The following is a 55,193-nucleotide window of genomic DNA, read 5'->3' as shown; positions in this document are numbered from 1 at the left end:
GCTTCACCGTGTTGCTCAGGGCCATCTCGATACCCGCATATCGCCGCTGATGGGGCGCCGGCGCGACGAGATCGCCGACCTGGCGCGAGACGTCGACCGGATGGCCGAACAGTTGCAACTGGTCGTGGAATCGCGACGTGTTCTGCTGCACGACATCTCTCATGAACTGCGTTCCCCACTGACTCGAATTCAAGCCGCCATCGGTCTGTCACGACAAGATCCCGAGCTGACCGAGGCCATGCTTCTTCGCATCAAGAACGAAAGCGAGCGACTGGATGGCCTGATCGAGGAGTTGCTCACGCTGCATCGCCTGGAGGCTGGTGCGTCCGTCGCACCACTTGAGCGGGTGGATCTGATCGAGCTGCTGGACGACATCACGGAAGACGCCGACTTCGAAGCCCGCGCCACGGGTCGCCGCGTGAGCACCGATGCTCACGGAAGTTTTGTCGTTGAAGTGCATGGCGAGTTGATCTATCGCGCTTTCGAGAACGTCATCCGCAACGCCGTCAAGTACAGCCCGCCGTGCGGCATCGTGGAAGTCAATGTGCAGGTCGATTCGCAGACAGGTGCTCTCGTCATCGCGGTGGCTGATCGAGGCCCGGGCGTGTCGCCCTCGTTGTTGGAAAAGATTTTTGAGCCCTTCTTCCGTGCCGAAGAAGGCGAGCAGGTGCACGGCGTGGGCCTCGGCCTGGCCATTGCTCGTCGCGCAATGCAGATGCACAACGGAAGCGTCACGGCATCGCCGCGCGAAGGCGGAGGCCTTTTGGTGAAGCTGATCTTGCCCTCTCCCCAAGGAGCGTCCGGCCCCTTCGAGTGAGGCAGGTGTCACGCGACTCTGCGGTGCCCGCATGGCCATGCGGCTTCGCCGGATGGATGGCACCTTTACATAACTTGCGTCGGCCAAACGGCGGCACGCGGCCCCGGCGGTCAGGTCAGGTTGCCCTGGCCGTCAGCCACTTGTCGGAAGTCAGGGGGACGCCAACGATGCGGATTTCACCAATGCTTCCCAAGAAGCCGGTCGACATGTTCCCGGCCCACTGACCGCAGCCGATGGCAATTTGCTGGGTGGGGCTCACGTATTGAATGCCCTGCATGTTCGTGTTGTTCCGCAGGACGGGCGCTCCTTCCACGTACATGGTGGTCGCGTACGACGCGGAGGGGTCGTTCACGATGGCAATGTGCAGCCACTGGCCGGCCGACACGCCTCCGGACCAGCAGGTCAGATTGGTCGCCTGGTTCACCGGGACAATTTCCCACTGGAATTCCATCAGGTTTGAAAAGGCGAACATCAGTGCGCAATCGCCCTCGCCCGATCCGAAACCAGGCAGCTGCGATCGCGCGCCCAGGCGGTACAGGATGCCCATCCATCCATTCGTCGTCGCATCGAAACCTGGATCGATATTGACGAATGCCTCGATGGTGTAGCCCGAGGGGAAGGTTTCCACGTTCAGCGTCGAATTCTGGTCGGTGGTGAAGTAGGAAGACTTGGTCTTCGTGGCATTCAGGAAACGCAGGCTTCCGGGCGCGGCCGACAGCGGATGATGGCTTGTCGACCAGACCAGATCACCGGGCGAGCCCATCCACGTGTTCACCGAAATCGGGTTCTTTCCTCCAGCCGAACTGTCCTGGATTTGCTGCCCGGGCTGATAGGGAAAAAGATCCCCGTCGGCTGCCGACGCATTGAAGAAACGCCAGTGCGCCAGCGTGCTGCCGACCTTCGGGTAATCCTCGGTGCTCGTCGGAAGCCTTGCGGCCTTCTCTGGAGGCTGGCTGTAGTTTGTCAGGATGATTTTCCTGGCCGCGTCTGTCAGGCCGCTGTCCGATGAACCGTCCGGAACGGTGAAGTTCGGATTGAAGGAAGCAAACCTCTGGACAAAATCCAGGTCCAGCGCGAAGGACTGGTTCGAGTCGGACAGCCAGGCGGCGTCGAACTCGTTGAGCGTGGCGGCCGGCTTCAAGGGAACCCATGGAGAGAACGAGCTGGCAATGATCTTCTTGTTGGTGAGATCGAACTCGAACATCCGCATGAGACCGTTGCCGCCCATGTAGGCCATCTGGTAGTCCACCACCATCAGGTAGACATCGTTGCCGCGGGAATTCTTCTTCGTGCTCGTGCAGGAGCCGTGGTAGTGGCCGCTGACCGCCATGAAGATCTGGTCGTTGTCCTTGATGAGCTTGTCCCACATGTAGTTCGAATAGGCGGTATCGGCGGCGGTCTTCCCGTCGCTGCCGATTCCGACCAACTGGTGATTCACCAGGATGACGGGGAGCGTCTTGTTCGCCTGGATGACGTGGTTGGCCCAGCCGATCGCATCGTCAGATGCTCGCCACGACATCGACAGCACAAGGAATTTGTTTCCTTCGGCTTCGAAGACGTGATATTCGTGGAACCCGGAAACGTGCCTTCCGCCGAATGTCGCCTGCCTCTTCGCGCGCTCCGCGGGGAACACCTGCAAGTAGGGCTCGAACAGGCCCACCCGATGACTGCCGCCGTCCTGGTAGCCGTCGTTGTTGGCGAAGCCGGTGACTCCGACGCCCCAGTCCGGGCCCCATTGCATATCGGAGTCGATGGCCCCTACGTCATGATTTCCCGCGCAGATTGAATAAGGGCATTGGGCCGCCTCGAGCACCTGCATTGCCTGGCTTGCAAGCTCCCATTCCTTCGTGACCTGGCCATTGCCGATCTGGCCATTGCCAACGAGATCGGTCGAGGCGCTCCAGGGGGTCGATTTTTCCGATGTGTAGTACCAGGACTGGTCAACGATATCGCCAAGATGGATGGTGAATGGCATTTTCAGCAGCTTGGCGTTCTGCGCGATCCATTGCGTTTGGGTTTTGAATGGATTGTCGTATTTCGGATCTATTCCCGAATACAGTTTTTGATAGAGCTCACCCATCTTTTCCGATGCATACCTGGGATAGAACTGGGTATCAGGAAGCACGGAAATGGTAAAGCTGGATATCTTTTGAGCGGGGGCGCCAGAACTGGCTGGGGGCGACGAATTGCCTGGCGACACACCTGCCGATGTCCCGCTCCCTCCTGTTGCCGGAAAGGCCGTGGCGCCCGCGCCATTGCTGCCGCCGCCGCACCCGGGCAGCGCGAGTGCCATGCCGGTGACCGAGCCGGCCAACATGAGCTTCAGCAGTTCCCGGCGCCTGTTTTCCGGAACGGAAGCCAATTGATCGAGGCCGGCATTTTCTTCAGGAGCGTAATTTTCAGTCATGGCATAAAAGTCAGGAACGCATCGAAGCTCTTCCGCGAAATTGCGAACGACTTCGAAAAGCGGAACTTTATTTGCCAAATATGATGTTTTCGTGAATTAATTACCGCGCAAAATGCACGAATTCACAAGTCATTGACTCAATATTCCGGGAAATCGACTCAGGCAATTAACCCGCCAATTGGCGACAGGAATTAATCCTGACCCAGGCCTGACTCGCTTATCGAACATTCATGGTCGATGCATCACTCAAACAGGTGCAGCTCCCGCAGGGTGCGGGGACCGGTCGCAATACTCGATCAGGAGTTCGGTGAGGACCCGTATCTTCCGTGCGGGATGCTGACCTGGCGGTCGGATGACATATGCACCTGCCGGGGGTGGTGGATGACGTGTCATGACCGGCACGAGTGCCCCGGAGGCCACATGTTCATGGGTGAGCCAATCGGGCAGGTAAGCGATCCCGAGTCCTGCTGTAGCAGCGGCGACCAAAGCAGTGCCGTTGTCGGCCTTGAAGCGCCCCTGCGGACGAACCGTGATGATCTTGTCGCCATCCGTGAGCTGCCAGGCCTCGGTTCCTTGCATGAGGGCCTGATGGGCGACGAGTTCCTCCGGTGTCTCGGGCGACCCATGCGCCTTGACATAGTCCGGACTCGCGACGAGCTTCCCGTGGACCGGGCCGATGCGTCTTGCAATCAGGTTGGAGTCCTGGAGATAGCCAACCCGTATCGCACAGTCGTAACCCTCCGCGATGAGATCAACGAAGCGATCGCTGTAGCAGGTCTGGATGTGAAGCCTAGGGTGGCGTCGTGCCATTTCCGCGAGGATGGGCGCGAAGTGAGTCGGGCCCAGGGAAAACGGCACAGCAACACGCAAGCGGCCGCGAAGGTCACCGGCGGGCAGGATCGCTTCCCTGGCCACGTCGATCTCGGCGCAGACCCTGGCTGCATAGTCCCGGAACGTGGCCCCGGCTTCAGTGAGAGCAGCCCCGCGGGTGGATCGCGCAAGCAGCTGGACACCAAGTTCTTCTTCAAGCCGGACGAGACGACGACTGACGATCGACTTGGACACCCCAAGCCGCAGCGCAGCAGACGAAACGCCCCCGGCATCGGCAACTTCCACGAATGTCTGCAGTTCTTCGATATCCAATTTGGCGTTCCCCGTTTCGCGACACAGCTCGCCGCGAAATGCTACTACCGCATCAAAAGGGGGAACAACAAAATCCTGCTTCGGGCAACGTCGCCGCCGGCGAATGTTTCCCGAAAACCAATCCCGCTCACAACGGCAACAAAGGATCCATCAATGACTTTTCGCAACGGCCTGGCTTCGCTTCTTCGTCCCGAGGACTCGGTACTCGTTCTTATCGACCACCAGCCCTACCAGCTCGCCAATCTGAACAGCCACGACCCGCAGGCCGTGGTGAACAACACGACCGCCCTGGCGAAGTCCGCCAAGGCCTTCGGCGTCCCCACCATCCTGACGAGTGTGATCGCGGCGCGAGGCGGTCTGCTCTTCCCGCACATCACTGACGTGTTCCCCGGCCAGGAGGTGATCGACCGGACCTTCATCAACACCTGGGAGGATCGGAAGGTCGTCGATGCGGTCAAGGCGACGGGCCGCAAGCAACTGATCATCGCCGGCCTGTGGACGGAGATCTGCGTCGCCATGCCGGCGATCCAGGCGCTGGGCGAGGGCTGGGATGTGACGGTGGTCACGGATGCGTCGGGCGGCACTTCGGTCGAGGCCCACGAGGTCGCGATCCAGCGCATGATCCGCGCGGGCGCAAACATGATGACCTGGTTGGCGGTGGCCTCGGAGTGGCAACGCGACTGGGCGCGCACCGAGCACGCCGCAGAGCTGACGGAAGTTCTCAAGCAGCACGCCGGCGGCAGCGGCATAGCCTATCTGTGGGAGCAGCAGCTGCTCAACACGCCGGTGCCGAGCACCGCGGGCTGATCTGGGTGGGGATGAAGAGGATTCCTGAGCGACGCGTCGCGAGAAGGCGGATTGCTTTTCGCAGCCTCGTCATCCCTCTTTCCATGCGCGGCATCTACGGAAGATTCTCCCGAAAGATCACCTGGCTGCGCGTCGTTTCCACGCCGCTCAGCGCCTCGCGCTTGTCGCGCAGGTTGGTGAAGATGCGCACGCAGCTCATCAGCGTGGTGTGCGGACTTTGCGTGATCACCGCGTCCATGCTGCCGTCGATCAGCAGTGAGCGCGTATCGGGCGTGAGCCCATGGCCGATGAAGACCACCTTCTGCTCGCGCCCTGCCTCCTTCAGCGCGCGCGCCACGCCGTCCGATGCGCCACCGATGTTGTAGATGCCGCCCATGTCCGGGTACTGCTCCAGCAGCGCACGCGTCTGCCGGTAGTTCTTGCCCGCGTCGTCCTGCCCTTCGCGCAGGCCCACCACTTCGAGCCGCGGGAACATCTCGTCGATGACGTGCAGGAAGCCGGCCTCGCGCTCTTCGTGCGCCTTGTAGCTCAGGCTGCCCGCAATGAGCGCGACCTTGGCGGCCCGTGCGCCGATGAATCGGCCGATGAGGTAGCCCGCCGTGCGGCCCGCGGCCCGGTTGTCGAGCCCCACGAACGCGGCGCGCTCGGAGTTCGACAGATCCGAGATCAGCGTCACCACCGGCAGCCCGCGTGCAGCGAGCGCGGCCACGGCCTCGCGCACCGCCGGATGCTCCAGCGCCATCATCGCAATGCCGTCGCAGCGCTGGCCGTGCCGGCGCAACGCGTCGGCCAGCTCGTGCGGATTGAAGCTCTCGATGAACACCGTACGGCACTGCACGTTGAACGGCGCCCAGTGCTCTTGCGAGTAACCCACCATATCGCCCAGCATGCGAATGAAGCGGTTGGTGCCGGCCGGCAGCAGGAACACCAGCCGCAGCGGCGGCGGCGTGAGCGCCGCATACAGCTCGGGGCCGGGCAGGTAGTCGAGCTCGCCCGCGGCCTTGAGCACGCGCTGCACCGTGGCGTCGCGCACGCCGGGGCGGCGGTTGAGCACACGGTCGACCGTGGCGGTCGAGACCTGCGCCGCGCGGGCGATGTCGACCACGCGGGCACGCCGCACGTCGCGTGGCGAATCCGTGGACTCGGAAATGAGTGAAGGGTTTTCCCGCATACATCAAAAACCATCAGGCAGAAGTTTGACCCGAATCATGCATCCTTCTATCTTCACTGGGCCTTGAAGCCCATGGTGCATCAGATTGCATCAATCGCATAACGGAGACAGACATGACCTCGCTGACCCGCAGGAGTGCCCTGCGCACCCTTTCCGCCCTCCCCGCCGCCGGCATCGTCGCGGCCCTGCCGCGCATCGCACGCGCCGCCGAGTTCTCGTACAAGTACGGCAACAACCTGCCGCTGACGCATCCGCTGAACATCCGCGCACAGGAAGCGGCCGACCGCATCGCAAAAGAAACCAAGGGCCGCGTCGAGATCAAGATCTTCCCGAACAACCAGCTTGGCGGCGACACCGACATGCTTGCGCAGGTGCGCTCGGGCGGCATCGAGTTCTTCACGCCCTCGGCACTCGTCATCGCCACGCTGGTGCCGGTGGCTGCCATCAATGCAGTGGGCTTCGCGTTCAGCGACTACAGCCAGGTGTGGGCCGCCATGGACGGCAAGCTCGGCGCGCACGTGCGCGGCGCCATTGCCAAGTCACGCCTCTATGCCTTCGAGAAGATGTGGGACAACGGCTTTCGCCAGACCACCAGCAGCAAGGCCGCGGTGGCGAACGCCAAGGACATGGACGGCCTGAAGATCCGCGTGCCCGTGAGCCCCCTGTCGATCTCGATGTTCAAGGGCCTGGGCGCCGCACCCGCAAGCCTGCAGTTCAGCGAGGTGTATTCGGCGCTGCAGACGAAGATCGTCGACGCGCAGGAAAACCCGTTGCCCATCATCCAGGTGGCCAAGCTGTTCGAGGTACAGAAGTTCTGCTCGCTCACCAACCACATCTGGGACGGCTACTGGTTCATTGCCAACGGCCGCGCCTGGGACGCCCTGCCCGACGACCTGAAGACCATCGTGGCGCGCGCGATCAACGACGCCGGCATGCAGCAGCGCGACGACATCAGGAAGCTCAACGAGTCGGTGGTCGGCGACCTGCAGGCCAAGGGCCTCACCATCAACCGGCCGGCTGCCGACAGCTTCCGCGCCAAGCTGCGAGAGTCGGGTTTCTACGGCGAATGGAAGGGCCGCTTCGGCCCGGAGGCCTGGGCGCTGCTCGAAGGCGCGGTCGGCAAGCTGGCCTGACGATCCATGGCGCATGAATCGACTTTCGAGGCGGCCGCCTTTGCTGGCGCCGGCGCTTCGGCCAACCCGCTGAGCGGCATGGCGTCGCGCTGCGACCGCGTGCTCGGCGCAGCGGTCGAGGCCGTGGCCGCGCTGCTGGTGCTGGCCGAGATCTGCGTGCTGTTCGCTGGCGTGGTGTCGCGCTACGTGTTCCATGCGCCACTGGTGTGGTCGGACGAGCTCGCATCCATCCTCTTCCTGTGGCTGTCGATGCTCGGCGCCGTGGTGGCGCTGCGGCGCGGCGAGCACATGCGCATGACTGCGCTGGTGCAGAAGGTGCAGCCGCAGACGCGCGCCATGCTCGATGCCTTCGCCATCGCCGCGTCGGTCACGTTCCTGGTGCTGATCATCTGGCCGTCGATCGACTACGCGCACGAAGAGTCGTTCATCGTCACGCCCGCACTCGAGATCAGTAACGCATGGCGCGCCGCGGCCATTCCGGCGGGCATCGGCATCATGCTGGTGATGGCGCTGCTGCGCCTGTTGCGCGTGTGCACCGGCCGGCAGATTGCGGTCGCACTCGTCGGCATGGCCGCGCTGGTGGGCGCCTTCTGGCTTGCCGCACCGGTGTTCGCGACGCTCGGCAAATTCAACCTGGTGATCTTCTTCGTGGTCATCGTGGCGGCCACGGTGCTCTCGGGCGTGCCCATTGCCTTCTCGTTCGCGCTGGCGACCTTCGGCTACCTGGCGCTCACCACGCGCACGCCGCTGCTGGTGATGGTCGGGCGGCTCGACGAAGGCATGTCGCACCTCATCCTGCTGGCAGTGCCGCTGTTCATCTTCCTGGGTGCGCTCATCGAGATGACCGGCATGGCGCGCGCCATGATCCAGTTCCTGGCCAGCCTGCTGGGCCACGTGCGTGGCGGCCTCTCCTACGTGCTGATCGGCGCCATGTACCTGGTGTCGGGCATTTCGGGTTCGAAGATTGCCGACATGGCGGCCATCGCGCCCGTGCTCTTCCCCGAGATGACCAAGCGTGGCGCCAAGCCCGGCGACCTGGTGGCGCTGCTGGCGGCCACCGGCGCGCAGACCGAGACCATTCCGCCGTCGATCGTGCTGATCACCATCGGCTCGGTCACCGGCATCTCGATTGCGGCGCTGTTCACGGGCGGCCTGCTGCCGGCCGTGGTGCTGGGCGCCGCGCTGTGCGTGGTGGTCTGGTGGCGTTATCGCCGCGAAGACCTGAGCGCCGTGCAGCGCTACAGCAAACGAGAAATCGGCAAGCTGCTGCTGGTTGCGCTACCCGCCGTGCTGTTGCCCTTCGTGATCCGCGCCGCCGTGGTCGAGGGTGTGGCCACGGCCACCGAAGTGTCGACCATCGGCATCGTCTACTCGACCATCGTCGGCCTGGTTGTGTACCGGCAGTTCGACTGGAATCGGCTCAAGCCGATGCTGATCGACACCGCCTCGCTGTCGGGCGCCATCATCTTCATCGTCGGCTGCGCCACGGCCATGGCCTGGGGCCTCACGCAGTCGGGCTTCTCCCAGGACCTGGCGCGGCTCATGAGCACGCTGCCCGGCGGGGCCTACGGTTTCCTGGCCGTGTCGATCGTCGCCTTCATCGTGCTGGGCAGCGTGCTCGAGGGCATTCCGGCCATCGTGCTGTTCGGGCCGCTGCTGTTCCCCATCGCCAAGGCCGCGGGGGTGCACGAGGTGCACTACGCGATGGTCGTGATCTTCTCAATGGGCATCGGCCTGTTCGCGCCGCCCTTCGGCGTCGGCTACTACGGCGCCTGCGCCGTGAGCAAGGTCAATCCCGACGAAGGCATCAGGCACATCTGGGGCTACATCGGCGCGATGCTGGTCGGCCTGGTGATCGTGGCCGCGTTCCCGTGGTTCTCGACCGGCTTCCTCAAATTCTGATCACAACAACACACTCACATCCACGGAGCCAACCGCAATGAGTCGATTCCTCGGCGAGATCCGCCAGCTGGGCTATGTCGTGCACGACATCGAAGCCGCCATGGACTACTGGAGCACCAGGCTGGGCGTGGGCCCCTGGTTCTACAACCCCAAGGTGCCCATCAAGAACTACCGCTACAACGGTGAGGCGCACGAGCCGCACAACTCGGTAGCACTGGCCAACTCGGGCTATGTGCAGGTCGAACTCATCCAGACGCGCAACGACGTGCCTTCGATGTACCGAGACTTCCTGCAGGCTGGCCGCACAGGGCTGCAGCACGTCGCCTACTGGACGGCCGACTACGACGCCGACCTCGCGCGCCTCACCAAGCAGGGCTTCAAGCCGGTGATGAGTGGCGAAGTGGGCGAGCGCGGGCGCTTCATCTACTTCGACACCGAGTACCACCCGGGCACCGTCATCGAGCTGTCGGAAGTCGCGGGCCCGAAGGGCAGGATGTTCGACCTGATCCGCAGCGCGTCGGAAGGCTGGGACGGCAGCGAGCCGGTGCGGCCCTTTCCCGACCTGAGCAAGCTGTGAGCGTGATGGCGCCTGAACGCATCCGCGCTCGCTATCTCATCGAGACGCCGCTGGACCCGGCCGCCGTGGCCGAGGTGATGGCCGGCGAGCAATCGTGCGGCACCTTCACGCGTGTCGAAGGCGAGACCGATGCGCTGCGCGAACGCGCACGCGCCACGGTCGAAGCAATCACCGAACTGGCACCAGCTGCGACGCCATCGCTGCCCAATGCCCTGCTCGAACGCAAAGGCACGCGCGGCCCGTGGCGGCGTGCGCATGTCGACATCGCGTTTCCGGTAGCGAACATCGGCGCCAACCTGCCGACCCTGGCCGCAACGGTGTCGGGCAACCTGTATGACCTGGGCGAAGTGACGGGGCTGCGGCTGGAATCGCTGCAGGTGCCCGCGAGCTATCGCGCTCAGTTCGAGATGCCGCGCGCCGGCATCGCCGGCACACGGCGCGCGACCGGCGTGGCGAGCGGCGCGCTGGTCGGCACCATCATCAAGCCGAACGTCGGCCGTTCCGCCGCGCAGACCGCCGACCTCGTCGGCCGGCTCTGTGCGGCAGGCGTCGACTTCATCAAGGACGACGAGGTGTGCGCCGACCCCGCACACGCCCCGCTGGCCGAGCGCGTGCCCGCCGTGATGGCTGTCGTGCGCGCGCACCGGCAGCGCACCGGCAAGCACGTAATGGTGGCCTTCAACATCACCGACGAGACCGACGCGATGAAGCGGCATGCCGATCTCGTCGAGCGCGAAGGCGGCTCGTGCGTGATGGCCAGTTTGAACTGGTGCGGGCACTCGGGTATCCAGACGCTGCGTCGGCACACGGGGCTTGCGCTGCACGGCCACCGCAATGGCTACGGTGCGCTGTCGCGGCATCCGCTGCTGGGCATTTCGTTCCAGGCGTACCAGACGCTGTGGCGCCTGGCGGGTGTGGACCACATGCACGTTCACGGGCTGCAGGGCAAGTTCTCGCAGCCCGACAGCGAAGTCATCGAGTCGGCGCAGGACTGCTTCACACCTCTGACCGATACGGCGGACGATCGCGTGATGCCGGCGTTTTCTTCGGGCCAATGGGCCGGCACCGTGCCTGCGACGTGGAAGGCCATCGGCAGCGACGACCTGCTCTTCATGGCCGGCGGCGGCATCCTCGCGCACCCCGGCGGCGCGGCGGCAGGCGTGACGAGCATCCGGCAAGCATGGTCGGCCGCGCGGGCGGGCGTGTCGCTGGCGGATGCCGCCAAGGACCAGCCCGAGCTGGCCCACGCCCTCGCCTTCTTCGGCAAGCCATGAGGCCCTGCCCGCCGATCGTCTACTACGGCGACGATTTCACCGGCGCGACCGATACCCTCGGCACCGCGGCGCGCGCGGGACTGCGTGCGCTGCTGTTCCTGAAGACGCCCGATGCCGCGCGGCTGGAGCGCACGGGGCCGCTCGATGTGCTGGGCATCGCGGGCGCGGCGCGCGCCATGACGCCCGAGGAAATGCAGGCCGAACTCCGCCCCGTGGCCACACTGTTCCGCTCGCTCGGCGCGCGCGTGCTGCACTACAAGACCTGTTCGACCTTCGACAGCGCCCCGCACATCGGTTCGATCGGTGCGGCAGTGCGCGTGCTGCGCGCGGCGGTGCAGCAGCCATGGACCGCCATCGTCGGCGGGCAGCCCAACCTGGGCCGCTACTGCCTCTTCGGCAACCTGTTCGCCGCGGCGGGGAGCGGCGGCGAGGTCTTTCGCATCGACCGGCATCCAACGATGAGTCGGCATCCCGTCACGCCGATGGACGAGGCGGATCTGCGGCTGCACCTGGCAAAGCAGGGGCTGGCAGATGTGCGCTCCATGCCGTTCACCGCCGCATCGCGCGGCAGCGATTCGCTCGACACCGCGCTGCGGCAGGCACTGCACTCGCCGCCGGCGGATGCAGTGCTGTTCGACGTGGCCGACGCGACGCAGCTGCGGGCCATCGGCGAAGTGCTGTGGGCCAGGGCGCAAAGCGCCACGCTGCTGGCTGCGGGGCCGAGCAGCGTGGTAGATGCGCTGGCAATGGCGCTGCCCTCGTCGCACAAGGAAGGCGGCAGTGCCCCGACGGCGCGGACCGGCGTGCCTCCGGCGAAGGGGCCGGTGCTGGTGCTTGCGGGAAGCCTGTCGCCTGTCACGGCGCGGCAGGTGGCGGCGGCGAAATCGTTCGATACCGTGTGGCTCGATGCGTCAGGAATCGCGCAGCGGGACGCAGCCACGCTGGAACGTCATGCTCGAGACATCGCGAACGGGCTCGTCAGCGGCCGCAACGTGCTGGCCTGCACCCGTCCCCCCAAGCCGCTGCCGCTCGAAAGAGGCATCGATCCCCAAGCCTTGGCGCGCGCTGGCGGCGATCTGCTCGCCAGAGTGCTGGCAATGGTGCCATTGCAGCGCGTGGGCATTGCTGGAGGTGACACCTCGAGTCATGCAGTGCAGGCGCTCAATGCCTGGGGGCTTTCCTACGTGGCGGACATGGGCGCCGGCACCTCGTTGTGTCGCGTGCACAGCGACGACGCCGCGCTCGACGGGTTGGAAATCATGCTCAAGGGTGGCCAGATGGGCTCGGACGACGTGTTCGAGCGTCTGGTGCGCGGCTCAGCCTAGACCTGGCTCCCGGCGTCCAACAGGCTGTCGCTTTGCGCATCCTATAAATGCGGGATCCCGAAAAAGCTCTCTTCAGGTCAACTGCGCCTTCGGGAAGTTTGACGGAAGCGAAGCAATGCCCAGGCACCCCATTCACAACGCAACGATCACCTTGAAGCTGCCATCCGACATGGAAACCAACGCCGAGATCAGGGCCTTGCGCGCTGCCGGCATACCGGTCGACGCGCTCGGCAACGCGGAGCGGGGCTTTCTTTTCGTGCGCTTCAGCGACGGATGGAGAAACCACGCCAACATCTTCCGATGGTTCGCCGGTGACATCGGACAAGACCCTCGCAGCAGCGGCATCAAGCCGGGTCCCCGGCGGCGCAGAGCGGCATTCTCAAGCTGCATGCCCAATCATCGCTAGACGCCCACCCGCCGATTGCCGCGGGAGCGCCTCAGACGGCGCCGTGGGCTTCGACGTAGAGCGCATAGAGCGAATGGCTGCTCGCCATGTAGAGGCGATTGCGCTTCGGGCCTCCGAATTCGAGATTCGGGCAGCGCTCGGGCAGGCGGATGAAACCGATGGGCTTGCCCTGCGAATTGAAGATCTTCACGCCGTCCATCTCTTCCGACTTGCCTGTCGGCAGGTAGGCCTTCATGCCACCACCGATGTCGGTAGGTTCGGCCGCAACCGCGCCCGTGTAGCCCCACCCGCACCAGAGATTGCCGTCGCGATCGACGCGAAAGCCGTCAAAAGCACCGGGTCCGTCGGCGTCGATCAGCTTGGTCTTGTTCGAAACGCCTGTGCCATCCGGTGATACGTCGTAGCTCCAGATGCTGCGGTTTGGCGTTCCCTTCCACTCGACGACATAGAGCTTCTTCTCGTCGGGCGAGAACGCCAGGCCGTTCGGATTGACGAGATCGGTGATCACCGCGGTGAGCTTGCCGTCCTTCGCGATGCGGTACACGTTGGTCGTCGCCTGCTCCGGCACCGCCTTGAAACCTTCCCACTCGCCGTTGATGCCGAAGGTGGGATCGGTGAACCAGACGGTGTCGTCCGACTTGACGACGACGTCATTCGGCGCGTTGAGACGCTTGCCTTCGTAGTTGTCGGCCAGCACCGTCATGCGCCCGTCCTTCTCGGTGCGGACCACGCGCCGCGTCACCGAGTGCTCGCAGGTGATCAACCGCCCCTGCCGATCACGGGTGTTGCCATTGGCATAGTTCACGTTGGTCTTGTGCACGGAGAACTTGCCGGTCTTCTCGTCGTACTTCATCAGCCGGTTGTTCGGGATGTCGCTCAGGAGCAGGTAGCCATGCTCCGGGAAGTAGACCGGGCCCTCGGCCCACCGCATGCCCGTGCCGAGCTGCTCCACCGTGCTGCTGTAGATCCGGTACTTGGCGAAGCTCGGGTCGAGGATCATCACGGCCGGATCGGGGTAGCGCTGGTTGGGTTTGAAATCGAAGGCTTGCGCGCCGGCCAGGCCGCTGAGCGCCGCGGCTCCTGCGCCCGCAGCCGTCCTGAGCAACTGGCGTCGTCGATGGTTGATATCGCTCTGCATCGGAGGTCTCCTCATGTGGTTGCGAAAACTCAATCGGCCACCGCGCCCGACTTCTTCACCAGCTCGGCCCAGCGCGGAATTTCCTTGGCCATGAAGTCACGCAGTTCTTCCGGCGTGCTGCCCACGATCTCCATCGCCAGTTGGTCCGAGAGCTTGGCCTGCACGTCGGGCTGCCTGAGCGCCTTCACGATCTCTGCATTGAGGCGCTGCACGATCGGCCTGGGCGTGCCCTTGGGCGCGTACACCGCCTGCCACGACGACATCTCGAAGCCGGGAATGCCCGACTCGATCATGGTCGGTAGCTCGGGCACCAGCGCGATGCGCTTGCCGGTGGTCACGGCCAGCAGCTTGAGCTTGCCGCTCTTGACCAGTGGCAGCGCGGCCGTCACCTGGTCGAACATGAAGGGCACCTGCCCTGCGGCCACGTCGGTCAGGGCCGGCGGCGTGCCCTTGTACGGCACGTGGGTGAGCTTCACGCCGATGAGGTCGGCGAACATCTCGCCGGCCAGGTGGGTGGAGGTGCCGGCACCGGAAGAGGCAAAGGTGCGCTTGCTTTCGTCCTTCTTCAGCAGGGCCACCAGTTCGGCCACCGAGTTCACGCCGAGTTGGCTGTTGACGATCAGCACGTTGGGCAGGCGCGCGACCAGCGAGACCGGCTCGAAGTCCTTCATCGGGTCGTAGGTCAGCTTCTTGTAGAGGCTGGCGTTGATTGCGTGCGTGCTGATGGTCCCGCCGAAGAGCGTGTAGCCGTCGGGTGCGGCCCTGGCTACGTAGGCGGCGCCGATGCCGCCGGCCTGGCCGGGCTTGTTGTCGACCACCACCGATTGCTTGAGGCTCTCGCCCAGCTTCTGGGCCAGCGTGCGGCCCACGATGTCGGTGGAGCCACCGGGGGTGAACGGCACAACGTAGACGATGGGCTTGGCAGCCGGCCATTCGGGGGTCTGGGCCAATGCGACAACGGGGGCGAGCGCGGCCGAAAGCAGCGCCGCGGCGAGGCGGATGAAACGCATGTCTTATCTCCTTTGTTTTCTTGTCGATGGGCTCAGCGGCCCTTGGCCTGGCGCCAGGTTGCGAAGTCAGTGCGGCTTTGCTCGTCAGTGGGCGGATAGAGGCCGAGGATGGAACGACCTTCGAGCACCTTTTCCTGCACGAAGTCTTCGAAGACGGTCATCTCGGTTGCTTCGGCCGCGACCTCGTCGGCCATGTGGGCCGGTATGACGATCACGCCTTCGGCATCGCCCACGATCACGTCGCCCGGAAACACCGGCGCATCGCCGCAGCCGATGGGCACGTTGATGTCGATGGCCTGGTGCAGCGTGAGGTTGGTCGGCGCGCTGGGGCGATGGTGGTAGGCCGCAAAGCCGAGCTTCGCGATGTCGGGACTGTCGCGAAAGCCGCCGTCGGTCACCACGCCGGCCACGCCGCGCTTCATCAGCCGCGTGACCAGGATGCCGCCAGCCGAGGCGGCGCGCGCATCCTTGCGGCTGTCGATGACCAGCACGGCGCCTTCGGGGCACTGCTCCACAGCCTTGCGCTGCGGATGATTGCGGTCGAGGAAGACGCTGATCGGGTTCAGGTCTTCGCGCGCCGGCATGTAGCGCAGCGTGAAGGCCTCGCCCACCATGTTGGGCAGGCCCGCGTTGAGCGGCCGCACGTCCTGGATGAACTGGCTGCGCAGGCCGCGCTTGAACAAGGCCGTGCACAGGGTGGCGGTGCTCACCTTCATGAGCAGCTCGCGGGTGGCTGGATTCACGTGTCGTCTCCGTTCCTGAAATGAAATGGGAAATGAATTGGGGTTGAAAGGCGAATCAGAAGATGTCGGGCTCTGGCACTGGCTTGCCGAAGCTGGTCTCCAGGAAGTCGAAGTCGCAGCCTTCGTTGGCCTGCTTGATGTGGCGGCCGAACATCCATCCGTAGCCGCGCTCGTAGCGCGGCGGCGGCGGTGTCCACCGGGCCCTGCGCAGGGCGAGTTCCTCGTCACTGATGTCGAGGTGGATGCGCCGTGCGGGCACGTCCACGGTGATGCGGTCACCTGTCTGCACCAGTGCGAGCGGCCCGCCGATGGCCGCCTCGGGCGAACAGTGCAGCAGGCAGCCGCCGTAGCTGGTGCCGCTCATGCGCGCGTCGGACAGGCGCAGCATGTCCTTCACGCCCTGCTTCAGGAGCTTGGTCGGAATCGGCAGCATGCCCCACTCCGGCATGCCGGCACCGCGCGGGCCGGCGTTGCGCAGCACGAGGATATCGTCGCCAGTCACGTCCAGCTCGGGGTCTTCCACCGCCTTCTTGAGCGCGGGGTAGTCGTCGAACACCAGCGCACGGCCGCTGTGCTGCAGCAGGTGCGGCGCGCAGGCGCTGGGCTTGATCACCACGCCGTCGGGGGCCAGGTTGCCGCGCAAGACGGCCAGCGCGCCTTCGGCATAGATGGGGTTGGCGAGCGGCCGGATGACGTCGTCGTCGTAGACCTCGGCGCCTTCGATGTTCTCGCCGAGCGTGCGGCCATTGACGGTGCGCGCGTCGGTCCGCAGGTGGCCGCGGATACGCTCCAGCATCGCCGGCAGGCCGCCGGCATAGAAGAAGTCTTCCATCAGGTAGGTGTCGCCGCTGGGCCGGATGTTGGCGATGACGGGCACGCGGCGGCTGACGGCATCGAAGTCGTCGAGGCTCACTGCATGGCCGGCGCGGCGTGACATCGCGATCAGGTGCACGACGGCATTGGTGCTGCAGCCCATGGCCATCGCGCAGGCGATGCCGTTCTCGAAGTTGGCGCGCGTGAGCATCTTCGCGGGCGTGAGGTCTTCCCACACCATCTCGACGATGCGGCGGCCGCAGTCGGCGCTCATGCGGATGTGGTTGGCGTCCGCTGCGGGAATGCTGGAGGCGCCCGGCAAGCTCAGGCCCACCGCCTCGGCAATGCCCATCATGGTGGCGGCCGTTCCCATGGTCATGCAGGTGCCATGGCTGCGGGCGATGCCGGCCTCCATCTCGGCCCAGGCCTGCTCGCCCAGCCGGCCGGCGCGGCGCTCGTCCCAGTACTTGAAGGCGTCGGAGCCCGAACCCAGCACCTTGCCCTTCCAGTTGCCGCGCAGCATGGGGCCGGCCGGCAGGTAGATGAAGGGAATGTCCATGCTCAGCGCGCCCATCACAAGGCCGGGCGTGGTCTTGTCGCAGCCTCCCATCAACACCGCCCCGTCTATCGGGTGGCTGCGCAGCAGCTCTTCCGTTTCCATCGCGAGGAAGTTGCGGTAGAGCATGGTGGTGGGCTTGACCATGCTTTCCGAAAGCGAGATGGCCGGGAGTTCGAGCGGGAATCCGCCCGCCTGCAGCACGCCGCGCTTGACGTCTTCCACGCGTTGCTTGAAGTGCGCGTGGCACTGGTTGGCGTCGCTCCAGGTGTTGACGATGGCGATTACCGGCTTGCCCATCCAGTCGGCGTAGCTGTAGCCCATCTGCAGCACGCGCGAGCGATGGCCGAAGGAGCGGAAGTCGTCGGGCGCGAACCAGCGGGCGCTGCGAAGGGATTCGTAGGGGCGTTTCATCAGGGTTGTCTCCAGGGCGCGCTGCACCATGAGTGCCGCCTCGCCTATCGCAATCCGAGAATTAAAACACTAATATATCAGCCGGGTCAATGACACAATCGACAGCGATGAGTGCCCCTCCCAAGATCCGACTTGACCGTACCCGCCTGGCCGCGCCCCAGGTGCTGGAAAAACTGCGCGAGGCCATCCTCTCGCTGGAACTGGCGCCCGGTACCGTGCTGGTGCGGCAGGAACTGGCCGACCGTTTTGGCGTGAGCCAGACGCCGGTGCGCGAAGCGCTGCTGCGCCTGAGCGAAGAAGCACTGGTGGACGTGTTTCCGCAGCATGCGACACTGGTCAGCCGCATCGACATCGCGGCGGCGCGCGAAGCACATTTCCTGCGCCGCTCCATCGAGCTGGAACTGGTGCACCAGCTGGCACAGCAGGAGTCAGCCGGGCTGGTCGCGCAGCTGAAAGCCATCATCGCCCAGCAGGCGGCGCTGTCGGCGGGGCAGCGCTACGGCGACTTCGTCGATGCCGATCGCGCGTTCCATCGCCTGATGTACGAAGCCGGCAACGTCCTTGGCCTGTGGGATCTTGTGGGCCGCGTATCCGGGCACGTCGACCGGCTGCGTCGCCTGCACCTGCCTACCGCCGGCAAGACCGAGGCGATCCTGCGCGACCACCGCGCCATCGTGCGCGCCATCGAGGCACAGGACCCGGCCGCCGCCCAGGCCGCGCTTCGCAAGCATCTGTCGGGCACGCTCAGTGCGGTGAACGAGATCTGCCGGCAGTACCCCGACTACGTGCTCGCCTGAATCTTCGGACGCTCGACTTCGGCAAGGCCCCTCCCCCGTTCAGAAATCGAACCGCAACGCGCTGGCTGCGACAACTGCGCCGCCCCGGTCTCCACCAGCACTCACCAAGGTAGTTCGTCGCCAACACCTGCCCAATGTTCAGGACCGCCGCGATCTGGTCATCACCATGCGACATTGCCGGACCAGCCGATGGGACATCGTATGCTGTGGCATTCTTCGATTGCACACAGTTTGTAGACAAATCATATGAAACCCAAAGCCGCGATCAAGCCAACGCCGCATGCGAAGCCCGGAAAGACGGCTTCGCCCGGCAAGGTCTCGCGCGCTCGCAAGCCCACGCAGGTGCCCGTAAAGCGCGCGAAGACCGCGCTGGACGCTTTCGGCGAAGCCTCGACGAACCTGACCGACCGGGCCTACGCCGTCGTGCGGCGGCTCATTCTGCAGCGCGAGCTGACCGGCGGCGAGGTGCTGGTGGAGGGGCGCCTGGCCGAACGGCTCCAGATGTCGCGCACGCCTCTGCGCGAAGCCTTGCTTCGACTCGAGGGCGAAGGCTTGCTTGTGCGGGCCAACGCGCGCTCCTATGCGGTGCGACGCATCACGGCGTCGCACTACTTCCAGTGCCTGCAGGTGCGCGAACGACTCGAGTCGCAGGCCGTGTCGCTCTCCATAGGGCATGTGCCTGCAGACCTGGTGCAGCGCCTGCGCGACGACATCCTGTCCCTGGATTCGAGCCAGCAGGGCTCGAGCCACTGGCACGCCGATGACGAGATCCACGGCATGTTCGCGCGTGCATCCGGCAACGCGATGCTGGCCGAGACCATCGCTCATCTGCGCGTGCTGTGCCGCCTCTTCGAGGTGGTCGACCCCTTCAATCGCATCGAGGACGACAGGGCCGAGCACCTGGCGATCCTGGACGCCTACATCGCAGGCAACGAGAAGGCAGCCGAACAGGCGGTCGTCGCCCACCTGCGCAACCTCGCGCGCTACACGCTCTCAAGACTCAGCAACGGGCTGGTGACCGAACTCCCGCAGTAGGCCGGGCCGCCAGCGGCGCACGAGCCGATCAGTGCCGCAGTATCTTGCCGACGAACTCGCGGGTGCGTGCCTCGCGGGGTTCGTCGAAGATCTGCCGCGGCGCGCCGATCTCGACCACGTGCCCGTCGGCCATGAAAACGACCTTGCTCGATACCTCGCGCACGAAGCCCATCTCGTGCGAGACGATGAACATCGTCATGCCCTCGGCCGCCAGGAGCCGCACCGTGTCCAGCACTTCGTTGACGAGTTCGGGGTCGAGGGCGGCCGTGACTTCGTCGAGCAGCAGGATGCCCGGCTGCAGCGCCAGTGCGCGCGCGATTGCAACGCGCTGCTGCTGGCCGCCCGACAGCTGGTCAGGGTACGCCTTCAGCTTGGCGCCCATGCCCACCTTCTCGAGCAGCTGGATCGCATAGTCCTCGACCTGCTTGCGCGGCCTTCCCTTGACCTTGATCGGTGCGACGGTCACGTTGTCGAGCACCGTCATGTTCTGGAACAGGTTGTACTGCTGGAACACGATGGCCATCTGCGAACGCAGGCGGCGCAGCTGCTCGCGGTCGTTGTAGTCGAGCGCCTGGCCGTCGATGCGCACCTGGCCCTCGATCGGCGGCAGCAGGCCCATCAGCACGCGCAGCAAGGTGCTCTTGCCCGAGCCCGACGGGCCGATGAGACTGACGATCTCGCCCTTGTCGACCGACAGGTTGATGCGCTCGAGTACGGTGTGTGCGCCGTAGTTGGCCTTCAGGTCAACGATTTCGAGTTGGGGCAAGCTTTTTCTCCAGGTGTTTTCCGAACCGGGCCAGCGGATAGGACAGCATGAAATAAAGGGCCAGCACCGTGCCGTAGACAAGCGTGGCCGAGAAGCCCTTGTTGTTCATCGTCTTGCCTGCAAAGGCCAGCTCGACAACGCCGATCTGCGAGGCCAGCGCGGTGTCCTTGATGAACAGGACGAAGAAGCCGAAGACCGGCGGAAGAATGATCTTCCAGGCCTGCGGGACGATCACGAGGCGCAGCGTCTGCAGGTAGCTGAAGTTCATCGCCGCCGCAGCGTCCCACTGGTTGCGGTGCACCGATTCGAGCCCGCTTCGCACGATCTCGGCGATGAATGCGGTGGCGATCAGGCAGACGCTGATCAGCGCCACGGTGAACATGGCGAGGTCGGCGTTGAGCCCCTGGAAGATGAAAAACACCAGCATCAGGGTCACGAGGAAGGGGATGCGCCTGAACAGCTCGATGAAGACCGTCGAAGCAACGCGCAGGGGCCGGCCTGCCGGCCGGGTGTCCAGCCTCACGGCCGCGAGCAGAAAGCCCAGCGAGAACCCGACGACGCAGCCGATGGCCGACAAGGCAAAGGTCACGCCTAGCGCCTTCGCGAAGAAGAGCAGGTTGTAGTAGCTGAAGAAACGAGGCAGCTCCTGGAGGATCTGGTCGAGCATCAGAACCACCTCATCTTGGCGCGGAAGAATCGCTTTCCGACGAAAGCGAGCGACAGCGTGGCGATCAGCGTGATCACGATGTAGAGCACCGCGGCAACCGAGAACACCTCGATCGAACGGAAGGTCTCGGAGTTGATGTTGTAGGCCCTTCCGGTGAGTTCCTCGACACCGAATACGGCCGCCATCGACGTGCCGAGGGTCATCAGGATGTACTGGTTGGACAGCGGCGGAAACAGCACGCGCACGATGTGCGGCAGGATCACGTAGCGGATGGTCTGGATGCGCGAGAAGCCCAGCGTCTCGGCGGCCTCCAGTTCAGGCAGGCGCACCGATTCGAAGCCCGCGCGCTGGATCTCTGTGAGGTAGGCACCGGCATTGAGCGTCATGCCGATCAGCACGGCCTGGTACGGCGACAGCAGGATGCCGGCATCGGGCAGCGCGAAGAAGATGAAGAAGATCTGAACCAGCTGCGGCGTATTGGTGAAGAACACCACGTAGGCGCCGACGATGCGTCGCGCCCAGCGCGGGCCGTAGGCGCGCACCGAGGCACCGCCAAGGCCGAGCAGCATTCCGAAGGCAAACGCGAGGAACGCGATCTGCAGGCTCAGCCAGGCGCCGCCGATCAGATAGGGCAGGCGCTCCAGCACCGGTGTGTAGTCGAATTGCATGCCCTCCCCTCGCGGCCTTATTTATAGGTCGGTGCGGTGCGCGGATCGTGCAGCATCGGGCCACCGAACCACTTCTTCCAGCGTTCGTCCACGTAGCCGCTCTTGTGCATTTCCTTGACGGCCGCGCTGAGTTTCTCGCGCAAGGCGTCATTGCCCTTCTGCACGCCGATGCCGCAGAAGTAGACCTCGATCGGTGCGTCCACGATGCGCCAGTCGACCTTGTGCTTGGCCGTGTGCTCCGTCATGAAGTCCATCACGTCGATCATTGCATCGGCCCGGCCCTGGGCAATGGCGCGCACCGCATCGGGGTAGTTGTCGAGCAGCAGCAGTTGCGCCTTGGGCAGTTTTTCCTGCACCAGCTTCACGGGCGTGGCACCGCGCACCTCGACCAGTCTCACTGCCGGGTCGTTGAGCTCCATCCAGTCCTTGTAGGGCTTGGCCTTGGTGGTCAGCACGCCCAGCACCTCGGTGTGCAGCGGCACGGTGAAGTCGATCACCTTCTGGCGCTCGGCCGTGATCGTCATTGCGCCGAGCACCGCATCGATCTTGCCGCTGCTCACGAAGGGAATGCGGTCGGGCGAGCCGACCTGCACGATCTCGGTCTTGACGCCCAGCAGTTCGCCGAGCTTGCGCGCGATGTCCACATCGAAGCCGTCGATTTCATTCTTGTCATTGAAGATGCCCAGTGGAGGCAAGGTCGGATTGACGCCGATCACGAGCTTCTTGCTGGCCACGATTTCATCGAGCGTGCGTGCCGAGCCCGTGGCCGGCAGGCCCATCAGCGCCGAACCCAGCGCGAGCGATCCGGCAACCAGGAGGGTGCGGCGGATGGTGTTCCTTATCTGCTTCATCGAGAAAGACTCCTAGAGGGTGAAGGTTGAACCAGTCGCCGAAGCGGCCCGGATGTCGGGAAAAACGGATGCAAGACGAATGCCAGATCGCATTTTGTCTTCAAAAAATATAAGATATATATATTGAATGTATACAATAAACTTCGAGCGGTCCAGTCCAGGCTTCCAGTTCGCGTTTACCCGTTCATTCCGTCACTTCCTCTCATGACGAAAAGCTCAACTTCTGCGATGCCATCGCTGCGCGCCGACCAGGCGGTGCAGCGCGGACCTGCGGTGCGTTTCATGGCCGATGGCTGTACGGTCGACGCGTTCGAGGGCGAGAGCGTCGCGGCGGCGCTGTTTGCCGCAGGGCAGCGCGAACTCCGGCGCAGTCCGCGCGACAACGCACCGCGCGGAATGTTCTGCCTCATGGGCTCCTGCCAGGAATGCCTCGTATGGGTGGGCGGGCGCAAGCTACCGGCCTGCCAGGTGCCGGCGGCGGCGGGCCTGGAGATCGAATCGCTCGACTACAGGGAGCAGCGCCTTGGCTGAAGCGCCCCCTTCCCCCATCGATCTGCTGGTGATCGGCGCCGGACCGGCCGGCGCACGCGCCGCGCTGCGCGCGCAGGCCTGCGGCCTCGACGTCCTGCTGGTCGATGAGAACTCCGACGCGGGAGGACAGGTGTGGCGCCCCCTGCCTCCGGGCTTCACGCGGACGGCAGACGTTCGGCCCTCGGCCGAAGCCGTACAGGGCGACGCCCTGCGTGCCGAACTGAGCCGTTCCGGCATCCGATGCCTGTTCGGCCACAAGGTGTGGAACGTGGGCAGCAGCCTTCGCACCGACCTGATCGGCCCCCAGGGCGTGACAAGCTGGCAGCCGCGTGCATTGCTCGTGGCAACGGGCACGACCGAGCGGGTCGTTCCCTTCGCCGGCTGGACCCTGCCCGGCGTCATCGGCCTGGCCGCCGCCACGATCCTCCTCAAGTCGCAGAACATGCTGCCCGGGCGCCGCACGGTGGTGGCAGGCAGCGGTCCCCTGCTGCTGGCTGTGGCCAGTGGCATCCTCAAGGCCGGCGGCGAGGTCGCTGCCGTGCTGGACCTGGCCAGCCGGTCCGATTGGCTGCAGACCCTGCCCTCGCTGGCAGGCCGGCCCGATCTGCTGTGGCAGGGCGTGCAATGGAAGGCGCTCCTGCGCAAGGCGCGTGTGCCACTGCTCTATCGCCACGGCATCGCGTCGGTCGAAGCGCTCGGCGACGGATTCCACATTCACGCGCGGCAGGTCGACATGACCGGTGCGCCCGTTGCGCATGCCGCGCCTGTGGCTTTCGAGGCGGACGCTGTTGCGGTGGGGCACGGCCTTGTGCCCGGCACCGACGTCACCCGGCTGCTGCGCGCGCGCCACCGCTACGAAGCGGCGCGTGGCGGCTGGATTGCCGAGACCGATGCGCAGGGCCGCACCTCCGTCGCCGGTCTGTACGTCGCGGGCGACGGGGCTGGCATTGCCGGTGCCGCCGCAGCCGGCGCCCACGGCGAGCTTGCCGCCGTGGCCTGCGCCCACGATCTGGGTCGACTGACGGCCGAGGCCCACTCGCGCGAACGCGATCGACTGCTCGCGCAATGGCACAAGCCCGCCCGCTTCGGGCGCGCGATGGCGGGTCTGATGGCACTGCGCGAAGGCGCCGTCGCGAGCATTGCGCCCGACACGGTGGTTTGCCGCTGCGAAGACGTGACCCGAGCCGAGATCGATGCTGCCGCGCGCGACGGCGCCCGCGACATGAACCAGCTCAAGGCCTGGACACGCTGCGGCATGGGCCCCTGCCAGGGCCGCACCTGCGGGGACATCGCGGGCGCCCTGCTCGCTGCTCACGCGGGCAGCCGCGAAGCCGTGGGCTGCTTCACGGGCCGGGCCCCGCTGCGTCCGGTCTCGCTCGCCGAGGTGGCCGGCAACTACACCTATGCCGACATCCCGATCCCGAAGGCGGCGCCGCTGTGAGCGGCAACGTGCGCTCCTCGGCCGCATACGACGCGGTCGTGATCGGTGGCGGCGTCATGGGCTGCTCGACCGCGCTGCATCTCGCGCAAGGCGGCATGCGGGTCGCGCTGGTCGATCGCGGGCCCCTGTGCCGCGAGGCATCCGGCGTCAACGCCGGCACGCTGACGCTGCACATGACACGCGCCGCGCTGGTGCCCTATGCAATGCGCGCCTGGCAAATGTGGATGGACGCCGAGAAATGGCTGGGCATGAGCGTGCTCGCGACCCATGTGCCGGGCCTCACGCTGGCCTTTACCGAGGCCGAGTGCGAACTGGTCGAACTGCGCGCCAAGGCGCGCCGCGAATACGGCGCGCCGATCAAAGTCATTTCGCCGGCGCGCGCGAGAGAGATCGAGCCCGGCGTGCACCCCGGCCTGCTGAAGGCGGGCTACTGCGACATCGATGGCTTCGCGAGCGCCTATCTCACGGGCCGCGCCTTCCGCCATGCGCTCACGGCTGCCGGCGTCGACGTGCTCGAGAACGCGCCCGTCGAGGGCGTCGACTCCGGGGACGCGGGCCATGTGATCCGCTTTGGCGGCGCGGCGAGCCGGCCGCCCTTGCAGGCGACGCGCGTGGTCCTCGCGGGCGGGGTGTGGATCGAGAACATGCTCGCCTGGCTCGGCGTGCAGATCTCGATCAAGGTGCTGATCAACCAGCTCATCATTACCGAGCGCGTGCGACCGGTGATGCGCACCGTGCTCAGCGTCGCCAACGGGTTGTTGTCGCTCAAGCAGTTTGCCAACGGCACTGTGCTGATCGGCGGCGGCTGGCAGGGCGAAGGCGACCGCGAGCGCGGTGGCGTCGAGGCCCGTCCGCAGAATCTCGTGGGCAACATGCGCCTGGCGGCCTATGCCCTCCCCGCTTTGGCCGAGGCCCGCATCGCGCGCATCTGGCTCGGCCTGGAGGCCGAGACGGCCGACGCCATGCCGATCATCGGCGACGTGCCCGGCGTGCCGCGGGCCTATGTGGTCGGCAGCGCCCACTCGGGCTACACCAGCGGTCCGTTCATGGGCCGGATCATGGCCCAGCACATCCTCGGGCAGCAGCCCGAACTGCCTCTTTTCGATCCCGCCCGCCTGCTGGGCATGCCGATGCCCGGCACTTGATAACCCGTTCCCATGATTCCCCAACAACCCGAAGCTTTCCACGGCATCTATGCCGCCACCCTGTGCCCGCTGCTCGACGACGGCCGCATCGACGAAGCGACGCTGGCGCGCCATCTCGAGGCCAACGCCTTTGTGCCGGGCATGAAGGGCCTGCTGATCAACGGCCATGCCGGCGAGAACTTCTCGCTCTCGCGCGAGGAAAAGCGCCGGGTGACCGAGATCGCATTCGAGGTTTGCGGCGAACGATCGCTGCTGGTGTGCGGCATCAATGCCGAAGACAGCTTCGAGGCCCAGCGCCATGTCGACGACGCCAAGGCGGCCCGGGCCGATGCCGCGCTGGTCTTCCCGCCGTTCTCGTGGGCACTCTCGCAGGACTCGCGCATGGCGGTGACGCACCACCGGATTGCCAATGCCAACGCGCAGATGCCCCTGATGCTCTACCAGGCCGGCGTCAACGCAGGCACCCTCGCCTATCGTCCCGAGGTGCTGGCAGAGCTCGCCCAGATGCCGCATGTGGTCGGCATCAAGGAAGGAAGCTGGGAGGCGGCGGCCTATGAGGCCAACCGCCGCCTGGTGAAGCGGGTGGCGCCGCACGTCGCGATGATGGCCTCGGGTGACGAGCATCTGCTGACCTGTTTCGCGATCGGCAGCGAAGGCAGCCTGGTGAGCCTGGCCGCGGTCGTTCCCGAACTGGTGATCGACCTCGACCTTGCGATCAAGCGTGGCGACCTCGCGCAGGCACGCAACTTCAACGACCGCATCTACCCGCTCGCCAAGGCGATCTACGGCACCGCGCCCGGCGGATATGCCACGGCGCGCCTGAAGACCTGCCTCAAGCTGCTGGGCCGCTTTCCGAGCGACGCCATGCGCCCCCCGATAGGACCGCTGCCGCGCGATGAAGTCGCGGCACTGGAACGTGCGCTGGCCGAGGCCGGCGTGCACGCCTGAACCGAGCCGACCAAGGAGAGCCCCGCCCATGACCCGCAAGATCATCCGCAACGGCCGCATCGTCACGGCCGTGGACGACTACACCGCCGACCTGCTGATCGACGATGGCTGCATCGTCGCCATTGGCCGCGCACTCGATGTCGGAGCCGACGTCGAGGTCATCGACGCCGCCGGCATGCTGGTGCTGCCCGGCGGGGTGGATTGCCACACCCACATGGACAACACCTTCGGCGACTCGACCACCTGCGACAGCTTCGAGTCGGGCACGCGTTCGGCCGCTTTCGGGGGCACCACGACGATCGTGGACTTCGCCTTCCAGCGCAAGGGCGTGAGCGTGCTCGAGGCCATCGAGCGGGCCCGCGCGAAGGGCGCCGACGGGGCCTGCATCGACTACGGCTTCCATGTCATCGTGACCGGCGTGGACGACCAGGCGCTGGCCGACATGCAGCACGCGATCAGGCATGAAGGAGTCTCGAGCTTCAAGATGTTCATGGCCTACCCGGGTTCGGTGATGGTCGACGACGCGGCCATCTTCCAGGCCATGCGCATGGTCGGGCAGCACGGCGGCATGATCGCCCTGCACGCCGAGAACGGGACCATCATCGAACTCCTCATCAAGGAGGCGCTCGCGCAGGGGCACACCGCACCCAAGTACCACGCGCTCACACGGCCGGCGATCATGGAGGGCGAAGCCACGCACCGCGGCATCAAGCTCGCCGAGCTCGCCGACGCACCCGTGTACTTCGTCCATCTATCGGCCAGGGAGGCGCTCAAGCATGTGGTCGAGGCCCGGGACATGGGGGTGCCGGTGTTTGCCGAAACCTGTCCGCACTACCTGTTCTTCGACGACAGCGCCTACGACAGCGAAGACTTCGACCTGGCGCGCTACGTGATGAGTCCGCCGCTTCGCTCCAAGGAGTCGCAGCAGGCCTTGTGGACCGCACTGCGCACCGACGACCTGCAGCTGGTCTCGACCGACCATTGCCCCTTCTGCATGAAGGAAGGGCACCTGGGGCGCGTGAACCAGAAGCCGTACGGCCGCAATGATTTCTCGAAGATTCCCAACGGCGTACCCGGCGTGGAAACACGCATGGCGACGCTCTACGACGGCGGCGTGCGCGCCGGCCGCATCTCGCTCAACCGTTTCGTCGAGCTGGTGTCCACGGCGCCCTCGAAGCTGTTCGGACTGTTTCCGCAAAAGGGCACGATCGCCGTCGGCAGCGATGCCGACCTGGTGATCTTCGACCCCGATGCGCCGCACGTCATCTCGGCGAAGACGCAGCACGGAAACTGCGATTTCACGCTGTTCGAAGGCCGGGGCGTGACGGGGCAGGTGAAGAAGGTGCTGTTGCGCGGCGAACTCATCGTCGACGGCGACCGATGGCTCGGCAAGACCGGCAGCGGCCGCTATGTGGCGCGTGGTGAATCGGGCGGCTGGTAGCTCCATGCCCACCTACGACTACGCCTGCCCGCGCTGCGGACCATTCGTCGAACGGCGGCCGATGGCCCTGTTCGATCGGCCAGCGCCCTGCCCTGCATGCGGGTCGGAGTCCGGCCGCGTGCTGAGCGTGCCGGCTTTACTGGGTGGGCAGCGAAGCGGCGAAAAGTTGCGGCATGCTGCGGCGCAGAGCGACGGTTCGAGCTATCGGCGACTCCGGCAGAGAGGCGTTTGCGCCTGCTGTCCGCGAGCCGGTGCCTGAACCTCCAGGCGGGACCAGGCAGGCCGCGCCGACCGCAGCAAGGGCGTGCAGTGGAAAACGCTCAGGTCCGCGCGATGGCAATGCCGTCGGCCAGCAACGCCTCGCGGATTCGCCGGGCAAACACGACGGCGCCGGGCTGGTCGCCGTGAAGGCAAAGGGTGTCGGCGGTCACCGGCACGTCCACGCCGTTCACGGAGCGAACGACACCCTCGAGCACCATGCGCCGCACCTGTGCAATGGCCTGCTCGACATCCTCGATCATGGCGCCCGGCTGCCAGCGCGGCGTCAACGTGCCGTCGTCCTGGTAGCTGCGGTCTGCGAAGACCTCGGAGCACACCGCCAGGCCCTTGTCGCGCGCGGCCTGGGCCATGTTCCTGTTCGCCACGAAGAGCTGCAGCGTCGGATCGAAATCGAACACCGCCTGCGCCACCGCTTCGGCGAGCGCCGGCTGCCGCACGGTCATGTTGTAGAGGGCGCCGTGGGTCTTCACGTGGTGCAGCGATGCGCCCTGGGACCGCGCAAAGCCCTGCAGCGCGCCGACCTGGTAGATCACCAGCGCGTAGACCTCGGCCGGCGACATGTCCATCGCGCGTCGTCCGAAGCCCTGGCGGTCCGGCAGGCCGGGATGGGCACCCAGCGCCACGCCGTTGGCAATGGCCGCACGCACGGTCTTCAGCATGGTGTCGGGGTCGCTCGCATGAAAGCCGCAGGCGATGTTCGCGGAGGTCACGTGCGGGAGGATCTCGAGGTCCTGCCCCATGACCCAGGGGCCGAAGCTCTCGCCCATGTCGCAGTTGATGTCGATCGATGGCATGTCTGTGTTTCCTTGTTCCTTGTGAGTGGGCGCGTGCGGCTCGATGCGGGCTCAGGCGAGCGCGTGCGCGGCCATCTCCCGCACCAGCGCCAGCCGGTCTTCGAGATCGAGCCATGCCTGCTCGGCCGCTTGCTGGGCCACCGGAGTGAAGCGGATGGACGCGCCCGGAAGCGCCTGGGCCAGGCGCGGGAGGTCGGCGCTCGCGACATAGGCGATCTTGGGATAGCCGCCCGCGCTTTGGCGGTCGGCCATCAGCACGATCGGCTGGCCGTCGGGCGGCACTTGCACCGTGCCGAAACTCGTGGCCTCCGAAATCATCTCCAGCGGCTGCGTGAGCTGCAGGCCGGGGCCTTCGAGCCGGTAGCCCATGCGGTTGGAGCGCGACGAGATCGCGAAGGGCTGGCTGACAAAACGCTCTCTCGCCTCGGCAGAGAAGGCGTTCCACTGCGGCCCCGGTATGAAGCGAACGCCTTCGGGCGACCCGTCCGGCAGTTCGGTGTCGATGCGCGCTGCCGCCACGAACGGCAGGCCGCTCTGCACCAGGATGCGCTCGAGCGCCAGCGTGGGCGCATTCGGGTCCGACGCAGCGAGCGGCACCCGGTCGTTCTTGCGCAACGCCCGCCCCTCGTGACCTCCGAAGTTTCCGGGCAGATACGTGCTGCGACTGCCGAGCACGGGCGTCGTCGCGAAGCCGCCGCGCACCGCCAGGTACATCCGGGCGCCGCTGCTGCGCTCGCCAAAAGCCAGCGTCACGCCGCGGCGTAACAGCACGGCACAACCCATGGGAACGGGCCGGTCCCCAGCGGTGATGCGGACCTGCGCACCGCAGACGGCCAGCAGCGTGTCCCGGCTGAATTGAACGGCGGGGCCGGTCAGCGTGCATTCGAGCACGGCCGCATCGTCGGCATTGCCGACCAGCATGTTGGCAGCCCGGTGCGACCACTCGTCCATGGCACCGGTCACCGGAACGCCATGGTGCTGATGGCCCAGGCGCCCCAGGTCCTGCACCACCGAGAACATGCCCGGCTGCAGAACCTGCATGTGCGCGAACGAGCTCCTGGTCATGACCTGGGCTCCTGCATCTGCGCGAATTGCGAAGGCGAGATCGGATGGAAGCGCACCCGGGCGCCGGGCTGCATCCGCGTTGGCGGGGTCTTCGTCACATCGAACATGCTCCACGGGGTACGGGCGATCACGTTCCAGCCGCCGGGCAGCGCCGTCTGGTAGATGGACGTGATGCCGTTGGCGATGGCGACCGACCCTGCCTCCACGAGCAGGCGCGGCGTCGCGCGGCGCGGGACCTTCAGCCGGGGATCGACCGGACCGAAGAACGGGTTGCCCGGAGAGAAGAAATAGACGTAGAGCGACATCGGCGTCGCGGAATGCAGACTGACGACTTCGTCGGCCGTCAGGCCGCAGCGCCGGGCCACATCCTCCAGGTCGGGACCGTATTCGCCGCCATAGCAGGCGGGGATGTCGATCACCTGGTCGTTCACTGGCAGCGTGGGAATATCACCGCCCAGCAGCCGCTCGATGCGCCGTGCCAGCTGCAGGGACGCCGCCCCCTGGCGTCGCGCGAATGCGAGCGGCTGATAGTGCAGGGCCACGGTCGTGAATGCGGGCACCACATCGAACACGCCAGGCAGGTTTGCCGATGACAGATATGCAGCGACGTTCTGCACGGTGCGACTGGTCTCTGCACCGACCTGATCGCCCAGACGCACCAGGAGGCATCGATCGCCCACCGGTTCGATTTGCCAGCCCGTGAGACGGTGCGCTGAGCCGCTGGCCCGACCGGGAGGAATCGTCGGCATCGCATCTTGCATGTTGGTTGAAGGTATTTTCAGGTTTGGTATGCCAGTCAGCCGAGGTGCTGCACCCACTGGGAGCCGCAACGCCTGCAATACGCCTTGCACGCCTGTCGCGCGATGTCGGCGGTGCGCAGCACGATGGGCGTCGCATTGGACTGGTGCGAGAGCGCCACGCCGAGTGAGGGTGGCGCGGGCAACGGCAGCACCACGAGCTCGCCGCGTTCGATGTGTTCCCTGACCAGCAAGCCGGGGATGATGCCGACACCGACGCCTTCCCGCACCAGCGACACCAATGCCGCCAGCGACGGTGAACCGGAGATGCGCAGATCGCCCTGCGCCATGCCCTGGCGCGCCGCGAGCTGCTGCGCGAGATTGACCGCGGCGATGTGCGGTGTCGTGCCGCGCACCTGCGTCAGCAACTGGTGCGAGAGGGTCTTGCGCAGTGCGTCGCGCTTGGGGATGAGCCCGCGCCTGGCGACCCAGTGGATCGGCAACGACATCAGGTCTTCCATGACCGAATAACTGCTGCCGACCTCGTTGCTCACCCGCAGGATGAAGTCCAGGGTGCCCCGCATCAACTGGTCGGCCAGATCCACGGTGAGGTCGACCGTGAGATCGACTTCGACCTGCGGCAGTTGGGTCCGCATCGCTTTCATGAAGTCGGGCAACCATGTGTGCACGGCCGTCTCGAGCACGCCGACCCGGATGCGGCCGCCGATTGCGCTGCCGCTTGCCGCAGCAGCCTGGATGGCGCGCGTTGCCTCCAGCACACCTTCGGCATGGCGCAGCAGGCGCGCGCCATCCGGCGTGATGCGCATGGTCTTGTGGTCGTAGTCGAACAGCGTGACGCCCAGTTCCTCCTCGAGACTGCGCACACGCATCGAGATGGTCCCGGGCGTGGCATTGAGGTGCTCCGCCACGCGGCGCACGCTGCAGATGCGGGCCAGCATCACGAAGGTCTCGATGAATTTGGTGTTCACTTGCTCCTGATCCAGTGCGCGAGCGCACTACGTTGCAGCCTCATTCCCCGGTGTGGGGCGTGCGCTGTTCAATTTCTCTGAACAGTGCCCGCGCAAATTCCTCGATGGACGCGGTGCACTGCGATTTCTACAGTAAGCAAATTCCTTGCTCACTTCCCTCGAGAACCCGATGAACTCCACGATCTGGATGAATCCTGACGATCTGCGCCGCGAGATTCGGGAAGGCCGCTTCAGGGGCCCGACCGCAGGCCACAGCCCCGGCTATACACAGGGCAACCTGGCGATCCTGCCGCGCGAATTCTCCGAAGAGTTCCTGCGCTTTTGCCGCCTCAATCCGAAGGCCTGCCCGGTGATCGGCGTCAGCGAGCCCGGCGACTGGCGCGTGCCCGAACTCGGCGAGGTAGACCTGCGCACCGATGCGCCGGCCTACTGCGTCTTCCGCGACGGCGAGCCGGCCGGCGAAGTGCTCGACCTGCGCGAACTGTGGACCGACGACATGGTCGGCTTCGTCATCGGATGCTCGATGTCCTTCGAAGAAGCCTTGCTGGAGGCCGGACTGCCGATACGCCACATCGAGCAGGCCACCACGGTGCCGATGTACGACACCAGCATCGCCAACGTCCCGAGCGGCCGCTTCGGCGGCACGATGGTCGTGAGCATGCGGCCGATGACGCCGCAGCAGGCCATCCGGGCGATCCAGATCACATCGCGCTTTCCTGGCGTGCACGGCGCACCGGTGCATTTCGGCGACCCGGCGGCCATCGGCATCCGGGACATCGAGCAGCCCGACTACGGCGAGCGCTCCGAGATCCGGCCCGGCGAAGTGCCGGTGTTCTGGGCTTGCGGCGTGACACCGCAACGCGCAATTCGCACAGCGCGCCCGAAACTTGCAATCACCCACAAGCCTGGGCAGATGCTGGTCTCGGACGTCCGCAACAGCCACCTCGCGGTGTTCTGACTTTTCATCGCCTTCACGCTTCCTCCCGATTCACCCCTGCAGTACCGGAGATTCATTCATGAAACGCAGACAAGCCCTCATTGGCATTGCCGGCACCGTGGCATTGAACGGCGCCTTCACCCAGGCCCTGGCCCAGAAAGGCGAGGTCGTCATCGGTGTGATCTACCCGTTGACGGGGTCCAGCGCGCAGGTCGGCGTGGATAGCAAGCACGCGATCGACACCGCACTTGAAATCATCAACACCGCCAGCACGCTCGACCTGCCGGGTGCCCGGAATGCCGGCCTTGCAGGCCTTGGGAACGCAAAGGTGCGGGTGGTCTACGCCGACCACCAGGGCGACCCGCAAAAGGGCCGCTCCGAGGCAGAACGCCTGATCACGCAGGAGAACGTCTGCACCATCGTGGGTGCATTCCACTCGGCCGTCTCCGCCACGGTGAGCGCCACTTGCGAGCGCTACGAGGTGCCCTATCTCTGCGCCGACTCGTCTTCCCCGAGCCTGAGCCGGCGCGGCCTGAAGTACTTCTTTCGCACCTCGGCGCATGACGAGATGTTCAGCGAGGCCATGTTCGACTTCATGGACGCGATGAAGAGCAAGGGCAAGCCGATCGGCAGCGTCGGCATCTTCTACGAAGACACCATCTTCGGCACGGACTCGTCCGCCGTGCAGCGCAAGCTGGCCAACGAGCGGGGCTACAAGATCGCCTGCGACATCAAGTACCGCGCCAACTCGCCCTCGCTCAGCGCCGAGGCGCAGCAGATCAAGACGGCCAACCCCGACGTCCTGCTGCCCTCCAGCTACACCAGCGATGCGATCCTGCTGACCAATGCGATGGCGTCGATCGGCTACAAGCCGAAGAACCTCGTGACGCAAGCGGCCGGCTATATCGAGAAGCCCACGCTCGAATCGGTAGGCGACAAGCTCCAGGGCATGATCTCGCGCGCCAGCTTCTCCGCTGACATGGGCGACAAGCGGCCGTCGGCCAAGGCCGTGAACGACATGTTCAAGGCGCGCGCCGGACGCGACCTCAACGACCAGACCTCGCGGGTGTTCACCGCGATGATGGTGCTGGCGGAGGCCATAGACCGCGCCAGATCGGTCGAGCCGAAGAAGATCCGCGAAGCGCTGGTTGCCACCGACATTCCCGGCGAGAAAACCATCATGCCGTGGAAGCGCGTGAAGTTCGACGCCACGGGCCAGAACACATTTGCCAGCCCCGTGCTGATCCAGTTCAAGGCAGGCAAGTTCTCGACGGTGTTTCCGTTCGAAGTCGCAACCGCGACGCCGGTCTGGCCGATGAACCCATGACCGCCTCCACCCTGCCGCAGATCCTGGCCACCGGCTTGCTGATGGGGCTGATCTATGCCCTCATCGCCGCCGGGCTCTCGCTCATCTTCGGGCTGATGGACGTGGTGAACTTCGCCCACGGCGAGTTCCTCATGCTCGCCATGTACGCGACCTTCGGCTTCGCGGTGTTCGCGCACCTCGATCCGGTGCTCTCGCTGCCGCTGGTGGCGGCCGTCATGTTCATCGTCGGCGCGAGCGTCTATGCGGGCGTGGTGCGGCATGCGATGCGCTCCAAGGTCAACACGGGCATGGTCCAGATCTTCTCCACCTTCGGCCTGGCGACGCTGATCCAGGGCGGTGCGCAGTTCTTCTTCACGCCGGACTTCCGCAATGTCGACCACACCTGGCTCAGCGCGAAGACGCTCGACCTCGGCGGCATCTTCCTGCCCTGGTCGCAGATCTTCGGTGGCCTCATCTCACTGGTCGCCTTCGGCGGCCTGTACCTGATGATGACGCGCACCGACTTCGGCCGGGCGCTGGAGGCCACGCGCGAGGACAAGGGCGCGGTCGCGCTGGTCGGCATCGACAGCAACCGCGTGTTCGCGCTCGGCTGGGGCCTGGGTGCGGCGCTGGTCGGCGTGGCAGGCGCGGTACTCGCGACCTCGTACGCCATTCATCCCCAGGTGGGAGCCGGCTTTGCGACCATCGCCTACATCACTGTCGCGCTCGGCGGTTTCGGCAGCGTATTCGGCGCGCTCGTCGCGGGCATCGTCGTCGGGCTGGTCGAAGCCCTCACTGCCAACATCCTGCCGCCGGCCATGAAATCGATGGGTATCTACGCGCTCTATCTGGTCGTCATCTTTCTTCGCCCGCAGGGGCTGTTCGGGAAGCTTTGATGACCATTCCATCCTCCCCTGCGGCCGTGCCGTCTTCTTCGTCTTCTTTGCTGGCCGGCGTCACCCGGCATCGGCGCCGCCAGCTCATCGAGGCGGTGGTGGTGTTCACACTCATCGCCCTGCTGCCCCTGCTGGTGAAGAACGCCTACCTGCGCAACGTGATCGTGCTGACGCTGATGTACGCCGCCCTCGCCCAGAGCTGGAACATCCTCGGCGGCTACTGCGGCCAGATCTCGCTCGGGCACGCGCTGTACTTCGGCGTTGGTGCGTATGCGGTCAGCAAGCTCTATGTGAGCTACGGCGTGCTGCCCTGGTTCGGCATGCTCGCCGGTGGCGGACTGGCGGTGTTGCTGGCCCTGGCGCTCGGCTACGGCACCTTCCGGCTGAAGGGCCACTACTTCTCGATCGCGACCCTGGTGATTGCCGAGATGGGCCTGCTGATCGTCCACAACTGGGACTGGCTCGGCGGCGCCACGGGCATCCAATGGCCCTTCGGCCCTGACAACTGGGCCACGCTGCAGTTTGCGCGCGACAAGACACCCTACATCTTCTTCGCGCTCGGGCTGCTCGTCGTGACCTGGCTGCTGACCTTCTTCATCGAAGGCTCGAAATGGGGCTACTGGTGGCGCGCCGTGAAGGACCACCCCGAAGCTGCCGAAAGCCTCGGCGTGACCGTGTTCCGGTCCAAGATGGCGGCCGCCGCGCTGTCGGCCTTCTTCACCGCGATTGGCGGCGGCTTCTATGCGGCGTTCGTGTCCTATGTCGATCCCGACAGCGTGATGCACTTCAGGTTCTCGCTGCTGATGGTGCTGCCCGTGGTACTCGGCGGCATCGGCACGCTGTGGGGGCCGATCCTCGGCGCTGCGATCCTCGTGCCGCTGTCGGAGTTCACGCGCAGCTACGTCGGCGGCTCCGGTGGCGGCCTCGACCTGATGCTGTACGGCGGCCTCGTCATGGCTGTGGCGCTGCTCAAGCCCGAAGGGCTGATCAAGCTGTTCGCAAAGAAGACCCGGATCCGGGAGGCTGCACGATGAGCATCGACATTCTGCTGGAGACGATCGACGTCACGCGCCGCTTCGGCGGCCTCGTCGCGAACCGTGACGTGAGCATCCGCGTGCACCGGGGCGAGATCCTCGGGCTGATCGGGCCCAACGGCGCGGGCAAGTCGACCCTGTTCAACCTGATCGCCGGCGCCTATCTGCCGACCTCGGGCAGCATCCGCTTCGACGGCCGCGACATCACCGAACTGCCGGCCACGCGGCGCTGTGCGCTCGGCATTGCGCGCACCTACCAGGTCCCGCGCTCCTTCGATTCCATGACGGTGCTGGAGAACGTGATGGTCGGCGGCTTCGTGCGCCACGCCTCGTCGAAGGCGGCTCGCCTGGCGGCACTGCAGGTGCTCGACTTCACCGGCCTCTCGCGCACGGCCGGCACCCTCACCGGCGAACTCACGCCACCCGAGAAGCGCCGCCTGGAGGTTGCACGGGCGCTGGCCACCGAACCCAAGCTGCTGCTGCTCGACGAAGTGCTCACGGGCCTCACGCCGAGCGAAGCGCAAATGGGCGTCGAGCTGATCCGGCGCGTGCGCGACGCGGGCATCACCGTGGTCATGGTCGAGCACGTGATGCAGATCGTGATGCCGCTGGTCGACCGCGCCATCGTCCTCAACCTGGGCACCGTCCTTGCCAGCGGCAGCCCCGCCGACGTCGTGCGCGACCCGGCGGTGATCTCCGCCTACCTTGGAACACGCCATGCTGCTTGAAGTCAATGGCCTGACCACGGCTTATGCCGGCATGGTCGCCATCGCCGATATTTCGGTGTCCGTGAACGAGGGCGAGATCGTCGTCGTGGCCGGTGCCAACGGTGCCGGCAAGTCGACCCTGCTCCAGTCGATTGCCGGGCTGGTCAAGACGCAGTCGGGCCAGGTTCGTTTTGCCGGCGAGGCCATCGATGCCCTGCCCGGCCACCAGATCGCCGCACGCGGGCTGGCGTTCGTTCCCGAAAGCCGGCGGCTGTTTCCGCGCCTGTCGGTGGAAGACAACCTGCGCCTGGGCAGCTACCTGCATCGCAAGAAGGCAGACCGCGACGCACCGCTGGCCCAGGTGTTCACGCTGTTTCCGCGCTTGAAGGAGCGCCTGAAGCAACGGGCGGAGACGCTGTCGGGTGGCGAGCAGCAGATGCTGGCCATCGGCCGCGCCTTGATGACGCGGCCGCGTCTTCTGATGCTGGATGAACCCTCGCAAGGAATCATGCCCAAGCTGGTCGACGAAATCTTCGAGGCCGTCCTGACGATTCGCAAGGCTGGCGTGACTGTGCTTCTGGTCGAGCAGCGCCTGGCTGAAAGCCTGGAGATCGCGGAGCGTGCCTACGTGCTGCAGACAGGCCGACTGATGCTGTCAGGCAAGGCAGCCGAGGTGCGCGACAACCCCGAAGTACGTCGCGTGTATCTGGGCATGTGACCCTCCTTCGCAGCATCAACTGAGGCCATTCATGAACCATCGAGTCACTCGTCGTACCTTTACCCTGCTGGCGTGCGGCGCGGGGGCTCTTTCCACTGCACGCGGTGCAACCGTTTGGCGGATCGCAACGGGATACCCGCTGGAGAACTTTCACACGGCCAATCTCATTGCGATGGCCAAGGATGTTGAGCTCGCGACGCAGGGGCAGCTTCATATCGACGTCTATCCCAAGAACTCCCTGTATGCGCTGAACGCCATTCAGTCCGCCGTGCAGGATGGAAAAGTCGAAGCTGGCGAAGTCATCATGAGCAGTCTTGTCGCCGACCTTCCGATCGCGGGCGCAGATTCGGTTCCATTCATCACCGACAGCTATGCCGATGCACTTCGGCTCTGGCGAATTCAGCGTCCCCTGATCGAGAAAGCCTTCGCAAGCCGGGGACTTGAGGTTCTGTATGCCGTGCCGTGGCCACCGCAAGGCTTGTACTCGACCCGACCGCTTGGCGGATTGGGGGATATGCGTGGCATGCGAATGCGCACATTCAACGCAAACACCGCAAAGATCGCAACGCTCATGGGCACCGAAGCCGTCGATGTTCCAGCTACCGAACTCAACAAGGCACTCGCTGATGGACGCATCGACTGCATGATGACGTCCGCCGTGACTGGAGTGGAAAGCCGTGCATGGCAGTCCATGCACTACTTCTACGAAATCAATGCGTTCTTTCCCAAGAACATTGTGTTTGCCAACAAGAAGGCATGGGACGCCATTGGCGCCCCATTGCGCGAGGCATTGAAGAACGCGAGCGCAGCGGCAGAACTTCGCGGATGGTCCAACAGCGCATCGGTTGCCGCTCAGTCCCTGGAAGAGTTGAAGCGAAGCGGCATGAAGATCGAATCACCTTCCTATTTGTTCGGTCGAGACGTCAAGCGTCTCGGGGAACGTTTTTCGCTGGATTGGGTGAAGCAAGTAGGCGTATCCGCCAACGATGTCTTCATTCCCTATTTCGACAAGCGATAGATATCTCCCGGATCCGTCTCGCGGCGCCGGAAATCCAGCTCCTGAAGAACTTCTGCCGTGCCGCGGACAAGACGGGTGGCCGGACGCGCGGTCGGTGTCGCAAGCACCAATGCATTCCAGATGCTGGGCGGCCCGATCGGCGCCCGCGGCAATGCCTCGCCGCCGGGTGCGCCGAGGGCACTCTCCGGAAGAATCGTGCACCCGACCCCGGTTGCAACGAGCGCAAGCACGGTGTGGACAGCCCCCACCTCCGCAAGCACCTGGAGCTCGATGCGACGCGGGCCAAGGACGGAGTCGAGCAGGTGCCGGATTGCGTTTGGCGCGCTGGGCAACACCATCGGGTAGTTCGCGAGTGCCGCCAGTCCGACACGTGCCGGCAGCTTGCTCTTGGGCGGTGCGACCAGCAATAGTTTTTCGCGCATCAAGGGCTGAAAGCTCAGCTGGGGCGAAGCGGCGGGATCGAACAGCAGCGCCAGATCCAGCCGCCCCGCGATCAGGGATTCGCGCAGTGAGACGCTCAGGCCTTCGAGAATGGTGATGACTGCGCGCGGAAACCTCTCCCGGAACTGCTGGATCAGGGGCGTGCTCAAGCCCAGGGCCACCCGCGGCGGCATGCCGACCACGATACGGCCGCCAGGGCTCTCGTCCAGTTCCTGCAATTCGTCGCGGGCGCGGCGGGAGATGTCCAGCATCGCGCGTGCGTGAACGAGCAGCGCAGCGCCTGCATCCGTTGTGGTCACGCCGCGTCCGGTTCTCACCAGCAAGCGTTGCCCGAGATCTGCCTCCAGCAAGGCGATCTGCCTGCTCAAGCTGGGCTGCGCCAGGTTGAGCGCCACCGCGCCGCGGCTGAAGCTCCCGGCATCGACCACGGTGACGAAATACAGAAGCTGGCGCAACTCCATAGGAATTCAGCATAGCTGATATAGGCATGTTGTCCTTACGCCGGTGGCTATCGGTGGGGAAACTGCCTGCATGACCTTCCCCCTTCCCCCAGGCGCCTGCAACGCCCACTGTCATGTGTTCGGGCCCGGCGCGCGCTTTCCTTACGCCCCGGACGCCGCCTTCATTCCCGAAACAGATGCGCCCAAGGAAGCCCTGTATGCGTTGAACGACCGCCTCGGCCTGCAACGCTGCGTGGTCGTGCAGTCGACCTGCCACGGCTTCGACAACCGCGCCGCCGAGGACGCCGTTGCGTCGCGGCCCTCGAGCTACCGCGCGATCGCCCTGCTGCCAACCGACGTCGACGACGCAGAACTCGAGCGACTCCACGCCGCGGGCTTTCGTGGCGTCCGCTTCAACTTCATGGGCCACCTCGGCCGGCGCGCGGACATGGAGGAGGTGCTGTCGTTGGCCGGCCGCTTCGCGCCGCTTGGCTGGCATCTGCAGATTCACGGCGATCCCGCGCTGCTCACGGACCTGGCGCCCGCACTGCGTCGCTCGCCCACGCCGGTGGTGATCGACCACATCGGGCGCATCGATGCGGCGCTGGGTCTTGACCAGCCGGACTTCCGGGCGCTGCTGCGGCTGATGGCGGATGAGCGTTTCTGGGTCAAGGTGAGCGGCATGGACCGCATCACGCGGCTGGGCCCACCCTACGCCGACGCCCAGCCCTTTGCCCGAACGCTGGTCGCCGAGTTCGGCGACCGGGTCGTATGGGGCAACGATTGGCCGCACCCGAACCACGCCGGCCCCATTCCCGACGAGCAGCAACTCGTCGACCTCATTGCCGAGATCGCCCCTACGGAATCTGCGCTCCATGCGCTGCTGGTCGGCAATCCGGAACGCCTTTATCAGTTTGGAGACAGGCCATGAGCCTCCGATTCGAGAACAAGGTCGCCATCGTGACCGGCGCCGGTTGCGTCGGCGCCGGCTGGGGCAATGGCCGTGCCATCGCCGTGCGCCTCGCCCAGGAGGGCGCCAGGGTCCTGGCGGTCGATCGCGACCGTGCCCGGCTCGACGAGACGCTCGAGCTGGCCGGTGACGTCCGCGCGTCGATCACGCCATGGGTCTGCGACGTCACGAACAGCGAGAGCGTGGCGGCCATGGCGGCCGCGTGTCTGGACGCATACGGGACCATCGACGTCCTCGTCAACAACGTGGGAGGGTCCGCAGCGGGCGGGCCGGTGGAGTTGCCCGAAGAGACATGGGATCTGCAGGTCGACACCAACCTCAAGAGCGTGTTCCTGACGTGCAAGCATGTGCTTCCCACGATGCTGGCGAAGGGCGCGGGTTCGATCGTCAACATCTCTTCGACTTCCGGCCTGCGCTGGACCGGCAGTGCACAGGTGGCGTACGCCGCGACCAAGGCCGGCGTCATCCAGATGTCGCGCGTGATCGCAGTCCAGCACGCGGCCAAGGGTGTCCGGGTCAACAGCGTCGTGCCAGGGCAACTGCACACGCCGATGGTCGAAACACGCCTGGCGAAGCAGCGCGCAGGCGGTGACGTCGACGCACTGCTGGCCCAGCGCCAGAAACGCATTCCACTCGGCTTCATGGGCGATGGCCGGGACACGGCGAGCGCGGTACTGTTCCTGGCCAGCGACGAGGCGCGATTCATCACCGGCACCGAACTGATCGTCGACGGCGGCATGACCGCGCGCTGCGACTGAGATTCGAGTTACCCAAAAAAGACGGAGACATTCATGACCATCCAACGCATCCTGCTCGCGGCAGCATTTGCCATGGCGCTGGCGCCCGCTGTCCATGCACAGCCGAAGACGACGCGGATCGTCGTTTCCTTCACCTCCGGGGGACCTGTCGACTCGGTCGCCCGCATCCTCTCCGAACAGCTCGGCAAGGAGCTGGGCCGCACGGTCATCGTCGACAACAAGCCCGGCGCCAACGGCGCGATCGGTGCCGTCGATGTCATGAAGTCGGCCCCGGACGGCGGCACGCTGTGGTTCACCAGCGTCGGCGCGGCTGCGATCAATTCTTCGCTGTACGAGAAGCTCCCCTACGACATGCAGCGCGACTTCGCTCCAGTCTCGCTGGTCGTCAACAATGTCGAACTGCTGGTGACCCAGCAGAGCAACCCGGCCAAGGACGCGGCCGATTTCGTGGCAGCAACGAAGAAGCGCGCCGAAGCAACGCCGATGGGCTCCTCCGGCACGGGCAGCATTCCGCATCTGGCAATCGAGCAGTTGGCCGATTCGAGCGGCGCCAGGCTGCTTCATGTCCCCTACAAGGGTGCAGCGCCGGCCATCACGGACCTGATGGGGGGCCAGATCGGCGGATTCTTCGGCGACGTGCCCGGGCTGCTTGGACACCTGCAGGGTGGACGGCTCAAGGCGCTGGGTGTGGCTTCGAACAAGCGGCACCCTTCTTTGCCGGACGTGAAGACACTGGAGGAGCAAGGCATCCGGGGCGTCGACACCAACAACTGGTATGCGCTGTTTGCGCCTGCGAAGACGCCGCCCGAGATCGTCGAGGCGCTCAGCAAGGCGGTGCACAACACACTGGCCAACCCGGGCGTGCGCGAGAAGCTGCTGAAGATGGGCACGGAGCCTGCCGGGTCCACGCCCCAGGAACTGGCGACCATCCAGAAGCGGGACACCGAGAAGTGGGCGAAGCTGATCCACACCAAGAACATCAAGGCCGAGTAATGACGACCACCCCTGTCCGCGTACCCCTCGTGCAGCCCGGCACACGCCCCGAGCTGGCCGAGATCGAGTCCCGCATCATGGCGCAGCGCGGTCGCGTGTCGCTGCTCTACCAGGTGCTCCTCAACAGCGGGCCGATCGCCTCGGGCTGGGAGCGCATGCTCACGGCGGTTCGCAACCAGACCGGCGTACCCGCCGATCTTCGCGAACTGATGATCCTTCGGGTCGCCGTTCTCAACGGCGCCAGCTTCGAGTACGACGCGCACGTGCCGCATGCACAGAAGGCGGGCGTCAGCGCCGAGAAGATCGACGCCGTCCGGCAGGAGGTGCTGCCCGGCGTGTTCGCGCCGCTGGAGCGCCTGGTGCTCGAACTCACGGATGCCATGACCCGCCAGGTCGTGGTTCCGGAAGAGCTCATGGGCCGGATCCAGCAGCACTTCGACCCCAAGGGCGTGGTGGAGGTCGTGGCGACCGTGGCGGCCTACAACATGGTGTCGCGCCTGCTGGTTGCCCTGAACGTCGCGCATTGAACGAGGAGCCCGGAATGCAGGATCTATGGCTTCTCAAGTCCGACACATCCATGGCCGAACAGCCGCTCGCGCCGATCCGCACACTGCCGCCCGGAGTTCAGCCATGGCAGGCAATGAATGGCACTTTGGTCTATTTCTACGCGGCAGGGAACACGCCGCCGGTGCTCACGCCCCAGGGTGTTGCCGGCGAGTGGAAACGGCTCGCCTGCTTGCAGGAGGTGCAGGGCGCGTCGGCCGGCCAGGTTGCTTCGCACCACTATGTTGTGGAAACGGACGTGCTTCCCGAGTTCGAGGACGACCTCAACGCCTGGTACGCGCAGGAACACCTGCCCGGACTGGCCGCCGTGCCGGGGACCATCCGAGCGGCCCGGTACATCGACACCGCAGGCTCGCCGCGCTACTACGCCTGCTACGACCTCGCGGGCGCCGAGACCCTGGGCAGCCCCGAGTGGCTGGCCGTGCGTGCAACGCCCTGGAGCTCGCGGGTTCGCCCCGCTTTCCGGAACACGGGGCGAACCATGTTTCGTCGGCTGTCGGCCGCACGCTGAGCACGGCTCGCATCGCCGAAGCCTATCGCGCGGATGGTCTGGCCAGCGTAGCGAGCTTCTTCCTGGCCGCCTGCAAAAGACTGCCCCGCTCGACAGGCAGTGCCGCCTTGGTATCTCCGAGCGCGACGACCTCATGCACGGTGGTCGCGGAGAGCTTCGAAGACAACGGGTCGCGCGGCGACATGCCATTGAGCCTGGTGATCGGGATGACATGCACCTTGAGGTGGCGGCCCATGGTCTTCGACAACTTCTGACAAGCTGTCGTCATGGTGGCTTCGTCAGGGACCAGCCGGCCATGCACGACCAGCAGTTCCACAGTGCCTTGCGCGTCCTCTCCCAGCACGAATGCGCGCACGACCGAGTCCTTGAACTTGGAACGCAGCATGGCGCGGATCGGCTCTGCCGCGGCGAACGATTTCAGCGCGATGTTCCGCAGCTCGTTGTGGAAGACGAACGAGCGATCGACCTGAACGGTATCGCCCTGGTCTGCCTTCGCCGCCTGCTGCTTCACGATGCCGCTGCGGACGAGATGCTCCACAGTGAGGGTGGTCTCGGCCTCCTCCAGCTTCGCCCGCCGTGCAAGCTCACTCGTCGAGAACTGTTGATCGGGCGCCGCGTACAGGACCATGAGGAGCTTCTGTACTTCGGGAGAGAAAAGGAAATCCGCGGCACTCATTCTTGCTTTGCTGCTGACACAAAGACCGCATTATCCAAGCGGCATGGAAGAGGTCGGCATCGGCGCTTCATCTATCGCTGGGGCAGCGCCTGAGTATGAGAAGAAAAGTGACAGCGGTCGGCATCGAGGCGGTTTCCCTGAGCGGATTTTTTCTCCCTGGCCTCTACCAGCGCCGAACCACTGTCGAGAGGCAGTGTGCGCGCCCCCATCGAAGCCAACGTGGAGTCTGTGCGGGAGTTCTGTAAAACGATACCTGCCGTCCTGTGAGGTGCGACCTCGAGGCCTTCGACAAGGTCTCAAGGAGGTCGAAGTAATCCTTTCGATGAGCAATCACAGAAACCCCAAAAGGACTGTTGATTGCCTCATTGAGCATGTCGTTACGCTTGTTCCGGTCATTGCGGCACGATCTGTGTGCCCGACAAAGTCGGCCAATGCATCTGCAGATGCCGGCCGTAGAACTGTTTGCGGACCAGTTGCCGAAGCGACTCGATGAGATGAATCTGAAACGGTCGACTGCGATTTTCTTGATGACTCTCGTCCTGTTGTCCGCGACGGCCGAATGGTATGGCTGGGAGCGAGGCAAGCAGCCGCGGCAAACGGCGGAAGAGGCGTGCAAAAAGCAGTGCTATCCGCTGCCCTGGCAAATCAAGGGCGAAAAGCGAATACCAAACGCACCTGAAGGGTGGCGCAACTACCCGACGCATCCACGATGTGTGTGCGGATAGCGAAAGCGTGGCTTCTGACCCGTGATTTGTAGATAGTGGCTTTGAGGTTCGCCGCGTCGGGGCTGGAAACAGACACCGGGGCTTTGTCGCGGCCTGCAGATCGACCTTGAATCCCCTCCGGGAGACCGGTCAACCGGCACCTCTCATCCCATCTCCAAATTTCGGCCCAAGTGGTGGCATAGGCTGAGCCTTCGTTGTTCAAAGGAACTCAAGCAACATGCGATACATCACCCAGAAACTTACCGCGGTCTCCATGGCCGCCATCGTTGCGGCATCCACTCTCGGCGGCTGCGTGGTCGCGCCAACTCCCGTTTCCACCAATGTGGTCCTGGCACCTGGCTCGCCCCTGCCGCCCGGGTATCAAGGCGAGGTGTATGTCGTGAGCGACTGGCAGTCCAGGGGTCTCTACGCGCCTCCGCAGGGCTACGCCTGGCGCTATGTCGACGGGCAATATGTGCTCGTGGCCGTAGCCACCGGAATCATCGCTGCGACTTTCCTGGCTGCATTTTTTGGGCACGGCGGCCATGGCGGGCCCGGGCCAGGTTTTGGTCCTCGCTGAAACAGCACATCTGTTGAATTGCAGGGGGGTGAACTTGCTGGACGCACTCCGGGCTTTATGGGCGGCAATGGTCGCCATCGGTCAATTCTTCAACTGGCTCCTGAGCCTTTTGGCGTGACTCAATCTCCTCCGCGCTCCTGCGGCTCGCCCAGCGACAGCATCAGCCGGTTGGCCCAGTTGAAGAACGCCGCGCCGTGGATGACGTCGGCAATCGCGAGGTCGTCCAAGCCTTGCGCACGCAGTTGCTCGATGTGCTCCGCCCCGAACGCAGATGGCGTAGCCGACAGCGCGACCGAGGCCGCCACGATCGCATTCCAGCGCTCGCCCAGGTCGGCCTTCACGCCTTCGTCCAGCAGGCGCTGCACATCGTCCGTGCGCTGCGAGAAATGCGAGGCGAAGCGCGCATGCACCGAGGCGCAGTAGATGCAGCCGTTGTAGCGCGAGGCCGCGGCGGCCGAGAGTTCACGTTCGGCGCGCGGCAGGCCGGCTTCGGGGTTGTAGAAGATGTCCTTGTCGGTACGCGTGCGCGCACCCAATATGTCCGGGTCGCGCGCCAGCAGGCGGAAGTACGGCGACTTGGCACGCGATGCGTCCACCAACCCGGCGAAATGCCGCTCGGTCAGTTCGGTCTCGGGCAGCGGTTCGAGCCAGGGCAGCCATTCGAGCTGCGCCTGCGTGAAGGCATTCGGGTGCGTGTTGTGGGGATGGCTCAGGGCCGATTCGGCAGTCATGGTGTTCCTCGGGTCAATCGACAAGGGTGACGGGGCGTTGCGCCAGCGCCCTGAGGCCGGTGACGACACGGATCTGGAATGCAAGGAAGGCGACGAGCTGCGACAGTGTCACGATCTCGGTGCTCGACCACCTCGCATCGAGCAGCGACTGCAGCGCGGTCGGGCTCGCATCGCGTGGGTGAAAGACCAGCAGGTGCGCATGCGCGAGGCCGGCCGAAAGCCGCTCGCCAAGCACCGGGCGCTGCGCGGCGCCCACCGCATACGAAGGGCCAGGGGCATCTTCGGCGCTGAGCGGGCCTGCGGGATAGCGCCCGTACGGCCCTTGCGTGGAACCCCGCTTCGTTTCGATGGCGATGGCCTCTGCCACCCCGGCACGAGCGCCCTGCCCCGCCAGCGCATCGGCATAGAAGCGCGCCACGTCGGCCTGCCCGTGCAGTCCGGCGACGAAGGCCGCGACGGCGAACCGGTCTGCGATTTCGAAATGCCCGAACACAGGCGGCGTCGGCGCGAACAGCGAGAGATAACTCTGCTGCGCATGGGTACGCGCCTGCTCGCGCTGCACGCGGATCTGGTCGAGGTGGCTGCCCGGCTCGATGCCGACGAGCCGGTCGATGACATCAGGCACAGCAGACGCAGAAGAAGAAACGGTGGCGTTCATGAAATCCAGTCTAGAGAAGTGCAAGGGATTGAAGGTCCGACACGCTCGCATCGCGCGCCCAGCCGAGGGCCGGCGCGACCACGGTTGCGGTCAGTTCGATGGAGCGCAGGATCGCCTCGTGCGGCGGATCGACCGAATGCACCTGGCAGACCAGGTCAGTCACGCGTGCGAGCGTTCTGTCGGCGCGCAGCGAGGCGATCACGTCGTCGGGCGATCCAACGTGCACGTCGTACGCGGCAATCAGCTGTTCGAGCGGTGCATCAGGGCCGGCGCGGTCTGCGAGGCCGAGCTGTCCCGAAGCGGCAAAGCGGGCCGCCGAGCGGCGCAGACCGATGTCGGCCAGGCGCAGCGCCTCCTTGCGGGTCTCCGCGACGAAGACACTGCGCGAACCCACGATGCGCGGCGTGCTGCCGGGCGGCAATGCAGCAAGGTAGGCATCGACGATCGGGTTCTGAATGTCGGCAAGCGACGCGTCGGGCGCGTGCTCGGGACGCGGCTGCGTGCGCGAGAGCATCAGGCCGTCGCCAGCCTCCCCCGCTCGTGTGCCGCCGCTCACCGAGAACGTGGCCTGCCAGATGCGGTCCAGCAGCGGCGAGCCCGCGGGGTACAGCGTGTCGCCGCCCTGCAGCGGCTTGCCGGCCCACGCTGCGCGCACCGCGGCAAGCTGTCTCGCGAAGATGGCCGAACGGTCGTTGCCATCCAGCCCGAAGGCCGCGAAAGATTCGGGCGTGCCGCCGGTTCCCACGCCCACCTCGAGCCGGCCTTGCGAGAGCAGATCCAGCACGACTGCGTCCTCCGCCACGCGCACGGCGTTTTCCAGCGGCAGCGTGACGATGCCCGTGCCCAGGCGAATGCGCTTCGTGCGCGAGGCCACATAGGCCAGGAAGACGAACGGCGACGGCAGCCCTCCCTCGTGTTCGTGAAAGTGATGCTGCGCCACCCAGGCCGAATCGAAGCCGAAGGCCTCGGCGTGGGCGATCTGCGCAGCGGCGAGACGGTAGCGCTCGGCGGCTGTCGCGTCGTCGAGCAGGCGGCTGAAGAAGCCGAGGCGAAGCTGGCGCGGGGAGTGAGAAGTGCCGGGCATCCGAAGAGAAGAAGGCTGGGTTGTCGAAAGCCTTCGAGTCTTGCCCGTGATGCGGTCCGCAGGGAAATCCGGATTTCGCGCTTGTTTATGCGGTTTGCGTGTATCGCCGCCTGTCCTCGCAGCGGGAGCGCGGAAAGCCGTTCACGCCGTCGTCGGACGTATCTCCGCCGTGCAAACGCGATTCCGGCCTCCCATCTTGGCCGCGTACAGGGCCTTGTCGGCGGACTGAATCAACTCCTTCGGCGGTCCGTGGGTGACCGAGGGGCTGAGCGCATCCACACCGGCGCTCAGCGTCACGAAGCCGTCGGGAGCACCGGCGTGCACGATTGCCAGGTCGCGCACCGCGCTGCGGATTCTTTCCGCCAGCACGGCCGCGCCAGCCACATCGGTGTTCGGCAACAGCACGGCCAGTTCTTCCCCGCCGTAGCGGGCCGCGAGGTCTCCCGGGCGGCGGGATGCGAGGCTTGCGATGGTACGGCCGATCGTCTGCAGGCACTCGTCCCCGGCCGTATGGCCGTAGATGTCGTTGAACTGCTTGAAGCAATCGACGTCGATCAGGATGAGCGCCAGGGTGCTCGCGTCTCGCATGGCCCGGCTGAACTCGTTGTCGAGCGTCACGTCGAACTGCCGGCGATTTGCCAACCCCGTAAGGCCGTCCTCCATCGCGAGGGTGTTCAGGGTCTTGTTGAGCGTCTCCAGCGCGTCGCGTGCGCGCCGCAGTTCGGCCTCGGTCTTGCTGCGCAGCTCCATCTGCTTCACCAGCCGCCATCCCACGAAACCGACGATCAATGCCAGGAGAATGACGCCTCCTGTATGCCAAAGCGTTTCCCGCCACCAGGCGGCCAGGATCTCGTCCTTGGAGAGGGCCGCCGCAACGAACAGCGGGTAGTTGGTGAGCCGCCGAAAGCTGTTCAGCCGCGTGATGCCGTCCTGCGCCGACAGGATTTCGGCCGTCCCGACCGGGCCCTGGGCCACGTATGCACGAAAGAGACCGGTATCCAGCATGCTTCTGCCGACCATGTCGGTGCTGTACGGCCGGCGAGTCATCATCGTCCCGTTCTCGAGGATCAGTGCAACGGCGCCTGCCTGGCCTATGTCGAGGCTGTCGTAGAACTTCGTGAAGAAGCTGATGTCGATCGTCGCGAGCGCCACCCCGCCGAAGCTGCCGTCCGCGCGATTGATGCGCCGTGACACGGGAATGAGCAGTTTGCCGTTGACGCGGCTCCTCACCGGCACACCGACGTGCGGTCCGCGCTCCTCGTGCTCGCGGTGAAAAAGAAAGTACTCGCGGTCCGCGTTGTTCAGGTTTTGCGGCGCTACTTGCCGGGAGTTTGCGACCCAGTTTCCATCCTTGTCGTAGATGTGGAGCCCATCGAGTTGCGGGAGTTCGGCCACCCGCATCGCGAACACCTTGCGAAGCCGTTCGATGGCCTCCGGCCCCGTGCCGTCGTGTTCGATGCGCTCGACCATGCCGACCAATGCGGTGTCAGCCTGCTTGATCGTGTCGTCCGCCTGCTGCGCCATTGCGCGAGCGAGATTCGACGTCGCAACGCTCATCTGCTGAAGCTGGACCCTTCGCGAGTGCCAGCTGTTCAAGCCGTCGAGCGCCACGAGGGCGAGGCAAACCACGGCCACGAAGGCCGTCGTCCGGAAGGTGATGGATGGTCGACGAAACACGATGCGCTTTCGAAGCAGTGATGTCTGAAGCCTTGCCCGACTTTGACACAGCTGCGACCGAATCGTCACCCTCCGCGCAATCTGCAGGCGCGGTCGTCAGCGCGGCTCAGATCGGCCGCACGTCGAAAAACGCCTCGTCGGTGTCTCCCAGGTCGCGAAAGCCCGCGGTGCGCGCCGCGTCGTAGGCCTTGGCCCAGCGCTTGGCCATCGCGATCTCCGCCTTCGACAGATCGCTTTCGCTCGATTCGCTCGCGTTCTGGAATGCGCGCAGCGCCTCGACCACATCGGCGCCCAGTTGCCGGTCGATCTCGCGCCGGAAGCGCTGCTCGGCGACCTTCACGGCATCGGCTGCCGGGTGCGGATAGTCGGCTAGCCGCACGGCGTACGTGACACGCGCCTCGACCTCGACGTCTTCGAACTGGAACGGCTCCTCGCGATCTTCTTGCGGCAATGGCGGCGGCGCTTGTTGCGACAGTGCGATGGGCAATGCCGTTGCTGCGACCCGCGGGAAGAAAAGCTCAAACTGGTTCATGGTTCATCGCCCCCAAGCGCGTACCGCGCTGAACAAGGCTTGCGGCCAAAATACTGTACGAATATACAGTTTTTTGCCATTGTTAACCAGTCTGCGGCTGCTTGGGCAGTCGATTCAGCGACTGCCGTGTGTTCGGTTGCACCGCCGCGGCGACCAAATTAGGGGCGATCAGTCGGGCTTCGCAGGCAGGTCACCCTCACGCAGCTTGCGGCCCACCCACATCATTCCCGTCGCGTAGTCGGCAGCCCCGACCTGGATGCCGCCCACAGTTCGCAGCGCACCCGTGCCGTCGTCGGTGGCCGGCCCTTCGCCGGTGTATTCGCCGGGCACCAGCACCCGTCCGTCCTTCAGGAAATCGGCGATGCGCAGTTCGCGCATGGCGCGGCCCCAGTGCCATTGCTTCTTGATGTCGTAGCTGCTGGTTTTCTTCGGTGGGTTGGTTTTCTTCATTTCATTCGGCTGCATCAAACACTGCCGCCGAGCATAGCCGCGCCCTACTCGGCGCAAGGCCTGGCCGCGCCCCCCGGCACCGACGGCTGAAGCTTCACCGGCTCTGTTGCCTCCCCTGCCTCCACATAGTTGAGGTCAACAGGATGAACAATTGCCGCGGCGAACTCGCCGTCGAACTTGACGAGGACGTGTTCCCCGCTGGCACCGGTGATGACACCGAATCTGCCGTTGAGCTCGACACGGCTTCCGCGTCGCGCGGGCACTTTGAAACGCACACGGATGTAGGGCAGTCCTACCCGAAAATACTCGACCATTTGATTCCCCGACTTTCTTGTGGCTCGCATCGGCGGCTGTCTTGACAGGACACGCCCACCGGCCGCGACACCTGCGACATGCAGTGATGCACTGTCTGCGCATGGCCACGGGGATACGTGTCGGTCAGAGCCTACGCTTGCTGACAGCCATTGGACATCCGCCAATTGGCTAACACCACCCATGTTTGTGGGTTCCGTCAATCGGTATAGGCGCGCAGGCGGGCGCAAATTTCGGCGCGACCAACTTCTGCGCGCCGACAGCGAAAGATTGGGGGGATGCGCCGCTAGTCGAGTTCGCCGACAGCGTCGTCTTCTTCAGCGAACACCGATTCGTCGACCTCTTCGCGCGGGCCGACGTTCAGGTCTTCCGACAGGCCGCGCAGCACGGTGTAGCCCGCCTGCAACGCCTCGGCGTAGGTATGAAAGCCCTTGGCCGCCTCCATCAGCGGTTCGAACTCCATCGAGTTGTCGAAGGATTCCAGCAGCACCCAGAAATAGTCGCCCTCGTCGTGTTGATCCACTGTCAGGGCGATGGAGATAAGTTGACCAGCCATCCGCGCATGGTGGCGCGCCCAAATGACAATCCGAAGAAGCGGGTGTGAACGTTCGGCTTCTACGTTGCCTTCTCCGCCGGCCACCGGTCACCGGTCACCGGTCACCGGCGGCCTCCAGAAACTCGAAGCCCATCGTCCGCGCGTGGTAGTGCAGCCCGCCGTCCTGCACGATGAGGAAGAGCGCGCCGCGCGGGCCTGCGTTGTGGTGCGAATGCGGCGCACCGGGTGGCGTGACCAGCGTGGACCACGGCGCCCACGGGCACACCGCACCACCCACCACCGAATGGCAGCCCTCGCCCTGCACCACCAGCGTGATGGCGGCGGAGTTGTGGCGGTGCGTGCGCTGGTGCGTGTTCGGCTCGAGCGTGTTGAAGCTCAATGTCAGCGTGGGCGTGAGGTTGCGTGCGGCGGCCTGCCGGTCGGACGAGAAGATCAGCGCGCGGCCCGAGGTCTCGTCGCTCGTGCCGCTCGAGAAAATCAGCGCGAACTGGCGCTCGATCTCCGCGGCCGAATAGTGCACGGCGTCGATGGTCGCCTTAGCCACGGGCGCCGGCTGCGCGCGTTCAAAAGCCAGCTGCGGCTCGTTGCCGACAGTCCACAGCAGCACGTCCTCGGCGCCCGCCTCGAGCCGGTAGCCCGGCGCGCCGGGCAGCAGAAACACGTCGCCCTTGCCGAAGGTCAACCTGTCGACCGCGCCCGTCAGGCTGCCGCTGCCGGAAATCACGTACCAGACCGACCCGGTGGCGCAAACGTCCAGCGGCAGCAGCGCATCGCGGGCGGCAATGCGCACGTAGCGCGCGAGCATCAGCGGCGTGGTGGCCGGGAAGCCACAACCCAGCGCCCGCGACTGGTCGCAGTCGAACACGCCATAGCGTCCTTCCGGCGGCGACGCGAAGAGCCGCGCAGGCACCTCTGGCAGCTTCACGTTGAAGGCATTGCCGGAATTGAAGAAGCGCGCCCTGGCCTGCGCGACGCTGGCCGGCGCGCGCGGATGCTGCATCGGCAGATCGGCCATGTCGACGACGGTGGCGATGTCTGCGGCAGTCATGCTCCGGCTCCCACATAGGGCATCAGCACGCGCAGCAGCACGTTCGCGCCAGCCGCCACGTGCGCGGGCTCTGCCCACTCGTGTTCCGCATGGCTCACGCCGTCGCGGCAGGGAATGAAGATCATCGCGCTCGGGCACAGCGGCGCCATGTGGCGCGCGTCGTGGCCGGCAGCCGAAAGAATCGGCATGTGCGGCTGTCCGATGCGCTCGGCGGCTTGCGCAATCGCCTGCTGCAAGGCGGGATCGAAGCCGTTGGACGGCGCATCGACCAAGGGGGTCACGCTCGCCTGGCACGGCGCGGCAAGCGAGTCGCACAGCGCGGCCAATCGCTGTCCCAGATGTTCGAGCACCGCGTTGTCGGGATGCCGCAGGTCGATGCGCAGCGTCACCCGCTCGGGCACCACCGAGGGTGCGTTCGGCTCGACCTGCAGCCGGCCGATGGTGAATTTCACCGCGTCGTCGTGGCCGCCGATCTCGGCATAGAGCGCCGTCGCGATGCGCGTGAAGGCTGCGAGCGCATCGCGCCGCTCGACCATCGCGAGCGTGCCAGCGTGACCACGCTCGCCCTCGATCACGACGTCGAAGGTCTTCTTGCCCTGGATGCCGGTGACGACGCCGATCACGCGCTCCTGCGCTTCCAGTATCGGCCCCTGCTCGATGTGCGCCTCTACGTACGCCGCCACCGGAAAGCCCAGCGGCCGCCGCCGCAGCGCCGGGAACGCGGCGTGCAACGCATCGAGAGCATCGGCGACCGAGATGCCGGCGGCATCGCGCACCGCACGCACGGCCTCGAGGCTGCGCACGCCGGCAAAGGCTTCCGAGCCCATCATGCCGGGCGCGAAGCGCGAGCCCTCCTCGTTCATCCACGCCACGCAGACGATGTCCACCGGCGGACGCACGCCACGCCCGGCCAGCGTGGTCAGCACCTCCAGCGCAGCCACCACGCCGTACACGCCGTCGAAGCGCCCGCCGCCGGGCTGGCTGTCGAGATGGCTGCCCGCGAGCACGGGTGGCGCGTCGCGGTCGGCGCCCGGCAGCGCGATGAAGAGATTGCCGGCCGCATCGGTCGAAGGCTCCAGCCCCGCCGACAAGGCCCAGTCGATCATCGTGCGCCACGACGCGATCTCTTCCGCGCTCAGCGCCTGCCGGTCTACGCCGCCGCCCGGCGTGGCGCCGATGCAGGCGAGCGTCATGAGCCGGTCCCAGAGCCGGTCGGCATCGATGCGCCAGATGCCTTGCTCTCCGGCGACTTCTTCGGTGGCGGTTTCGGCGGTCATCAGTCGGTCTTCATGATCTGGCTGGGCAGCGCACGCGGATCACGCGGCTTCCACTGGCCGGCCTCGACCTGCGCGAAGAACTCGGCCAGCAAGGCATTGAACGCGGCTGGCTCTTCCAGGTTGAGCGTGTGGCCGGTCTTGGGCATCACGGCCAAGCCGCAGGCCGGCACGGTCTTCTTGAGGAAGATGCCGGGCTGCAGGCAGTGGTCGTCCTCGTCGCCGACCACCACGAGCGAGGGCACGTTCATCGCGCGCAGATCGCTCTCCAGGTCGTAGATCGACGGGCGCCGTGCCTGCACGCCGCGCATGGTGTTGGCCGCGCCGACGGCATCGTGCTCGCCGAGCCAGGTCGCGAATTCCTGCCAGCCGCGCGGGTCCTTGTTCTGGAACTGCACGCGGCTCGCGCCCAGCGAATAGGTGCGGGCGAATTTCTCCGAGCCCTGCGCTTCGAACTGCTTGGCCACTTCGAGCGAGACGCCGCGGAAGTACTCCTCGTGCTCTTTCTCCGCGCCGTAGCCCGCGCCGGCAATCACCAGCGACGAGGCCCGCTTCGCATGGCGAAGGCCGAAGTGCAGCGTAGCGAAGCCGCCCATCGACAGGCCCACGATGTGCGCGCGCTCCAGTTCCAGCGCGTCCATCACCGCGGCGATGTCGTCGGCCGCGGTGGCTTGCGAATAGCGCTCCATGTCGGCCGGCACGTCCGATGGCGGATAGCCGCGCGCACCGAAAGTCACGCACTGGTGGCGCCGCGCGAAGTAGCGCATCTGCGGCTCCCAGCTGCGGTGGTCGCCGCCGAACTCGTGCACGAAAACGATCGGCGTGCCGCTGCCGGCGGTCTCGTAGTAGAGGCGAACGCCGTCGGGGGTGGTGGCAAAACTCATCGTCGGCCTTTCTTTTTCAGGACGCTCAGAACAGCGCTGCCGTGGCCGGCAGGCTGCGCGCACGCTCGACCGCCTGCGGCAGCACGTCGCACAGCGCCTGCGCCCAGGCCTTCGGTACGGTGGTGGAGATCTTCACGAAGCGATGTCCGAAGCGCGGCGTGTGATACGTGCCCTGCCGCACCATGATGTCGTGCTCGCCCAGCGCGCTGACCAGCGCCTCGGGCGTCACGCCAGCCTTGCTGCACTCGACCACGATGAAGTTGGCCTGCGACGGGAACACCGGCACCTCGAAGCCCGGTAGCTTCGCGAAGGCGTCGACGATCATTCGCTGGTTCTCGCGCTGCTGTGCGATCACTTCGGCCATCCATTCGGCCTTCACGCCCAGGCCCGCGATGGCTGCGCGCTGCGCCAGCACGCTCGCGCCCAGCGGCGCCTGCGAATGCGGCAGGATGCGCGCGAGCAGTTCGGGCGAAGCCACCAGCGCCCCGAGGCGCAGGCCCGCGAGGCCCAGCCACTTCGAGAAGCTCACGATGGTCACCGTGCCTTCCGGGTAGAAGCGCGAAGCCAGCGTGTGGCTGTCGGCGAAGTCGCGGTAGGTGCAGTCGTGGATGAGGATGGCGCCGATCTCTCTCGCACGGTCTGCGAAGGCGCGGATCTCGTCTTCGGTGTAGGTGGTGCCCAGCGGGTTGTTCGGGTCCACGAGATAGATGACGGCGGTGTTCCCGTCGGTAGACGCGGCCAGCGCCTCGGCCGACAGCTTGAAGCCGTACTCCGGCCCGTAGATCGGAATCTCGGTGATCACCGAGCTAGCCTTGGCGGCGAACTGCAGCGGCCACTTCCAGCCCGGGTCGGTGGTCACGAAGCCCTTGCCCGCCACGCAGAAAGCACGGCAGGCCAGCGCCAGCGCCGACACCGCGCCGTCGGTCACCACGGCCGACTGGTCC

The 55,193-nt window shown here is 65.6% G+C and carries 59 protein-coding genes (2 of these 59 cut by a window edge); 30 read left to right on the top strand and 29 right to left on the bottom strand.

From position 1 onward, the window contains the following. Nucleotides 1-817: the 3' portion of a HAMP domain-containing sensor histidine kinase gene (locus tag BLW48_RS18435; protein WP_093176765.1), read on the top strand. The gene continues 260 nt to the left of window position 1, outside the view; only the last 817 of its 1,077 coding nucleotides appear in the window; the start codon falls outside the window, past its left edge; the stop codon is at nt 815-817. A gap of 115 nt (nt 818-932) precedes the next feature. Here the strand turns inward: BLW48_RS18435 and BLW48_RS18430 are convergent, their stop codons facing one another. Both BLW48_RS18430 and BLW48_RS18425 read right to left on the bottom strand, forming a co-directional pair. After that, entirely contained in the window at nt 933-3,224 is a 2,292-nt protein-coding gene (locus BLW48_RS18430) for a LamG-like jellyroll fold domain-containing protein (protein ID WP_256330813.1), read from the bottom strand. 246 nt (nt 3,225-3,470) lie between these two features. Next, entirely contained in the window at nt 3,471-4,367 is an 897-nt protein-coding gene (locus BLW48_RS18425) for a LysR family transcriptional regulator (protein ID WP_093059016.1), read from the bottom strand. Nucleotides 4,368-4,520: 153 nt separating this feature from the next. Here BLW48_RS18425 and BLW48_RS18420 point away from each other — a divergent pair, with 153 nt between their 5' ends. Further along, entirely contained in the window at nt 4,521-5,174 is a 654-nt protein-coding gene (locus BLW48_RS18420) for a hydrolase (RefSeq protein WP_093059017.1), read from the top strand. A gap of 94 nt (nt 5,175-5,268) precedes the next feature. Here BLW48_RS18420 and BLW48_RS18415 read toward each other — a convergent pair whose 3' ends face one another. Next, nucleotides 5,269-6,345, bottom strand: a complete 1,077-nt coding sequence (locus tag BLW48_RS18415; RefSeq protein ID WP_093059018.1) for a LacI family DNA-binding transcriptional regulator — start codon at nt 6,343-6,345, stop codon at nt 5,269-5,271. Between the two features lie 113 nt (nt 6,346-6,458). On the opposite strand from BLW48_RS18415, the gene BLW48_RS18410 reads away from it, so the two are divergent. The 6 genes from BLW48_RS18410 to BLW48_RS18385 all read left to right on the top strand — a co-directional run bounded on the left by BLW48_RS18410 (nt 6,459) and on the right by BLW48_RS18385 (nt 12,962). Next, the gene (locus BLW48_RS18410) at nt 6,459-7,478 is read left to right on the top strand and encodes a TRAP transporter substrate-binding protein (RefSeq protein WP_093176764.1); all 1,020 of its coding nucleotides are present in this window, start codon (nt 6,459-6,461) and stop codon (nt 7,476-7,478) included. Between the two features lie 6 nt (nt 7,479-7,484). Further along, the gene (locus tag BLW48_RS18405) at nt 7,485-9,380 is read left to right on the top strand and encodes a TRAP transporter large permease (RefSeq protein WP_093176762.1); all 1,896 of its coding nucleotides are present in this window, start codon (nt 7,485-7,487) and stop codon (nt 9,378-9,380) included. Between the two features lie 37 nt (nt 9,381-9,417). Next, complete coding sequence (locus BLW48_RS18400; protein WP_093176760.1) at nt 9,418-9,957, top strand: VOC family protein; 540 nt, start codon at nt 9,418-9,420, stop codon at nt 9,955-9,957. A gap of 5 nt (nt 9,958-9,962) precedes the next feature. After that, complete coding sequence (locus BLW48_RS18395) at nt 9,963-11,231, top strand: ribulose-bisphosphate carboxylase large subunit family protein (protein ID WP_177142356.1); 1,269 nt, start codon at nt 9,963-9,965, stop codon at nt 11,229-11,231. Beyond that, a complete protein-coding gene (locus tag BLW48_RS18390) occupies nt 11,228-12,556 on the top strand; it encodes a four-carbon acid sugar kinase family protein (RefSeq protein WP_093176759.1) in 1,329 nt (442 codons plus the stop codon). Before BLW48_RS18395 ends, BLW48_RS18390 begins: the two co-directional genes overlap by 4 nt. 151 nt (nt 12,557-12,707) lie before the next feature. Beyond that, nucleotides 12,708-12,962 (top strand): hypothetical protein, encoded by a 255-nt coding sequence (locus BLW48_RS18385; protein ID WP_256330812.1) that lies wholly within the window; start codon nt 12,708-12,710, stop codon nt 12,960-12,962. Between the two features lie 31 nt (nt 12,963-12,993). Here the strand turns inward: BLW48_RS18385 and BLW48_RS18380 are convergent, their stop codons facing one another. From BLW48_RS18380 to araD, 4 genes are read right to left on the bottom strand one after another with little or no spacing between them, the layout of a single operon-like run. After that, complete coding sequence (locus BLW48_RS18380) at nt 12,994-14,100, bottom strand: SMP-30/gluconolactonase/LRE family protein (RefSeq protein ID WP_093176757.1); 1,107 nt, start codon at nt 14,098-14,100, stop codon at nt 12,994-12,996. A gap of 29 nt (nt 14,101-14,129) precedes the next feature. Further along, nucleotides 14,130-15,110, bottom strand: a complete 981-nt coding sequence (locus BLW48_RS18375) for a Bug family tripartite tricarboxylate transporter substrate binding protein (protein WP_093059025.1) — start codon at nt 15,108-15,110, stop codon at nt 14,130-14,132. A 32-nt stretch (nt 15,111-15,142) separates the two neighbouring features. Continuing rightward, entirely contained in the window at nt 15,143-15,853 is a 711-nt protein-coding gene (locus BLW48_RS18370) for a ribonuclease activity regulator RraA (protein WP_093176756.1), read from the bottom strand. A gap of 55 nt (nt 15,854-15,908) precedes the next feature. Next, nucleotides 15,909-17,636 (bottom strand): L-arabinonate dehydratase, encoded by a 1,728-nt coding sequence (araD, locus tag BLW48_RS18365; RefSeq protein ID WP_093176839.1) that lies wholly within the window; start codon nt 17,634-17,636, stop codon nt 15,909-15,911. A 107-nt stretch (nt 17,637-17,743) separates the two neighbouring features. Between araD and BLW48_RS18360 the strand changes: the two genes are divergently transcribed. Then, complete coding sequence (locus tag BLW48_RS18360) at nt 17,744-18,433, top strand: GntR family transcriptional regulator (RefSeq protein ID WP_093176754.1); 690 nt, start codon at nt 17,744-17,746, stop codon at nt 18,431-18,433. 246 nt (nt 18,434-18,679) lie between these two features. Then, nucleotides 18,680-19,468, top strand: a complete 789-nt coding sequence (locus BLW48_RS18355) for a GntR family transcriptional regulator (RefSeq protein ID WP_256330811.1) — start codon at nt 18,680-18,682, stop codon at nt 19,466-19,468. Nucleotides 19,469-19,496: 28 nt separating this feature from the next. Here the strand turns inward: BLW48_RS18355 and BLW48_RS18350 are convergent, their stop codons facing one another. From BLW48_RS18350 to BLW48_RS18335, 4 genes are read right to left on the bottom strand one after another with little or no spacing between them, the layout of a single operon-like run. Next, a complete protein-coding gene (locus BLW48_RS18350; RefSeq protein ID WP_093176753.1) occupies nt 19,497-20,234 on the bottom strand; it encodes an amino acid ABC transporter ATP-binding protein in 738 nt (245 codons plus the stop codon). Further along, a complete protein-coding gene (locus BLW48_RS18345) occupies nt 20,212-20,901 on the bottom strand; it encodes an amino acid ABC transporter permease (RefSeq protein WP_093051929.1) in 690 nt (229 codons plus the stop codon). The genes BLW48_RS18350 and BLW48_RS18345 overlap by 23 nt, the downstream gene beginning before the upstream one ends. After that, the gene (locus tag BLW48_RS18340) at nt 20,901-21,569 is read right to left on the bottom strand and encodes an amino acid ABC transporter permease (protein WP_093051931.1); all 669 of its coding nucleotides are present in this window, start codon (nt 21,567-21,569) and stop codon (nt 20,901-20,903) included. Before BLW48_RS18340 ends, BLW48_RS18345 begins: the two co-directional genes overlap by 1 nt. A gap of 17 nt (nt 21,570-21,586) precedes the next feature. Next, complete coding sequence (locus BLW48_RS18335) at nt 21,587-22,420, bottom strand: transporter substrate-binding domain-containing protein (RefSeq protein WP_093176751.1); 834 nt, start codon at nt 22,418-22,420, stop codon at nt 21,587-21,589. A gap of 204 nt (nt 22,421-22,624) precedes the next feature. Between BLW48_RS18335 and BLW48_RS18330 the strand changes: the two genes are divergently transcribed. The 6 genes from BLW48_RS18330 to BLW48_RS18305 are packed head-to-tail and all read left to right on the top strand — an operon-like array spanning nt 22,625 to nt 28,185. Then, nucleotides 22,625-22,951, top strand: a complete 327-nt coding sequence (locus BLW48_RS18330; RefSeq protein ID WP_093176750.1) for a (2Fe-2S)-binding protein — start codon at nt 22,625-22,627, stop codon at nt 22,949-22,951. After that, entirely contained in the window at nt 22,944-24,392 is a 1,449-nt protein-coding gene (locus BLW48_RS18325) for an FAD/NAD(P)-dependent oxidoreductase (protein ID WP_093176748.1), read from the top strand. Before BLW48_RS18330 ends, BLW48_RS18325 begins: the two co-directional genes overlap by 8 nt. Beyond that, nucleotides 24,389-25,537, top strand: a complete 1,149-nt coding sequence (locus BLW48_RS18320; protein ID WP_093176747.1) for an NAD(P)/FAD-dependent oxidoreductase — start codon at nt 24,389-24,391, stop codon at nt 25,535-25,537. The genes BLW48_RS18325 and BLW48_RS18320 overlap by 4 nt, the downstream gene beginning before the upstream one ends. Nucleotides 25,538-25,549: 12 nt before the next feature. Next, a complete protein-coding gene (locus BLW48_RS18315; protein ID WP_093176745.1) occupies nt 25,550-26,485 on the top strand; it encodes a dihydrodipicolinate synthase family protein in 936 nt (311 codons plus the stop codon). 28 nt (nt 26,486-26,513) lie between these two features. Then, nucleotides 26,514-27,926, top strand: coding sequence for a dihydropyrimidinase (gene hydA / locus BLW48_RS18310; RefSeq protein ID WP_093176743.1), 1,413 nt, complete (start codon nt 26,514-26,516; stop codon nt 27,924-27,926). Beyond that, on the top strand, nt 27,895-28,185 hold the full coding sequence (locus BLW48_RS18305) for an FmdB family zinc ribbon protein (protein ID WP_371127554.1): 291 nt from the start codon (nt 27,895-27,897) through the stop codon (nt 28,183-28,185). Before hydA ends, BLW48_RS18305 begins: the two co-directional genes overlap by 32 nt. A gap of 61 nt (nt 28,186-28,246) precedes the next feature. Here BLW48_RS18305 and BLW48_RS18300 read toward each other — a convergent pair whose 3' ends face one another. From BLW48_RS18300 to BLW48_RS18285, 4 genes are read right to left on the bottom strand one after another with little or no spacing between them, the layout of a single operon-like run. Beyond that, a complete protein-coding gene (locus BLW48_RS18300) occupies nt 28,247-28,999 on the bottom strand; it encodes a LamB/YcsF family protein (protein WP_093176742.1) in 753 nt (250 codons plus the stop codon). Nucleotides 29,000-29,050: 51 nt separating this feature from the next. Then, nucleotides 29,051-30,064, bottom strand: coding sequence for a 5-oxoprolinase subunit C family protein (locus BLW48_RS18295; RefSeq protein WP_256330810.1), 1,014 nt, complete (start codon nt 30,062-30,064; stop codon nt 29,051-29,053). After that, complete coding sequence (gene pxpB / locus BLW48_RS18290) at nt 30,061-30,825, bottom strand: 5-oxoprolinase subunit PxpB (protein ID WP_256330809.1); 765 nt, start codon at nt 30,823-30,825, stop codon at nt 30,061-30,063. The genes BLW48_RS18295 and pxpB overlap by 4 nt, the downstream gene beginning before the upstream one ends. Before the next feature lie 35 nt (nt 30,826-30,860). After that, nucleotides 30,861-31,790, bottom strand: a complete 930-nt coding sequence (locus tag BLW48_RS18285) for a LysR family transcriptional regulator (RefSeq protein ID WP_093078190.1) — start codon at nt 31,788-31,790, stop codon at nt 30,861-30,863. Between the two features lie 169 nt (nt 31,791-31,959). On the opposite strand from BLW48_RS18285, the gene BLW48_RS18280 reads away from it, so the two are divergent. From BLW48_RS18280 to BLW48_RS18250, 7 genes are read left to right on the top strand one after another with little or no spacing between them, the layout of a single operon-like run. Next, nucleotides 31,960-32,748 (top strand): putative hydro-lyase, encoded by a 789-nt coding sequence (locus BLW48_RS18280; RefSeq protein ID WP_093176740.1) that lies wholly within the window; start codon nt 31,960-31,962, stop codon nt 32,746-32,748. 58 nt (nt 32,749-32,806) lie between these two features. Then, complete coding sequence (locus tag BLW48_RS18275) at nt 32,807-34,054, top strand: ABC transporter substrate-binding protein (protein WP_093078188.1); 1,248 nt, start codon at nt 32,807-32,809, stop codon at nt 34,052-34,054. After that, nucleotides 34,051-34,929 carry a branched-chain amino acid ABC transporter permease gene (locus tag BLW48_RS18270; protein ID WP_093078187.1) on the top strand — a complete coding sequence of 293 codons (879 nt, stop codon included), beginning with the start codon at nt 34,051-34,053 and terminating at the stop codon, nt 34,927-34,929. The genes BLW48_RS18275 and BLW48_RS18270 overlap by 4 nt, the downstream gene beginning before the upstream one ends. Continuing rightward, nucleotides 34,929-35,963: a branched-chain amino acid ABC transporter permease gene (locus tag BLW48_RS18265; protein WP_093176738.1), complete on the top strand. Its 1,035-nt coding sequence runs from the start codon at nt 34,929-34,931 to the stop codon at nt 35,961-35,963. The genes BLW48_RS18270 and BLW48_RS18265 overlap by 1 nt, the downstream gene beginning before the upstream one ends. Next, nucleotides 35,960-36,691, top strand: a complete 732-nt coding sequence (locus tag BLW48_RS18260) for an ABC transporter ATP-binding protein (RefSeq protein ID WP_093078184.1) — start codon at nt 35,960-35,962, stop codon at nt 36,689-36,691. The genes BLW48_RS18265 and BLW48_RS18260 overlap by 4 nt, the downstream gene beginning before the upstream one ends. Further along, entirely contained in the window at nt 36,684-37,388 is a 705-nt protein-coding gene (locus BLW48_RS18255) for an ABC transporter ATP-binding protein (RefSeq protein ID WP_176928755.1), read from the top strand. The genes BLW48_RS18260 and BLW48_RS18255 overlap by 8 nt, the downstream gene beginning before the upstream one ends. Before the next feature lie 31 nt (nt 37,389-37,419). After that, a complete protein-coding gene (locus BLW48_RS18250; protein WP_093176737.1) occupies nt 37,420-38,406 on the top strand; it encodes a TRAP transporter substrate-binding protein in 987 nt (328 codons plus the stop codon). Here the strand turns inward: BLW48_RS18250 and BLW48_RS18245 are convergent. Then, nucleotides 38,388-39,308: a LysR substrate-binding domain-containing protein gene (locus BLW48_RS18245; protein ID WP_093078181.1), complete on the bottom strand. Its 921-nt coding sequence runs from the start codon at nt 39,306-39,308 to the stop codon at nt 38,388-38,390. The genes BLW48_RS18250 and BLW48_RS18245 overlap by 19 nt on opposite strands. A 70-nt stretch (nt 39,309-39,378) precedes the next feature. Between BLW48_RS18245 and BLW48_RS18240 the strand changes: the two genes are divergently transcribed. From BLW48_RS18240 to BLW48_RS18220, 5 genes are read left to right on the top strand one after another with little or no spacing between them, the layout of a single operon-like run. After that, nucleotides 39,379-40,218 carry an amidohydrolase family protein gene (locus BLW48_RS18240; protein WP_093176735.1) on the top strand — a complete coding sequence of 280 codons (840 nt, stop codon included), beginning with the start codon at nt 39,379-39,381 and terminating at the stop codon, nt 40,216-40,218. Beyond that, on the top strand, nt 40,215-41,015 hold the full coding sequence (locus BLW48_RS18235; protein WP_093176734.1) for an SDR family NAD(P)-dependent oxidoreductase: 801 nt from the start codon (nt 40,215-40,217) through the stop codon (nt 41,013-41,015). The genes BLW48_RS18240 and BLW48_RS18235 overlap by 4 nt, the downstream gene beginning before the upstream one ends. A gap of 33 nt (nt 41,016-41,048) precedes the next feature. Then, nucleotides 41,049-42,008: a Bug family tripartite tricarboxylate transporter substrate binding protein gene (locus BLW48_RS18230; protein WP_093176732.1), complete on the top strand. Its 960-nt coding sequence runs from the start codon at nt 41,049-41,051 to the stop codon at nt 42,006-42,008. Then, nucleotides 42,008-42,535, top strand: coding sequence for a carboxymuconolactone decarboxylase family protein (locus tag BLW48_RS18225; RefSeq protein WP_093176731.1), 528 nt, complete (start codon nt 42,008-42,010; stop codon nt 42,533-42,535). The genes BLW48_RS18230 and BLW48_RS18225 overlap by 1 nt, the downstream gene beginning before the upstream one ends. 14 nt (nt 42,536-42,549) lie before the next feature. After that, complete coding sequence (locus tag BLW48_RS18220) at nt 42,550-43,083, top strand: DUF4286 family protein (protein ID WP_093176729.1); 534 nt, start codon at nt 42,550-42,552, stop codon at nt 43,081-43,083. 22 nt (nt 43,084-43,105) lie between these two features. On the opposite strand, the gene BLW48_RS18215 is transcribed toward BLW48_RS18220, so the two are convergent. Next, nucleotides 43,106-43,759, bottom strand: coding sequence for a hypothetical protein (locus tag BLW48_RS18215; protein WP_093176728.1), 654 nt, complete (start codon nt 43,757-43,759; stop codon nt 43,106-43,108). Nucleotides 43,760-44,190: 431 nt separating this feature from the next. On the opposite strand from BLW48_RS18215, the gene BLW48_RS35010 reads away from it, so the two are divergent. Next, a complete protein-coding gene (locus BLW48_RS35010; RefSeq protein WP_143047757.1) occupies nt 44,191-44,484 on the top strand; it encodes a hypothetical protein in 294 nt (97 codons plus the stop codon). Between the two features lie 217 nt (nt 44,485-44,701). Continuing rightward, nucleotides 44,702-45,043, top strand: coding sequence for an RcnB family protein (locus tag BLW48_RS18210; protein ID WP_093176726.1), 342 nt, complete (start codon nt 44,702-44,704; stop codon nt 45,041-45,043). 119 nt (nt 45,044-45,162) lie between these two features. Here the strand turns inward: BLW48_RS18210 and BLW48_RS18205 are convergent, their stop codons facing one another. The 12 genes from BLW48_RS18205 to BLW48_RS18150 form a co-directional block, all read right to left on the bottom strand. Then, nucleotides 45,163-45,774, bottom strand: a complete 612-nt coding sequence (locus BLW48_RS18205; protein ID WP_093176725.1) for an alkylhydroperoxidase domain protein — start codon at nt 45,772-45,774, stop codon at nt 45,163-45,165. Nucleotides 45,775-45,787: 13 nt separating this feature from the next. Then, entirely contained in the window at nt 45,788-46,432 is a 645-nt protein-coding gene (locus tag BLW48_RS18200) for a CMD domain protein (RefSeq protein ID WP_093176723.1), read from the bottom strand. A 10-nt stretch (nt 46,433-46,442) separates the two neighbouring features. Next, nucleotides 46,443-47,516 carry a putative FMN-dependent luciferase-like monooxygenase gene (locus BLW48_RS18195; protein WP_093176722.1) on the bottom strand — a complete coding sequence of 358 codons (1,074 nt, stop codon included), beginning with the start codon at nt 47,514-47,516 and terminating at the stop codon, nt 46,443-46,445. A gap of 141 nt (nt 47,517-47,657) precedes the next feature. Beyond that, nucleotides 47,658-49,193 carry a GGDEF domain-containing protein gene (locus BLW48_RS18190; protein ID WP_093176720.1) on the bottom strand — a complete coding sequence of 512 codons (1,536 nt, stop codon included), beginning with the start codon at nt 49,191-49,193 and terminating at the stop codon, nt 47,658-47,660. Nucleotides 49,194-49,299: 106 nt separating this feature from the next. Next, the gene (locus BLW48_RS18185) at nt 49,300-49,644 is read right to left on the bottom strand and encodes a hypothetical protein (protein WP_371127553.1); all 345 of its coding nucleotides are present in this window, start codon (nt 49,642-49,644) and stop codon (nt 49,300-49,302) included. Between the two features lie 249 nt (nt 49,645-49,893). Then, entirely contained in the window at nt 49,894-50,175 is a 282-nt protein-coding gene (locus tag BLW48_RS18180; protein ID WP_093176717.1) for a hypothetical protein, read from the bottom strand. A gap of 44 nt (nt 50,176-50,219) precedes the next feature. Next, complete coding sequence (locus BLW48_RS18175) at nt 50,220-50,519, bottom strand: hypothetical protein (RefSeq protein WP_256330808.1); 300 nt, start codon at nt 50,517-50,519, stop codon at nt 50,220-50,222. A 254-nt stretch (nt 50,520-50,773) separates the two neighbouring features. Next, nucleotides 50,774-51,043, bottom strand: coding sequence for a hypothetical protein (locus BLW48_RS18170; protein WP_093052028.1), 270 nt, complete (start codon nt 51,041-51,043; stop codon nt 50,774-50,776). Between the two features lie 94 nt (nt 51,044-51,137). Then, nucleotides 51,138-52,091, bottom strand: a complete 954-nt coding sequence (locus BLW48_RS18165; RefSeq protein WP_093176716.1) for a cupin domain-containing protein — start codon at nt 52,089-52,091, stop codon at nt 51,138-51,140. Continuing rightward, nucleotides 52,088-53,368, bottom strand: coding sequence for a Zn-dependent hydrolase (locus tag BLW48_RS18160; RefSeq protein ID WP_093052033.1), 1,281 nt, complete (start codon nt 53,366-53,368; stop codon nt 52,088-52,090). Before BLW48_RS18160 ends, BLW48_RS18165 begins: the two co-directional genes overlap by 4 nt. Further along, nucleotides 53,368-54,249 (bottom strand): alpha/beta fold hydrolase, encoded by an 882-nt coding sequence (locus BLW48_RS18155; RefSeq protein WP_093176714.1) that lies wholly within the window; start codon nt 54,247-54,249, stop codon nt 53,368-53,370. The genes BLW48_RS18160 and BLW48_RS18155 overlap by 1 nt, the downstream gene beginning before the upstream one ends. Before the next feature lie 25 nt (nt 54,250-54,274). Then, nucleotides 54,275-55,193, bottom strand: partial view of a pyridoxal phosphate-dependent aminotransferase gene (locus BLW48_RS18150; protein ID WP_093176712.1) — the 3' portion only. It continues 257 nt past the right edge of the window; only the last 919 of its 1,176 coding nucleotides appear in the window; the start codon falls outside the window, past its right edge; it ends in the stop codon at nt 54,275-54,277.

Origin of the sequence: Variovorax sp. YR266 (assembly GCF_900107295.1) — a bacterium.
In the GTDB taxonomy this organism is placed as follows: domain Bacteria; phylum Pseudomonadota; class Gammaproteobacteria; order Burkholderiales; family Burkholderiaceae_C; genus Variovorax.
This window is presented reverse-complemented; position numbering and strand designations above follow the sequence as displayed.

Coding starts and splice junctions, on each gene's coding strand:
- BLW48_RS18205 (WP_093176725.1), bottom strand. CDS start 45,774: ATGACTGCCGAATCGGCCCTGAGCCATCCCCACAACACGCACCCGAAT.
- BLW48_RS18220 (WP_093176729.1), top strand. CDS start 42,550: ATGCAGGATCTATGGCTTCTCAAGTCCGACACATCCATGGCCGAACAG.
- BLW48_RS18265 (WP_093176738.1), top strand. CDS start 34,929: ATGACCATTCCATCCTCCCCTGCGGCCGTGCCGTCTTCTTCGTCTTCT.
- BLW48_RS18305 (WP_371127554.1), top strand. CDS start 27,895: ATGTGGCGCGTGGTGAATCGGGCGGCTGGTAGCTCCATGCCCACCTAC.
- hydA (WP_093176743.1), top strand. CDS start 26,514: ATGACCCGCAAGATCATCCGCAACGGCCGCATCGTCACGGCCGTGGAC.
- BLW48_RS18360 (WP_093176754.1), top strand. CDS start 17,744: ATGAGTGCCCCTCCCAAGATCCGACTTGACCGTACCCGCCTGGCCGCG.
- BLW48_RS18400 (WP_093176760.1), top strand. CDS start 9,418: ATGAGTCGATTCCTCGGCGAGATCCGCCAGCTGGGCTATGTCGTGCAC.
- BLW48_RS18295 (WP_256330810.1), bottom strand. CDS start 30,064: ATGACCAGGAGCTCGTTCGCGCACATGCAGGTTCTGCAGCCGGGCATG.
- BLW48_RS18235 (WP_093176734.1), top strand. CDS start 40,215: ATGAGCCTCCGATTCGAGAACAAGGTCGCCATCGTGACCGGCGCCGGT.
- BLW48_RS18195 (WP_093176722.1), bottom strand. CDS start 47,516: ATGCCCGGCACTTCTCACTCCCCGCGCCAGCTTCGCCTCGGCTTCTTC.
- BLW48_RS18375 (WP_093059025.1), bottom strand. CDS start 15,110: ATGCGTTTCATCCGCCTCGCCGCGGCGCTGCTTTCGGCCGCGCTCGCC.
- BLW48_RS18380 (WP_093176757.1), bottom strand. CDS start 14,100: ATGCAGAGCGATATCAACCATCGACGACGCCAGTTGCTCAGGACGGCT.
- BLW48_RS18260 (WP_093078184.1), top strand. CDS start 35,960: ATGAGCATCGACATTCTGCTGGAGACGATCGACGTCACGCGCCGCTTC.
- BLW48_RS18210 (WP_093176726.1), top strand. CDS start 44,702: ATGCGATACATCACCCAGAAACTTACCGCGGTCTCCATGGCCGCCATC.
- BLW48_RS18200 (WP_093176723.1), bottom strand. CDS start 46,432: ATGAACGCCACCGTTTCTTCTTCTGCGTCTGCTGTGCCTGATGTCATC.
- BLW48_RS18420 (WP_093059017.1), top strand. CDS start 4,521: ATGACTTTTCGCAACGGCCTGGCTTCGCTTCTTCGTCCCGAGGACTCG.
- BLW48_RS18410 (WP_093176764.1), top strand. CDS start 6,459: ATGACCTCGCTGACCCGCAGGAGTGCCCTGCGCACCCTTTCCGCCCTC.
- BLW48_RS18330 (WP_093176750.1), top strand. CDS start 22,625: ATGACGAAAAGCTCAACTTCTGCGATGCCATCGCTGCGCGCCGACCAG.
- BLW48_RS18170 (WP_093052028.1), bottom strand. CDS start 51,043: ATGGCTGGTCAACTTATCTCCATCGCCCTGACAGTGGATCAACACGAC.
- BLW48_RS18430 (WP_256330813.1), bottom strand. CDS start 3,224: ATGACTGAAAATTACGCTCCTGAAGAAAATGCCGGCCTCGATCAATTG.
- BLW48_RS18280 (WP_093176740.1), top strand. CDS start 31,960: ATGAACTCCACGATCTGGATGAATCCTGACGATCTGCGCCGCGAGATT.
- araD (WP_093176839.1), bottom strand. CDS start 17,636: ATGAAACGCCCCTACGAATCCCTTCGCAGCGCCCGCTGGTTCGCGCCC.
- BLW48_RS18215 (WP_093176728.1), bottom strand. CDS start 43,759: ATGAGTGCCGCGGATTTCCTTTTCTCTCCCGAAGTACAGAAGCTCCTC.
- BLW48_RS18275 (WP_093078188.1), top strand. CDS start 32,807: ATGAAACGCAGACAAGCCCTCATTGGCATTGCCGGCACCGTGGCATTG.
- BLW48_RS18355 (WP_256330811.1), top strand. CDS start 18,680: ATGAAACCCAAAGCCGCGATCAAGCCAACGCCGCATGCGAAGCCCGGA.
- BLW48_RS18250 (WP_093176737.1), top strand. CDS start 37,420: ATGAACCATCGAGTCACTCGTCGTACCTTTACCCTGCTGGCGTGCGGC.
- BLW48_RS18340 (WP_093051931.1), bottom strand. CDS start 21,569: ATGCAATTCGACTACACACCGGTGCTGGAGCGCCTGCCCTATCTGATC.
- BLW48_RS18270 (WP_093078187.1), top strand. CDS start 34,051: ATGACCGCCTCCACCCTGCCGCAGATCCTGGCCACCGGCTTGCTGATG.
- BLW48_RS18335 (WP_093176751.1), bottom strand. CDS start 22,420: ATGAAGCAGATAAGGAACACCATCCGCCGCACCCTCCTGGTTGCCGGA.
- BLW48_RS18240 (WP_093176735.1), top strand. CDS start 39,379: ATGACCTTCCCCCTTCCCCCAGGCGCCTGCAACGCCCACTGTCATGTG.
- BLW48_RS18155 (WP_093176714.1), bottom strand. CDS start 54,249: ATGAGTTTTGCCACCACCCCCGACGGCGTTCGCCTCTACTACGAGACC.
- BLW48_RS18230 (WP_093176732.1), top strand. CDS start 41,049: ATGACCATCCAACGCATCCTGCTCGCGGCAGCATTTGCCATGGCGCTG.
- BLW48_RS18395 (WP_177142356.1), top strand. CDS start 9,963: ATGGCGCCTGAACGCATCCGCGCTCGCTATCTCATCGAGACGCCGCTG.
- BLW48_RS18315 (WP_093176745.1), top strand. CDS start 25,550: ATGATTCCCCAACAACCCGAAGCTTTCCACGGCATCTATGCCGCCACC.
- BLW48_RS18405 (WP_093176762.1), top strand. CDS start 7,485: ATGGCGCATGAATCGACTTTCGAGGCGGCCGCCTTTGCTGGCGCCGGC.
- BLW48_RS18180 (WP_093176717.1), bottom strand. CDS start 50,175: ATGAAGAAAACCAACCCACCGAAGAAAACCAGCAGCTACGACATCAAG.
- BLW48_RS18415 (WP_093059018.1), bottom strand. CDS start 6,345: ATGCGGGAAAACCCTTCACTCATTTCCGAGTCCACGGATTCGCCACGC.
- BLW48_RS18225 (WP_093176731.1), top strand. CDS start 42,008: ATGACGACCACCCCTGTCCGCGTACCCCTCGTGCAGCCCGGCACACGC.
- BLW48_RS18300 (WP_093176742.1), bottom strand. CDS start 28,999: ATGCCATCGATCGACATCAACTGCGACATGGGCGAGAGCTTCGGCCCC.
- BLW48_RS18345 (WP_093051929.1), bottom strand. CDS start 20,901: ATGCTCGACCAGATCCTCCAGGAGCTGCCTCGTTTCTTCAGCTACTAC.
- BLW48_RS18160 (WP_093052033.1), bottom strand. CDS start 53,368: ATGACCGCCGAAACCGCCACCGAAGAAGTCGCCGGAGAGCAAGGCATC.
- BLW48_RS18165 (WP_093176716.1), bottom strand. CDS start 52,091: ATGACTGCCGCAGACATCGCCACCGTCGTCGACATGGCCGATCTGCCG.
- BLW48_RS35010 (WP_143047757.1), top strand. CDS start 44,191: ATGCATCTGCAGATGCCGGCCGTAGAACTGTTTGCGGACCAGTTGCCG.
- BLW48_RS18245 (WP_093078181.1), bottom strand. CDS start 39,308: ATGGAGTTGCGCCAGCTTCTGTATTTCGTCACCGTGGTCGATGCCGGG.
- BLW48_RS18390 (WP_093176759.1), top strand. CDS start 11,228: ATGAGGCCCTGCCCGCCGATCGTCTACTACGGCGACGATTTCACCGGC.
- BLW48_RS18175 (WP_256330808.1), bottom strand. CDS start 50,519: ATGCGAGCCACAAGAAAGTCGGGGAATCAAATGGTCGAGTATTTTCGG.
- pxpB (WP_256330809.1), bottom strand. CDS start 30,825: ATGCAAGATGCGATGCCGACGATTCCTCCCGGTCGGGCCAGCGGCTCA.